Source organism: Acidithiobacillus sp. AC3 (assembly GCF_050261095.1).
Taxonomy (GTDB): domain Bacteria; phylum Pseudomonadota; class Gammaproteobacteria; order Acidithiobacillales; family Acidithiobacillaceae; genus Igneacidithiobacillus; species Igneacidithiobacillus copahuensis.
Genome location: NZ_CP189838.1, coordinates 841,836 through 896,053, shown reverse-complemented (window position 1 = coordinate 896,053; position 54,218 = coordinate 841,836). Strand labels below are relative to the sequence as shown.

At 58.9% G+C, this 54,218-nt stretch carries 62 protein-coding genes, 1 tRNA gene and 1 pseudogene (1 of these 64 only partly in view); 34 read left to right on the top strand and 30 right to left on the bottom strand.

The window, feature by feature from the left end; translation table 11 throughout:
• The 8 genes in view from ACQAYK_RS04650 to flgB are tightly spaced (at most 22 nt apart) and all read right to left on the bottom strand, a layout consistent with a single transcriptional unit that may run on beyond the window.
• A protein-coding gene (locus ACQAYK_RS04650; RefSeq protein WP_483167972.1) for a flagellar basal body P-ring protein FlgI crosses the window boundary here: on the bottom strand, positions 1-313 show its 5' portion. The gene continues 815 nt to the left of window position 1, outside the view; the window shows 313 of its 1,128 coding nt (coding positions 1-313); the start codon lies at positions 311-313; the stop codon falls past the left edge of the window.
• 17 nt (positions 314-330) lie between these two features.
• Positions 331-1,053, bottom strand: a complete 723-nt coding sequence (locus tag ACQAYK_RS04645) for a flagellar basal body L-ring protein FlgH (protein WP_483167971.1) — start codon at positions 1,051-1,053, stop codon at positions 331-333.
• A 13-nt stretch (positions 1,054-1,066) separates the two neighbouring features.
• The gene (flgG, locus tag ACQAYK_RS04640; protein ID WP_215871975.1) at positions 1,067-1,852 is read right to left on the bottom strand and encodes a flagellar basal-body rod protein FlgG; all 786 of its coding nucleotides are present in this window, start codon (positions 1,850-1,852) and stop codon (positions 1,067-1,069) included.
• An 18-nt stretch (positions 1,853-1,870) separates the two neighbouring features.
• Positions 1,871-2,617 carry a flagellar basal-body rod protein FlgF gene (gene flgF, locus ACQAYK_RS04635; RefSeq protein WP_483167970.1) on the bottom strand — a complete coding sequence of 249 codons (747 nt, stop codon included), beginning with the start codon at positions 2,615-2,617 and terminating at the stop codon, positions 1,871-1,873.
• Positions 2,618-2,632: 15 nt separating this feature from the next.
• A complete protein-coding gene (flgE, locus tag ACQAYK_RS04630; protein WP_483167969.1) occupies positions 2,633-3,871 on the bottom strand; it encodes a flagellar hook protein FlgE in 1,239 nt (412 codons plus the stop codon).
• A 10-nt stretch (positions 3,872-3,881) separates the two neighbouring features.
• A complete protein-coding gene (locus ACQAYK_RS04625; RefSeq protein ID WP_483167968.1) occupies positions 3,882-4,577 on the bottom strand; it encodes a flagellar hook assembly protein FlgD in 696 nt (231 codons plus the stop codon).
• Between the two features lie 2 nt (positions 4,578-4,579).
• Positions 4,580-4,990, bottom strand: a complete 411-nt coding sequence (flgC, locus tag ACQAYK_RS04620) for a flagellar basal body rod protein FlgC (protein ID WP_483166102.1) — start codon at positions 4,988-4,990, stop codon at positions 4,580-4,582.
• Between the two features lie 22 nt (positions 4,991-5,012).
• A complete protein-coding gene (gene flgB, locus ACQAYK_RS04615) occupies positions 5,013-5,426 on the bottom strand; it encodes a flagellar basal body rod protein FlgB (protein WP_483167967.1) in 414 nt (137 codons plus the stop codon).
• A gap of 132 nt (positions 5,427-5,558) precedes the next feature.
• Here flgB and flgA point away from each other — a divergent pair, with 132 nt between their 5' ends.
• From flgA to fliW, 5 genes are all read left to right on the top strand, one after another.
• Entirely contained in the window at positions 5,559-6,392 is an 834-nt protein-coding gene (gene flgA / locus ACQAYK_RS04610) for a flagellar basal body P-ring formation chaperone FlgA (RefSeq protein WP_483167966.1), read from the top strand.
• Positions 6,393-6,477: 85 nt separating this feature from the next.
• Positions 6,478-6,783, top strand: coding sequence for a flagellar biosynthesis anti-sigma factor FlgM (gene flgM / locus ACQAYK_RS04605; RefSeq protein WP_483167965.1), 306 nt, complete (start codon positions 6,478-6,480; stop codon positions 6,781-6,783).
• 3 nt (positions 6,784-6,786) lie between these two features.
• On the top strand, positions 6,787-7,176 hold the full coding sequence (locus tag ACQAYK_RS04600) for a hypothetical protein (RefSeq protein WP_483167964.1): 390 nt from the start codon (positions 6,787-6,789) through the stop codon (positions 7,174-7,176).
• Positions 7,176-7,424: a carbon storage regulator gene (locus ACQAYK_RS04595; RefSeq protein WP_483167963.1), complete on the top strand. Its 249-nt coding sequence runs from the start codon at positions 7,176-7,178 to the stop codon at positions 7,422-7,424. Before ACQAYK_RS04600 ends, ACQAYK_RS04595 begins: the two co-directional genes overlap by 1 nt.
• Positions 7,421-7,897, top strand: a complete 477-nt coding sequence (fliW, locus tag ACQAYK_RS04590; RefSeq protein WP_483167962.1) for a flagellar assembly protein FliW — start codon at positions 7,421-7,423, stop codon at positions 7,895-7,897. Before ACQAYK_RS04595 ends, fliW begins: the two co-directional genes overlap by 4 nt.
• Here fliW and ACQAYK_RS04585 read toward each other — a convergent pair.
• Positions 7,877-8,608: a PilZ domain-containing protein gene (locus ACQAYK_RS04585; protein ID WP_483167961.1), complete on the bottom strand. Its 732-nt coding sequence runs from the start codon at positions 8,606-8,608 to the stop codon at positions 7,877-7,879. The two genes, fliW and ACQAYK_RS04585, sit on opposite strands and share 21 nt — an antisense overlap.
• Before the next feature lie 103 nt (positions 8,609-8,711).
• Between ACQAYK_RS04585 and motD the strand changes: the two genes are divergently transcribed.
• From motD to ACQAYK_RS04525, 12 genes and pseudogenes are all read left to right on the top strand, one after another.
• Positions 8,712-9,560 (top strand): flagellar motor protein MotD, encoded by an 849-nt coding sequence (gene motD / locus ACQAYK_RS04580; protein ID WP_483167960.1) that lies wholly within the window; start codon positions 8,712-8,714, stop codon positions 9,558-9,560.
• A gap of 14 nt (positions 9,561-9,574) precedes the next feature.
• The gene (locus ACQAYK_RS04575) at positions 9,575-10,153 is read left to right on the top strand and encodes an SPOR domain-containing protein (RefSeq protein ID WP_483167959.1); all 579 of its coding nucleotides are present in this window, start codon (positions 9,575-9,577) and stop codon (positions 10,151-10,153) included.
• Between the two features lie 128 nt (positions 10,154-10,281).
• Positions 10,282-10,701, top strand: a complete 420-nt coding sequence (gene cheY / locus ACQAYK_RS04570) for a chemotaxis response regulator CheY (RefSeq protein ID WP_483167958.1) — start codon at positions 10,282-10,284, stop codon at positions 10,699-10,701.
• Positions 10,698-11,171 (top strand): protein phosphatase CheZ, encoded by a 474-nt coding sequence (locus ACQAYK_RS04565; RefSeq protein WP_483167957.1) that lies wholly within the window; start codon positions 10,698-10,700, stop codon positions 11,169-11,171. Before cheY ends, ACQAYK_RS04565 begins: the two co-directional genes overlap by 4 nt.
• Before the next feature lie 2 nt (positions 11,172-11,173).
• Complete coding sequence (locus tag ACQAYK_RS04560; protein ID WP_483167956.1) at positions 11,174-13,231, top strand: chemotaxis protein CheA; 2,058 nt, start codon at positions 11,174-11,176, stop codon at positions 13,229-13,231.
• Positions 13,228-13,863 carry a hypothetical protein gene (locus tag ACQAYK_RS04555; protein WP_483167955.1) on the top strand — a complete coding sequence of 212 codons (636 nt, stop codon included), beginning with the start codon at positions 13,228-13,230 and terminating at the stop codon, positions 13,861-13,863. The genes ACQAYK_RS04560 and ACQAYK_RS04555 overlap by 4 nt, the downstream gene beginning before the upstream one ends.
• The gene (locus ACQAYK_RS04550) at positions 13,850-14,605 is read left to right on the top strand and encodes an oxygen-binding di-iron domain-containing protein (protein ID WP_483167954.1); all 756 of its coding nucleotides are present in this window, start codon (positions 13,850-13,852) and stop codon (positions 14,603-14,605) included. The genes ACQAYK_RS04555 and ACQAYK_RS04550 overlap by 14 nt, the downstream gene beginning before the upstream one ends.
• Before the next feature lie 10 nt (positions 14,606-14,615).
• Positions 14,616-15,872 (top strand): methyl-accepting chemotaxis protein, encoded by a 1,257-nt coding sequence (locus ACQAYK_RS04545; protein WP_483167953.1) that lies wholly within the window; start codon positions 14,616-14,618, stop codon positions 15,870-15,872.
• A 3-nt stretch (positions 15,873-15,875) separates the two neighbouring features.
• Positions 15,876-16,832 (top strand): chemotaxis protein, encoded by a 957-nt coding sequence (locus tag ACQAYK_RS04540; RefSeq protein WP_483167952.1) that lies wholly within the window; start codon positions 15,876-15,878, stop codon positions 16,830-16,832.
• A gap of 15 nt (positions 16,833-16,847) precedes the next feature.
• Positions 16,848-17,633 (top strand): annotated as a pseudogene (locus tag ACQAYK_RS04535) (methyl-accepting chemotaxis protein); the annotation flags it as partial.
• On the top strand, positions 17,610-18,212 hold the full coding sequence (locus ACQAYK_RS04530; RefSeq protein WP_483168022.1) for a CZB domain-containing protein: 603 nt from the start codon (positions 17,610-17,612) through the stop codon (positions 18,210-18,212). The pseudogene ACQAYK_RS04535 and the gene ACQAYK_RS04530, both read left to right, overlap by 24 nt.
• 6 nt (positions 18,213-18,218) lie before the next feature.
• Positions 18,219-18,527, top strand: a complete 309-nt coding sequence (locus ACQAYK_RS04525; RefSeq protein ID WP_483167951.1) for a hypothetical protein — start codon at positions 18,219-18,221, stop codon at positions 18,525-18,527.
• Positions 18,528-18,545: 18 nt separating this feature from the next.
• Here ACQAYK_RS04525 and ACQAYK_RS04520 read toward each other — a convergent pair whose 3' ends face one another.
• Both ACQAYK_RS04520 and ACQAYK_RS04515 read right to left on the bottom strand, forming a co-directional pair.
• A complete protein-coding gene (locus ACQAYK_RS04520; RefSeq protein WP_483167950.1) occupies positions 18,546-18,824 on the bottom strand; it encodes a hypothetical protein in 279 nt (92 codons plus the stop codon).
• 3 nt (positions 18,825-18,827) lie between these two features.
• Positions 18,828-20,276: a phosphomannomutase gene (locus ACQAYK_RS04515; RefSeq protein WP_483167949.1), complete on the bottom strand. Its 1,449-nt coding sequence runs from the start codon at positions 20,274-20,276 to the stop codon at positions 18,828-18,830.
• A 133-nt stretch (positions 20,277-20,409) separates the two neighbouring features.
• Between ACQAYK_RS04515 and ACQAYK_RS04510 the strand changes: the two genes are divergently transcribed.
• The 10 genes from ACQAYK_RS04510 (at position 20,410) to ACQAYK_RS04465 (ending at position 31,433) form a co-directional block, all read left to right on the top strand.
• Positions 20,410-21,237 (top strand): metal ABC transporter ATP-binding protein, encoded by an 828-nt coding sequence (locus ACQAYK_RS04510; protein ID WP_215872000.1) that lies wholly within the window; start codon positions 20,410-20,412, stop codon positions 21,235-21,237.
• Positions 21,230-22,090: a metal ABC transporter permease gene (locus ACQAYK_RS04505; protein WP_255790167.1), complete on the top strand. Its 861-nt coding sequence runs from the start codon at positions 21,230-21,232 to the stop codon at positions 22,088-22,090. The genes ACQAYK_RS04510 and ACQAYK_RS04505 overlap by 8 nt, the downstream gene beginning before the upstream one ends.
• A complete protein-coding gene (locus tag ACQAYK_RS04500) occupies positions 22,090-22,869 on the top strand; it encodes a metal ABC transporter permease (RefSeq protein ID WP_215872002.1) in 780 nt (259 codons plus the stop codon). The genes ACQAYK_RS04505 and ACQAYK_RS04500 overlap by 1 nt, the downstream gene beginning before the upstream one ends.
• Before the next feature lie 81 nt (positions 22,870-22,950).
• Positions 22,951-23,319, top strand: coding sequence for a hypothetical protein (locus ACQAYK_RS04495; protein ID WP_215872003.1), 369 nt, complete (start codon positions 22,951-22,953; stop codon positions 23,317-23,319).
• 5 nt (positions 23,320-23,324) lie between these two features.
• A complete protein-coding gene (locus tag ACQAYK_RS04490) occupies positions 23,325-25,262 on the top strand; it encodes a lytic transglycosylase domain-containing protein (protein ID WP_215872004.1) in 1,938 nt (645 codons plus the stop codon).
• Positions 25,263-25,308: 46 nt separating this feature from the next.
• Complete coding sequence (gene murJ, locus ACQAYK_RS04485; protein WP_215872005.1) at positions 25,309-26,835, top strand: murein biosynthesis integral membrane protein MurJ; 1,527 nt, start codon at positions 25,309-25,311, stop codon at positions 26,833-26,835.
• Positions 26,836-26,890: 55 nt separating this feature from the next.
• Positions 26,891-27,847, top strand: a complete 957-nt coding sequence (locus ACQAYK_RS04480) for a bifunctional riboflavin kinase/FAD synthetase (protein WP_215872006.1) — start codon at positions 26,891-26,893, stop codon at positions 27,845-27,847.
• The gene (ileS, locus tag ACQAYK_RS04475; RefSeq protein WP_215872007.1) at positions 27,826-30,633 is read left to right on the top strand and encodes an isoleucine--tRNA ligase; all 2,808 of its coding nucleotides are present in this window, start codon (positions 27,826-27,828) and stop codon (positions 30,631-30,633) included. Before ACQAYK_RS04480 ends, ileS begins: the two co-directional genes overlap by 22 nt.
• Positions 30,633-31,091 (top strand): signal peptidase II, encoded by a 459-nt coding sequence (gene lspA / locus ACQAYK_RS04470; RefSeq protein WP_215872008.1) that lies wholly within the window; start codon positions 30,633-30,635, stop codon positions 31,089-31,091. The genes ileS and lspA overlap by 1 nt, the downstream gene beginning before the upstream one ends.
• Before the next feature lie 138 nt (positions 31,092-31,229).
• Positions 31,230-31,433 (top strand): hypothetical protein, encoded by a 204-nt coding sequence (locus ACQAYK_RS04465; RefSeq protein WP_215872009.1) that lies wholly within the window; start codon positions 31,230-31,232, stop codon positions 31,431-31,433.
• 3 nt (positions 31,434-31,436) lie between these two features.
• Here ACQAYK_RS04465 and ACQAYK_RS04460 read toward each other — a convergent pair whose 3' ends face one another.
• Complete coding sequence (locus ACQAYK_RS04460; protein WP_215872010.1) at positions 31,437-32,003, bottom strand: thioredoxin family protein; 567 nt, start codon at positions 32,001-32,003, stop codon at positions 31,437-31,439.
• Positions 32,004-32,031: 28 nt separating this feature from the next.
• Entirely contained in the window at positions 32,032-33,804 is a 1,773-nt protein-coding gene (locus tag ACQAYK_RS04455) for an ABC transporter ATP-binding protein/permease (RefSeq protein ID WP_215872011.1), read from the bottom strand.
• Positions 33,805-33,896: 92 nt separating this feature from the next.
• On the opposite strand from ACQAYK_RS04455, the gene ACQAYK_RS04450 reads away from it, so the two are divergent.
• Complete coding sequence (locus ACQAYK_RS04450; RefSeq protein ID WP_215872012.1) at positions 33,897-34,385, top strand: DsrE family protein; 489 nt, start codon at positions 33,897-33,899, stop codon at positions 34,383-34,385.
• 7 nt (positions 34,386-34,392) lie between these two features.
• Here ACQAYK_RS04450 and ACQAYK_RS04445 read toward each other — a convergent pair whose 3' ends face one another.
• From ACQAYK_RS04445 to ACQAYK_RS04405, 9 genes are all read right to left on the bottom strand, one after another.
• Positions 34,393-35,202, bottom strand: coding sequence for a carbon-nitrogen hydrolase family protein (locus ACQAYK_RS04445; protein ID WP_215872013.1), 810 nt, complete (start codon positions 35,200-35,202; stop codon positions 34,393-34,395).
• 21 nt (positions 35,203-35,223) lie between these two features.
• Positions 35,224-35,649: a thioredoxin TrxC gene (gene trxC, locus ACQAYK_RS04440; RefSeq protein WP_215872014.1), complete on the bottom strand. Its 426-nt coding sequence runs from the start codon at positions 35,647-35,649 to the stop codon at positions 35,224-35,226.
• A gap of 14 nt (positions 35,650-35,663) precedes the next feature.
• Positions 35,664-35,954 (bottom strand): glutaredoxin 3, encoded by a 291-nt coding sequence (grxC, locus tag ACQAYK_RS04435; protein ID WP_303652385.1) that lies wholly within the window; start codon positions 35,952-35,954, stop codon positions 35,664-35,666.
• Positions 35,921-36,340, bottom strand: coding sequence for a rhodanese-like domain-containing protein (locus ACQAYK_RS04430; protein ID WP_215872015.1), 420 nt, complete (start codon positions 36,338-36,340; stop codon positions 35,921-35,923). Before ACQAYK_RS04430 ends, grxC begins: the two co-directional genes overlap by 34 nt.
• A 3-nt stretch (positions 36,341-36,343) precedes the next feature.
• Positions 36,344-36,565: a YgaP family membrane protein gene (locus tag ACQAYK_RS04425; protein ID WP_215872016.1), complete on the bottom strand. Its 222-nt coding sequence runs from the start codon at positions 36,563-36,565 to the stop codon at positions 36,344-36,346.
• A 1-nt stretch (position 36,566) separates the two neighbouring features.
• Positions 36,567-39,851, bottom strand: a complete 3,285-nt coding sequence (locus tag ACQAYK_RS04420) for an efflux RND transporter permease subunit (RefSeq protein ID WP_215872017.1) — start codon at positions 39,849-39,851, stop codon at positions 36,567-36,569.
• Entirely contained in the window at positions 39,844-40,917 is a 1,074-nt protein-coding gene (locus tag ACQAYK_RS04415; protein WP_215872018.1) for an efflux RND transporter periplasmic adaptor subunit, read from the bottom strand. The genes ACQAYK_RS04420 and ACQAYK_RS04415 overlap by 8 nt, the downstream gene beginning before the upstream one ends.
• The gene (locus tag ACQAYK_RS04410) at positions 40,914-42,344 is read right to left on the bottom strand and encodes a TolC family protein (RefSeq protein WP_215872019.1); all 1,431 of its coding nucleotides are present in this window, start codon (positions 42,342-42,344) and stop codon (positions 40,914-40,916) included. The genes ACQAYK_RS04415 and ACQAYK_RS04410 overlap by 4 nt, the downstream gene beginning before the upstream one ends.
• Positions 42,345-42,424: 80 nt before the next feature.
• Positions 42,425-42,727, bottom strand: a complete 303-nt coding sequence (locus tag ACQAYK_RS04405) for an ArsR/SmtB family transcription factor (protein ID WP_215872020.1) — start codon at positions 42,725-42,727, stop codon at positions 42,425-42,427.
• Between the two features lie 107 nt (positions 42,728-42,834).
• Here ACQAYK_RS04405 and ACQAYK_RS04400 point away from each other — a divergent pair.
• Positions 42,835-42,908 (top strand) — tRNA-Gly (locus ACQAYK_RS04400).
• 16 nt (positions 42,909-42,924) lie between these two features.
• Here ACQAYK_RS04400 and ubiD read toward each other — a convergent pair.
• The 5 genes from ubiD to ACQAYK_RS04375 all read right to left on the bottom strand — a co-directional run bounded on the left by ubiD (position 42,925) and on the right by ACQAYK_RS04375 (position 47,229).
• Positions 42,925-44,397 (bottom strand): 4-hydroxy-3-polyprenylbenzoate decarboxylase, encoded by a 1,473-nt coding sequence (ubiD, locus tag ACQAYK_RS04395; RefSeq protein WP_215872460.1) that lies wholly within the window; start codon positions 44,395-44,397, stop codon positions 42,925-42,927.
• A 23-nt stretch (positions 44,398-44,420) separates the two neighbouring features.
• A complete protein-coding gene (locus ACQAYK_RS04390; protein WP_215872461.1) occupies positions 44,421-45,263 on the bottom strand; it encodes a phosphate/phosphite/phosphonate ABC transporter substrate-binding protein in 843 nt (280 codons plus the stop codon).
• A complete protein-coding gene (locus tag ACQAYK_RS04385; RefSeq protein WP_215872462.1) occupies positions 45,263-45,655 on the bottom strand; it encodes an SCP2 sterol-binding domain-containing protein in 393 nt (130 codons plus the stop codon). The genes ACQAYK_RS04390 and ACQAYK_RS04385 overlap by 1 nt, the downstream gene beginning before the upstream one ends.
• Before the next feature lie 61 nt (positions 45,656-45,716).
• Entirely contained in the window at positions 45,717-46,466 is a 750-nt protein-coding gene (locus ACQAYK_RS04380) for a tRNA threonylcarbamoyladenosine dehydratase (RefSeq protein WP_215872463.1), read from the bottom strand.
• Positions 46,456-47,229 (bottom strand): TatD family hydrolase, encoded by a 774-nt coding sequence (locus tag ACQAYK_RS04375; protein WP_215872464.1) that lies wholly within the window; start codon positions 47,227-47,229, stop codon positions 46,456-46,458. The genes ACQAYK_RS04380 and ACQAYK_RS04375 overlap by 11 nt, the downstream gene beginning before the upstream one ends.
• Before the next feature lie 53 nt (positions 47,230-47,282).
• Between ACQAYK_RS04375 and ACQAYK_RS04370 the strand changes: the two genes are divergently transcribed.
• From ACQAYK_RS04370 to ACQAYK_RS04355, 4 genes are all read left to right on the top strand, one after another.
• Positions 47,283-47,900, top strand: a complete 618-nt coding sequence (locus tag ACQAYK_RS04370) for a TetR/AcrR family transcriptional regulator (RefSeq protein ID WP_215872465.1) — start codon at positions 47,283-47,285, stop codon at positions 47,898-47,900.
• Between the two features lie 72 nt (positions 47,901-47,972).
• A complete protein-coding gene (locus ACQAYK_RS04365) occupies positions 47,973-48,701 on the top strand; it encodes a dienelactone hydrolase family protein (RefSeq protein ID WP_215872466.1) in 729 nt (242 codons plus the stop codon).
• Positions 48,698-49,774 (top strand): NADH:flavin oxidoreductase/NADH oxidase, encoded by a 1,077-nt coding sequence (locus tag ACQAYK_RS04360; RefSeq protein WP_215872467.1) that lies wholly within the window; start codon positions 48,698-48,700, stop codon positions 49,772-49,774. Before ACQAYK_RS04365 ends, ACQAYK_RS04360 begins: the two co-directional genes overlap by 4 nt.
• 68 nt (positions 49,775-49,842) lie before the next feature.
• On the top strand, positions 49,843-50,751 hold the full coding sequence (locus tag ACQAYK_RS04355) for a DMT family transporter (protein ID WP_215872468.1): 909 nt from the start codon (positions 49,843-49,845) through the stop codon (positions 50,749-50,751).
• A gap of 137 nt (positions 50,752-50,888) precedes the next feature.
• Here the strand turns inward: ACQAYK_RS04355 and ACQAYK_RS04350 are convergent, their stop codons facing one another.
• The 3 genes from ACQAYK_RS04350 to ACQAYK_RS04340 all read right to left on the bottom strand — a co-directional run bounded on the left by ACQAYK_RS04350 (position 50,889) and on the right by ACQAYK_RS04340 (position 53,691).
• Positions 50,889-51,413 (bottom strand): hypothetical protein, encoded by a 525-nt coding sequence (locus ACQAYK_RS04350; protein WP_215872469.1) that lies wholly within the window; start codon positions 51,411-51,413, stop codon positions 50,889-50,891.
• 110 nt (positions 51,414-51,523) lie between these two features.
• The gene (locus ACQAYK_RS04345; protein WP_215872470.1) at positions 51,524-52,378 is read right to left on the bottom strand and encodes a TIR domain-containing protein; all 855 of its coding nucleotides are present in this window, start codon (positions 52,376-52,378) and stop codon (positions 51,524-51,526) included.
• Positions 52,379-52,797: 419 nt separating this feature from the next.
• A complete protein-coding gene (locus ACQAYK_RS04340) occupies positions 52,798-53,691 on the bottom strand; it encodes a lysozyme inhibitor LprI family protein (protein ID WP_215872471.1) in 894 nt (297 codons plus the stop codon).
• A gap of 150 nt (positions 53,692-53,841) precedes the next feature.
• Between ACQAYK_RS04340 and ACQAYK_RS04335 the strand changes: the two genes are divergently transcribed.
• On the top strand, positions 53,842-54,072 hold the full coding sequence (locus tag ACQAYK_RS04335) for a hypothetical protein (protein WP_215872472.1): 231 nt from the start codon (positions 53,842-53,844) through the stop codon (positions 54,070-54,072).
• Positions 54,073-54,218 lie beyond the last annotated feature (146 nt).

Here is a 54,218-nt window from a genome sequence, read left to right as displayed (position 1 = left end):
GCAGATGTGCAGTCACCATCACTGCCGCCACATCCTTGGGCTGCAGATTGGTGGCCACCGAGGACGGCAAATTGATGCCGAGGCGCTGGAACATGTTCAGCAAAGACTGCGTGGTATAGGGTACCTGCGTCGCCTGATCGCCGGTCCCGTTCAATCCCACCACCAAGCCATAGCCCACCAGCTGGTTGCTGCGTACCCCTGACACCATAGCGAGGTTGCGGATGCTTTCTGCATTACTCGGCAGTGCTACAGCCAGCAGCAAAACCGTACTGAGAAGAGACAGCAAGCAGCGAATGACCAGACGCGATTTCATCGACAATCTCTCCATGCTCAGAATGGCCAGAGAGAAAGAAAGAATCGTGCCAGCCAGGGCATCCGCGCCGCCGCGTAGATGCTGCCGTCACCGCTGTATTCCACCCGTGCATCGGCAATCTGTGTAGAAAGCACGGTATTCTGCGGCGTTACATCGGCGGGACGCACCACTCCGGCAACCCGGATAAACTCGTGTCCTCCATTGAGCAGTACCTCCTTGGAGCCCTCGATCACCAGATTGCCATTACCCATCACCCGCACCACCGTGGTTTCCAGGGTGGCGGTAAAGGTATTGCTCTGGGTTGTGGCGCCGGTACCGCCAAATTTTTGGCTGCTGTTCGCACCCATGGATGGGCTGATCTGCGAGCCGCCGATATTGCCAAAGGCCGGCGTCAGACCAAAGAAGTTGGTCAGCGCCGCGCTCAGGGAGTCGGAGCGGTTGATGGCAGTATTGGTATTGTTCGAGGCACTGGCGTTCTCTTGGATCAGGACGGTGATCAAATCGCCCACGCGGTTGGCGCGATTATCGGCAAAGAGGGAGACGTTGGTTTCCGGTTGCCAGATGGCGCCGTTGGCGGGATGCGCGTTCAAAGAAGCGGGCTCGGCGGGGATGGGCAAGGGCTTGATCGGCTCCATACTCGGATGCTGCATTTCCGCACAGGCAGTCAAGCCCAGCACCAAGAAAAGCACTGAAAACAGACGCCAGAGTCTTTGCAAGCGAAACCCCATCACTCCCCGCATGGCCAAACTCCCGTCAGATATTCTGGATGGCGTAACCCAACATCGAATCCGAGGTCGAGACCGCCTTACTGTTGATTTCATAGGCGCGCTGGGTAGCGATCATATCCACCAGCTCCGAAACCACGTTGACGTTGGAAGATTCGAGGTAGCCCTGCTGCACCGTGCCCAAGCCATTCAGGCTGGGCTGGCCGGTCTGCGGCGCCCCCGAAGAACCCGTCTGCAGGTAGAGGTTGCCGCCGATGCTCTGCAGGCCGGTAGGATTGATGAAGTTGGCAAGCTGGATGGTACCCACCTGCTGTGGCGCCGCCTGCCCCGGCAGCACGACCGAGACCGTGCCATCCTCACCGATGGTGATGCTCTGCGCATTCGGCGGGATGGTGACGGGTGGCTGCAAGAGATATCCGTTGGAGGTGACCAGCTGCCCCTGATTGTTGAGCTGAAAGGTTCCGTCGCGGGTGTAGGCAATGGTGCCGTTCGGCTCCAGTATCTGAAAAAAGCCCTGGCCATTGATGCCGACATCCAGAGAATTACCCGTCTGCGTCAGGTTGCCTTGGGTCATCAGCCGCTCGGTAGCCACGACCCGCACCCCAGTGCCGAGTTGCAGTCCTGACGGATACTGGGTGGTCTGCGACGACTGCGCGCCGGGCTGGCGTAGGTTCTGGTAGAGCAAATCCTGAAACACCGCCCGCGATTGTTTGAAGCCGGTGGTATTCACATTCGCCAGATTATTGGCGATGACGTCCATCTTGGTCTGCTCCCCTTCCAGACCAGTGGCCGCCACATAGAGAGAGCGCATCATAAAATTTTCTCCTTATCGTCAGGAAAGCACGAGGATCTGATTGGCCGTATTGCGATCCTGATCAATGGTCTGGATCAACTTGGTCTGCATTTCGAACTGCCGACTGTCCTGCAGCATCTGGATCATGCTGTGGATGGGATTGACGTTGCTTCCTTCCAACGCGCCCCCTTCCAGATCGACGCTTGGATCCTCGGGCGCCGCTTTTCCGTCACTCGTGCGGAACAGTCCATCGGCGCCCTTGCGCAGATCCTTTTCCGGTGGATTCACCAGTTTGATCTGGTTGATGGCGAGCAGGCCATTCGGCTGATTGCCCTGGGGTACGCCAGAAATCGTGCCATTGCTGCCAATGGTCAGGCCCGTCATGGGCGGCAGGGAGATGGGGGTACCATTGACCCCAAGCACCGGATGACCGGTAGCGGTTTCCAGAATACCCTGCCCGTTCACCTGCAGATTTCCGTCGCGAGTATAGGCCTCTTTACCGTCCGCAGCCTGCACGGCAATCCAACCCTGCCCGTTGATCGCAACATCTAGCGGCCGCCCGGTATGCACGATCGGCCCACTCTGAAAGTCCCAGCTGTCGTCGGTGGTTGCGGTATAGACCCGAGTCGGCAGACCCGCCCCGGAACCGTACACGGGCAGGGCTCGAGACTGGGCGATTTCCGCGCGAAAACCACTGGTATTGGCATTGGCGAGATTGTTTGCCACCACGTCCTGCCGCTGCAGCAAGGTTTTGGCACCGGTCATGGCAATGTAGAGCGTATCCACGACGATCTACCCCCCTTACAGACTCAGCAAGGTCTGCACCACGGTATTCTGCGTCTTGATGGTCTGCGCATTGGCCTGATAGGCCTGCTGCGCGACAATCAAATTGACCAGATCCTTGGAGAGATCGACATTGGATTGCTCCACTGCACCGGACTGCAACGCCCCAAGGTTGGTACTACCCGGACTACCTTGTAACGGCTGACCCGAGGCGTAGGTCTCGGCCCAGTAGTTATTGCCCAGATTCTGCAATCCATTGTTGTTGGCAAAGCGGGTCAGACTGATCTGCCCCATGACCTGCGACTGGCCATTGCTGTAGCGCGCAAAGATATTTCCGCTTGGGTCAACGGAAAGACCCGAGAGCTGGCCTACACCGTAGCCATTGGTAGTGGCGGCGATGACCCCATTGGCAGAGTTGTAATTGGTACTACCACTGAAATTCACTGCCAGGGTGGAAGGATTGGCGCCATCGGCCCACTGCAGGTTTATAGTACCACTGCTGGGTGGCTGCACCTGCCCGGTCGAATTGAACTGCAAGGTACCGACCGAACCGCTGCTGGCCGTACCACTGGCGGTGCCCGTCGCCGAATAGTACACGTCCCAGCTTTGACCACTGGTTGGACTGCTGGATGTCAATTGGTAGTAGGTGGTCACCAATTGTGGCGTACCCAAGCTGTCGTACACCGTGCTGGTCGTGGAGTAGTTGTAACTGTTTGGATCGTTGATGCTGAAGGGAGTACCGCTGGAGATCGGGGTGTTGGTGGAATCCAGATTCAGGGAATAGCTCAAGCCTGAAGATGCCTGCGGTGGCAGCGCCGCCTGGCTGATGGTGAGCGGGCCACTGAGGCCGGTCAATTTGCCATTTTGCGCCTGCACACCGATCAGTTCGCCGCCATTGCCATCGACGATCACCCCGCCGGAATTCAGCTGCAATTGTCCATTACGGCTATACACCGTCGCACCATTGTAATTGAACTGGAAAAATCCATTGCCATTGATCGCTACATCCAGCGGATTGCTGGTAGTTTGAATATTTCCCTGGCTGAATTGCTGCGCCACCGTCATTACCTGCGTGCCGATACCCACTTGCCCGTAAGTAGGTGCGCTATTGGTCATGGCCGAGGCGTAGGCATCGGCAAATTCCGCGTTGGAGGACTTGAAACCCACGGTATTGGCATTGGAAATATTATTGCCCAGCACCTGCAAATCCGTGTTTGCTGCATTCAATCCGCTCAAAGCTGTTTGGAAAGCACCCATGACCATCTCCTCAAATGATGTTTTGTACGGAACTGAAAGGAACCGAACCTTGTTGCCCGCTTAATTGTAAAGTAGGACCAGCGCTCCCCAGGGTAACCCCATTCACCACCCCAAAACTGTAAGGGGTCGCGCTTACGCCCTGGGATCCATTGGCGGCCTGCACCAGGAACTGGTAACTCCCTGCCGGTAGCGCAGCGCCAGAGTTATCGGTGCCATTCCAGGTAAAACTCTGCATTCCGGCGCTTTGCGCGCCCTGTGGCAATACTGCCAGGGTCTGCCCCGCGGAGTTCTGCACCAGCACATCGACACTACTGGCATCCGCACTGAGATCATAGCCACCAGCTGCGCTACCGCCACTCAATTGCAGACTGTTGCCCGAGGTGCTGACAGTTTTTCCAATCAGCGAGGCCGCCTGCAATCCCTGATTTTGATTGATCTGCGCCATAAGACTGCTCAGGGAGCCTTGAATGGCATTGACACCATTGGCCACGCTGAACTGTGCCAACTCGGCGGAAAGATCCTGATTACTCAAAGGATTCAATGGATCCTGATTGGTCAGCTGGGTTACCAGCAGATTATAAAACGTGCTTTCACTGGCCAGACCGCTGGCACCGGAACTGGCCGAGCCGGAACTGCTGGCACTGTTGCTTTGCAGAGAAGCATAAAAAGGATTTACGGCAGAGGTAAGCGAATTGACACTACTCATTTTCAGGCTCCTAGGGTCAAGGTCTTTTGCAGGAGGGTCTTGGTGGTTTCCATCACGTTCACATTCGCTTGATAGGCGCGGGACGCAGAAATCATGTTCACCAATTCATCCACTGGGTTGACATTGGGCATTTTTACGTAGCCCTGGGCATCGGCCAGAGGATTTCCCGGCTGGTACACCAGCTTGAAGGGACCGGGTTTTTCGATGACTCCGGCAACCGCTACCCCATCGACTCCAGCCGGATTACTGCTCTGCGGTTGCGCGGCAAAGACCACTTCCCGCGCCCGATAGGGCTGACCGTTGGAACTGGTGGCCGAATTGGCGTTGGCGAGATTACTCGCCACCACATTCAGCCGATAACTTTGCGCCGTAAGTCCAGAACTCGCGACATTGAAAACCGAAAACAAGGACATGGCTTTTCCCTCTACGCCAGAATCACTGCGTGGTGCCGGTGATTGCAGACAACAAATTTTTGATCTTTCCTGTCAAGAAAGTGACATCGGCCTGATACCGCACGCCGTTTTGCGCAAACTCGGACTGCTCCCGATTCATGTCCACCGAGTTGCCATCCAGCCCCACGGCACTCCCTCGCTGATACTGCACATAGCTCGCCAAGGCGAGAGAACCTGGCGCCTCGCCAAATTGCCGCGCCTGATCGGTTTTCATTGGGAATCCCATGCCCTGCCCTGCCTGCACCGCCTGCAGGGTCTTGGCAAAAGGAATGTCCACCGCCTTGTAATTTGGCGTGTTGGCATTGGCGATGTTGGCGGCGAGCAATTGTTGCCTGTACCCGGACACGCGCAGGGCGTCTGCCAAAGGATTCAGGGTTTGGTCCAAGAGACTGGGCATGGCATCAGGCCTCTACCGAAGATGACGCCACACTCAAGCAAACCCCGTGCCTACCCAAGGGACTTGCCCAGGTCAAGGGTTTCTCCCCAATTTTATGGAAATCATCGGCGACAATGTTCCGCCGGGCAGGAAATGCGGCAAGGTTTTGCCGCCGACCAGGGCTGCTTCTATACAGAGTTCTGGGTCCAGTCCGACAAAGTTTCTGGCCTGGCTTTTGCTAGAGATCCGCATCGCATCTGCAGCGACGAATGGGGGATTCTGGTGTTCCGATCTTTGCGCAACTGGGCCATTGTTGCTGCCCTGGGCTCTTGCCTGGCACCCATCAGCCAAGCCGATGCAGGTGAGGGCATGGCAGCCATTAACAGCGCCGTCACCCAGTTTGTGCGACAACACCTGCCAGCCAGCACGCGCAACAGCGAGATCGCGGTGGATGTACCCGCAGCAAGCGTCAACTTTCCGACCTGTACGCGGCTGCAGCTCGGGTACTTCGGCTACGCCAACCCCTTTGGCAATCAAACCGTAGCGGTGCATTGTCAAAATCCGCAAGTCTGGACCTTGTATGTGCCCGTACAGATCCGCCAAGGCAGCAAGATCCTGATTGCGGCGCACAGTCTGAGTGCCGACAGTGTCCTGCGCGCCAGCGATCTCGATGAGGGTGTTGCCAATTCTGAAGAACTCTCCGGCGAACCGCTACATGATCCGGCTCAGGCCATCGGCCAGCGTCTGCGCTACGGGGTCATGGCTGGCCAACCCATCCTGCGCTCGATGCTGCAGCAGCCGGATCTGGTACATGCAGGGCAATTGGTAACTCTGGTTGCCCAAGGGGACGGGGTACGCATAGCGACCACCGCAGAAGCCATCGAGAATGGCAAAGAGGGACAGAGCATTCTGGTACGCAATGTGCAATCTGGGCGGGTACTACATGCCATCGTGACTAGTAACGGGAGTGTACGAGTATCCTTTTGAAGGCGCGAGAAAAGCTTCCTTGCAGGATTCAAGAGATTCTGCAATTGTGCCGTTATCCGTGAGATGAGCCGAGAGGAAAGCAGCCATGGAACCAATTCAGCCGAAAAGTGCAATTACACCGGTAACGGCCGACGCGCCGCGCGGCAAAACGTCTGCAAAGACCGGCGGCAGTACGGCAAGCAACGTACCGCAAGAGCAAGTGACGCTCTCGGCGACCGCGCAGGCCCTGCTACAGGCCAGTAGTGACCCGAGCGAATCGAGTCGCGTCGAGACCCTGCGCGCTGCGGTAAAAAATGGCAGCTATGTCGTCTCGCCGGCCAAGATCGGGCAGGGTCTGCTGCAGGATCAGCAGCAACTGCTGGCGCGACCGACACCCAGCACGCGGGCCTAATTCGTGACATCCACCGCCGAGCTCATTGCTCTTCAGCTTGCCCATCTTGAGGCATTGCGGCAGGTGCTGGAGAGCGAATCCGCGGCCTTGCTCCAGGGAGACTGGGCACGGGTGCAGGCGGTTGCCACGCAAAAATTGCAGTTATTCCGGGAAATCAGCGCCCTGGAAAGCCAGCGCCGGGGGCAGAGTGGCAGCCCCGAAGAGATGCGCCGGCGCCAACGGCTACTCCAGGAAATTGCCCAGATCAATCGCCGCAATGGCGCCAGCATTCAGGCCCTCGGCCGCTTCCAACAGGAGGCCTGGCAGCTACTCTTCGGCACGGAAAACAAGCTCTACGACGACGCCGGCCAGATCGGCAAGGGCAAGAACAGACACCGTTTGGGGAGTGCCTGATGCTAGTCCTGACGCGCAGAAAAGGCCAGGCCATCCGCATTGGTGAGGATATTCGCATCGTCGTCACGCGCATCGATGATGGTCAGGTTCGCCTGGGCCTGGAAACTCCGGCGGGGATCTCGATCCTGCGCGAGGAGTTGTTTGAAGCGGTACGCAGTGATAACCAGGATGCCGCACAGAGTCAGCCTGGACAGCTGGAAGTCTGGCTCGCGGAACACGGCTCGGGTCAGACACAGGAGAATTCATGAGCGAGTCCCTCTATCCCACGCGCTTCGGTCAATTGCCGATCCGGGATGAACAGATCTGGCAATGCTCTCTGCCACTCTCCGGATTTGCCGACCTGCAGCGCTTTGCGCTGCTACACGTCGACAAACAGGGACCCTTTTTATGGCTACAATCCCTCGACGACCCGCTAATCGCCTTTCTTCTCTGTGCACCCGAGCATTTTGGCTTGCACTATGATCCACCGGAGCCCTCCTGTGCCGATGGCGTGAACATGCTGCTGGTGATCCTCCCGCAAAAGGCTGAGGATCAGTTGCGGGTGCATCAGCTCGCTCCTCTTTATTTTTGTCCTGAACAACGATCACTGCGGCAGTGGATTGTTGAACAGGCACGGCCAGCCAGCGGCGGGGGCTCCGATTTGCCCCCGGATTGCCTGCTGGCGCATGCTGTCCGTCTTGGTGCCCCTAGCGACGCAGCGTCACAGACGGGCTCGGTGTAGGGCCTCACGATCATAGCGTAGGGCATATTGCAGGAGTTGTTCCTGTAATGCCTGCGGTGCTGAGTCAAACTCCAGGCCCAGTTCCTGCACCACTGCACCCGCCACTCGCCGAGGACCGCCGAGATGTCGCAAGGTCGCCGCAAGCGCATAGCGCTCTCCAGCAAAAGAGAAGCTGACCGCTGAAAAGCGCTCTGCAACGCTTAGCGCATAATCTCTTGGTGGAGCTACGCGCACACGCAGGCCGCCTGCACCGACGTCCAAAACCTCCATCGTCAACGCGCGTGCCCCTAAACGCTGAATCTGACCGCGACAGTCGGCAGGCGCCGGGGCGCGTAAAAAGCCACGTCGTTGCCACTGATAGACCTGTTCCGGCATGGTCAAATGCACAGCGGGGTAGCGCCGCCACTGACTCATCCCCAGGAAACGCACCACGAAACCGGTGGGAATGCCGGCCAGGGCGCCAACCAGCAACAGCAGTTCCCCCACTCCCTCCAGCCGATCGGGAAGACCAGGCCAGGGATCAAACAGCAATCCGCGCCCCTCGGGCAGGATGTCGAGAATCTCACTTTCTGCCACTCGTCCTGACGTTCCTGCGAGAATGGACCAGCTTGGCTGTTGCAGGAGCGCAGCACTCAGTCGCCTGGCGGCGGTTTCCCCTTGCCGATATTTTTCCTGAAACAGGGTCTCGATGAGATGATGCTCTGGTGGCATGGCCGACCTCCGAAGAAAACTTGCATTTGCCAAGCAGCATCCATGCCGGCATGATCTTTGCCGTTAAGCGAATGGGATCAAGCATTGGAAAACGGAGGTCGAAATGGCGCGGCGTTCTCGCAAAGAAGAGGAATGGGAAAATCACGAGCGCTGGTTGGTCTCTTATGCCGACTTCATCACGCTGCTTTTTGCCTTCTTTGTGGTCATGTACGCGATTTCCTCGGTCAACGAGGGCAAGTACAAAGTCTTGTCGGAAACCTTGGTTTCCGCCTTTTCCGGACATCCCACGTCTCCGATTCCTATCCAGCAGGAGCAGGCAAATCAGGCTATGGCAGCAACTGCTCCGGTACGGTTACCGCCACTCCCTGCAATTGCCAAACCCACTCCACTGCCCGCGCACGCCCGGAATAAAACGCCGCCCCCCACGGCAGCCCCCAGCGAGGCCGTTCGCCTGGATGATCTGCAAAAGGAGATGGAGGCCTTGCTTCAGCCCCTCATCAAGAGCGGCACGGTGATGATTCACCGCAGCGAGTTGGGCGTGGTCATCGATTTGAACGCTAAGATCCTCTTTCCTTCGGCGCAGGCCCATCTGACCCCAGCGGCAGAGCAGACCCTGACGCAAATCGCCCAGGTTCTGAAATCCGTTCCCTATCAAATTCAGGTCAACGGCTTCACCAACGACTTGCCCATCAATACCCAGCTCTATCCCAACAACTGGGCCCTCTCTGCGGCGCGTGCCGTGGCCGTGGTGGAAATCTTCAGCGCCCATGGCGTCGACCCGCGGCATCTGGTTGCCGCTGGCTATGGCAAGTATCATCCGGTAGCGCCAAACGACAGCGTCAAAGGATTGGCCATGAACCGTCGCGTGAGTATCGTTGTCGTAGCGCCACAGCATCCAGCCAAGGCTGGCATGGACCCCATCATGGCGGGTGCCATCGATCAGCGCGGCTAATAGAGGAGAGGGATATGACGCAGCAATCGTCAAAAAACCAGCAGGCAGTCGCCAAGACGCTGCGGTGGCTTTTCATTTTACTTTTGACTGTCGTCATTATTTTGGCGCTCTTTCTCTACCTGGGTACGACGCGGCATCCACGGGCCGTGGGCACCCATTCGGTATATCTGCAGCTGCCGACTACAGTGACCCCCACTAGCAGTAGTGCACCAGCTAGTCCTACCAGTGCGACCGCGAGCCCCACCTCTGCCGCACCGACCGCCACAGTGAGCGCCAAGAAAAAAAGCGCTGCTCCCGCCAAGCAGGCCTCTCTGGTGCTACCGGGAACCAACTGCGAGGTGGCCGGATGGTATGTGCAGCTGGGCGCCTTCGGCAAACTCTCGCAGGCGAGCAGCCTCGCGCAGGAGGTGCACAAGGCTGGTTTTCCGGTCTGTATTGGCAACCTTGCCAACAACAAACTGTATCGCGTTCTGGCCGGACAGCCTCAAAAGAGCCGCTTGGACGCCAGCCTGCAGGCGCAAAAACTGAAGTCCGCCAAGGTCGCGCCAGCCGACGGCTATCCGCAGTATTGGAGCACCCCCTCCCCATCCTGAGTCCCTCAAGTTTTCCCGCCGCCGTGCCGTAATTGTAGCTAGAGAGGGTATGGCGCAGGGCGGGAATGTCTTTTGCTTGCGCCTACTGAAATGCTTGAGTGATTCATTTCCGGAGGCGGAGCCAGCCCATGGGCATAGACGCAGTAGACAAAAACATCAGCATTCTCATTGTCGACGATTTTTCGACCATGCGGCGGATCGTTCGCAATCTCCTGCGCGAAATCGGTTTTAGCAACTTTGACGAGGCAGAGGACGGCGTGCAGGCGTTACAGAAGCTGCATAGTCGTCCCTTCGACTTCGTCGTTTCGGACTGGAACATGCCCAACATGCAAGGCATCGACCTACTCCGTGCCATCCGCGCAGATAACCAGTTGCGCCACCTCCCCGTCCTCATGGTCACCGCCGAGGCCAAACGCGAGAACATTCTTGAGGCCGCCCAGGCCGGGGTAAACGGCTACATCGTCAAGCCCTTCACCGCCGAAACCCTGCGCGAAAAACTCGATGCCATCTTCAAGCGGCTGCAGGCAGCCCAGGGAGCGAGCCAATGACGGGTCAGCCGGCAGAGCGTTCCCTGAATGAAATCGAGCTGCTGCTGCGCGAGGGGCTGCGGCGCATTGCCAACACCGCCGGAGAGGATCTCGCTGGTGCCAAGGATCCTCTGGAAGAGGCCCTGCGCCTGACGGAAGAGCAGACCATGGCCACCCTTGCTGCGGTGGAATTGGCGCAAGGCGCCCTCCAGCGCATTCGCAGTGCCCACCATACCTTCATCGACCCCGAACTGGGACAGATCGACCAGGCATTGCAGCGCATCGTCGCCAGCCAGCAGGGGCAGGACCTTGCCGGACAGCGGCTAAAAAAGGCCATCAACCTGCTGCGCGCAGTCGAAAATCGCATTGGCCAGACCCTAAGCGAGATGGGCATGGAAGAACAGTCCTCCGCTGCCAACGGGCCGGGCGTAAACAATCCGGACATCGATCAGGATGGCGTCGATGCCCTCCTCGCCGAACTGGGGATTTGATCATGGACATGGATATTCTCCAGGACTACCTCGCCGAGGCCCGCGAGCTTCTGGAAAAGGCCCAGGAAGAAATCCTCTGCCTGGAAGACCGACCGGAAGATGACGAGCTACTCGCCAGTCTTTTCCGTGCCTTTCATACCCTGAAAGGTGGCGCCGGTTTTCTGGAGGCACAGAATCTGGTCGACTGGACGCACCACCTGGAAGACCTGCTCGACAAACTGCGCAGCCACCAGCTTTGCGTCAGCAGTGACATGATCGATGCCATCCTGCGTGGATTGGACGTGATCGACGGCATGCTGCAAGAGCTCGCCCAAGGAGAAGAACCTGCTGCCGGCCCCGAGGATCTCGGGACCCGGATTCGCGACCTGGCCGCTGGGCTTGCCACGCCGCAAAGCAGCCCTCCTCCGGAATCGTCTCAGCAAAATCTGGCATCCGCCTCCGCGGAACCAGCCCCTTCCGGAACCCTCTATGTCGAGCAGCGCGTGGACGAGCAGGGAAAATCTGGCGTGTATGTTGCGCAACACGGTGAACATTGCGACACGCCGGAAGCCACTTCCGGGGATGAAATTTCAGAAGACGAATTCGAGGCCGTGCTGGATCAGCTCTACGGCACGCAGGCACCAGGGATGGACGCGCCCAAGTCCGCTGCAGACGAGATCTCCGAGAGCGAGTTTGAAGCCGCGCTCAACCAACTGTATGGACCCGGAGGAGCACCCGGCCTGCCTGCAGCAGAAACCCAGCAAAACAGTCCGGCAAGGCCAGCGGCCGGGATGCACGATCTGCCGACTCCAGAAGCGGGGTCGCCTAATCCATCTGCCGCTCCAGCCGCCGGCGATCCGCCCAAACCCAAGGCGGAGCCGCGCGCCGTGGCCAGTACCAGCAGTGAGATGGAGAATACCCTGCGCGTCGATGCCGCGCGCCTTGATGCGGTCATGAATCAGGTGGGCGAGCTCGTATTACTGCGCAACCGCCTCAGCTCCGCCATCAGCAGCCTGCTCGACGAAAATGAAGATCTCGGGCGCATCGCCCGGGAAATGGACCTCAGTGTAAATGATCTGCAGGCCAATGCCATGCGCCTACGCATGCAACCCTGTAAGCGCATCTTTCAACAATTGCCGCGGGTGGTGCGGGATGCATCTCGGCAACTCGGCAAGAACGTGCAGCTCGAAATCATCGGGGAAGAGGTCGAGATCGACAAGGCAGTGGTGGATGCCCTCTCCGGCCCCATGACCCACCTCATTCGCAACAGTCTCGATCATGGTATCGAAACACCGGAACAACGCCGCGCATCGCAGAAGCCGGAAGCTGCTACCATTCGCGTCGCCGCCATTCATCTGGGTGACCGGGTGCGCATCGAGGTGGCCGACGATGGCCGGGGAATCGACCGGCAGATGGTCGTACAGAAGGCTATCGAGAAGGGTGTAGTGAGCTCTCAACAAGCAGCGCGCCTATCCGAACAGGAAGCCCTGGAGCTGATCTTCCGTCCGGGCTTCTCCACCAAAGAGCAGGCCACCGAACTCTCGGGGCGCGGGGTGGGCATGGATGTCGTGAAAGAGACCGTGCACAAGCTGCGCGGCCAGCTCGATATCCGCACTAACCTGGGGGCAGGTACCACGATTTCCATGGAATTCCCGCTCACGCTGGCCATTCTGCCGGTTCTGTACCTACGGCTGCGACGGGAGATCTATGCGCTCCCGGTAAGCGCTATCGAAGGCCTGGTCGAGATCCAGGAAACCCGCATTCACCGCATGCAAGGTAGCAGCGTATATCGCGTCGACGACGGCGAAGTCACCCCGATGATCGATTTGGGCGAACTTTTGCACGCCCGCAAATTACGTCTGGGCCGCGAGCCGGTCGAAGGCATCCAGACCGAGCGCGGCCTGCTTCTCGTTTCCGAGGTCCTTGGCAACGAAGATTCCGTCGTCAAGCCCCTTGATTTTCTGGACAAAGAGAACTGGTATCAGGGAGCGACCATTTCCGGACGCGGGAACGTTGTCTTGATTCTGGAAGCCCAGACTTTGAGTCGTCATGGGATCGAACGGATGGGAGCAGCAAGATGACTCCAGAACAGCTCACACGCCAACAACAACGGGTCATGGAGGTCGTCAACGCCTCGTTTCGGGCACGGCAGGACATTGATCGCGCGTTACGCGAAATCGATCGCCGCGCCCTCAACGCCATGGTTCTCGTCAAAAAACATGGTAACGCCCTGGCAGGTTACGGAGTTGTAGCGCAGGCTTTCCGCGAACGCGCCGCACTGCTGCGCGAGTCGGCCTCCCATCTGCAGGAAAACATCGCTCCGCTGATCGAAGCGCAGATGCGCATCCTGCAGCAACAGCGCCTGCTCCAGAACTTCGCGCAAGTGGAGAATACTCATGGTACAAATCTGCGAGCCCAGTGTGCGGGGCTCCTGACTACCCGGAGGGCCTGGGACAAGTCCGTTGCTGCAGAGCAGGAAAATGCTCGCAGAATTCTTCGCCAACTGCTGGAGGAGGTTCGCATCCTGCAAGAGGGGGTGGAAGAACAGGAATATGTGGTGACGAGTGGCCGCATCGAGGCGGCCCTGGTCGAGGCGAGTGGCGTGCCGTTGATGCGGGTATCGCGCGACATGGGAGAAGCCGTACGGATCGTTGCGCGCGCCGTGCGCGATTATCGTCAGCAACTGGAGCGGTTACAAGATGAAAGCGACTAAAATCTTCGAGGCTAAGGATCATCGCTGGTGGATTCTGTACGACCAGCAGGAAAGTCGAGTCATTGATTCCAATGTCTACGTCATGGAATCCCAGGGCCAGTCCTTTGTTCTAGACCCTGGTGGTTTTGAGATTTTTCCTCAGGTTTTCGCTGCACTGGTGGAAGCCGTCCCTCCCGCCAGTATCCAGGGGGCCTTTGTTTCGCATCAGGACCCGGACATTGCCTCCAGCCTACCGCTGTGGCACGCCTGTAACCCCAAAATCCAATGGCACGTTCCGGCCCTATGGGAGGGTTTCATCCGCCACTACGGTGCCCTGGAGGCTCCGCTGCAGGACATTCCCGATGCCGGAGGTAACATCCTGGTTGGCGGACGACGGCTGGAGTTCATCCCCGCGCATTATCTGCACGCGTCTGCCAACTTTCACGTCTACGATCCGGAGGCCAAAGTGCTCTTTACCGGCGACGTCGGAGCGGCCCTGCTACCCCCGGGCCACAGTGCCTGGGTGGATCGCCGCGATGTTGACAGTAAATCTTTTGCTGCCCACATCGAGAAGGCGCGCTATTTTCACCAGCGCTGGATGCCCTCCAACCGTGCCAAGGACGACTGGATTGAGCGGGTGAGCAAACTGGAAATCGACTACCTCTGCCCGCAACACGGCGCCATCTATAGTGGTCCTCAAGTACAACGGTTTCTGGACTGGTTTGCCGCTCTCCCCGTGGGCAGCGGCGTAATGACGAGCTGAGGGGGCGGATATGCAATTGTCAGAGTTAAAGCAGGTTGCACACGCCTTGCTCGCCCCCTTGGCGAGTCTGGAGATGCTCTGTGAAGCCGACGAGGCCATGGAAAACCGGATCTTCTACATGAATGAAACCGCCCGGCAGGTCATGGATCGGTACGCCAGCAAACTGCAAGGAGAGCTGCGGGGCGCGGATGTCAGGAAGGCACAGGATCACTCCATCCACCAGTTTCATCACGATCCAGAACGGGTGCGGGCGATCTTTCGACGACTTGCCGACGGCGGTCTTCAGGAGCACCACACGGTACTCGACCTGGGTGAAATCAGTTTCATTCTACGGTTTAGTGCCGTACGCGACGAAACTGGTCGCACCTTGGCCTTCCATGCCTCGTGGATGGATAACAGTTCTGTGCGCAGGGAACAAATCGAGCGTAGTGGCATCGTCAGCAATGCCATCACCAGCGCCATCAAGCTCAACGAACTCACGCAAAGCGCAAGGGAGGCAATGGGCAGTACCAGCCAAAATCTGAATCTGCTGCGCGCCAGCATTCACAACAATCAAGAAGGTGTGACTGCGCTCGCACAACAAATCAATGGGATTGGCCGGATTGCCCAGACCATTCGCGAAATTGCCTACCAGACCAATCTGCTGGCCCTCAACGCCGCCATTGAAGCAGCACGCGCCGGCGAACACGGACGCGGCTTCGCCGTGGTCGCCGACGAAGTCCGCAACCTCTCCCGGCGAGTGCAGGAAGCCACCGAAGAGGTCCAGACTAACGTCACCACTATCTCCCAATCGGCACAGTCCCTGAGCAAGGTAGCGGAGCAGAATCAGGCGCAGGTCGGTGACGCGGCGGCGGTGACCGCACATCTGCAGGAACAGGTTGGCAACCTCAGTTGGTTGGCCGCTGCTGCCAGCATTGATACCGCCCGACAAAGCCATCAGGATCGCTTCCGGGAAGTTGCAGACGAAATTTCCCTGGGTTCCAACCGCCTGACGCTTGCCGATCTCAAGGATGAACACAGCTGTTCCCTGGGGAATTGGATGGCGATGTTGGGCGACAAGCTTCTGAAGAATCACCCTGAATATACGGCATTGAAGGCACCGCATCAGAGATTTCACCAGAGTCTGCGTGCAGCATTGGAAGCCAGAGACCGGCAGCAGAAGGATGAGGCAGAGAAACAGGTGGAACAGGCCCGACAGGCAAAGGATGAAGTGCTGCAACATCTCGAGCGGCTGAGCCGTGAACTACATCATCGGATCAAGGAGTAAGAAATGGCAAGCGTCTTGCGGGAAGTCGAGGAACGCGCCCAACTCGCGGGTACCAACAAATTCGAACTGCTCGTTTTTCGCCTCGGAGCCGACGCTACTCTAGGCAGTCAGGAGCTCTTCGGCATCAATGTTTTCAAGGTACGTGAGGCCTTGGTCATGCCGAAGATCACCCCCATGCCGGGGGCGCCAGAACATGTCCTGGGAGTCGCGAATATCCGCGGGCAGATTCTCCCCGTCATTGATCTGCCCAGTGTGGTAGGTTGCCAGGCGAGCGGACTGAACATCCTGTTGGTCACTGAATATGAACGCTCCGTGCAAGGGTTCGCCGTGGAGGACGTCGAGGAAATCGTACGCCTCGACTGGAGCCGAGTACTTTCCGCCGAAGGCGCAGCCGTAGGCGGGCTGGTCACCAGTCTCGCCCGACTCGACGAAGATGAGGAAAAGGCCCGGCTGGCATTAGTGCTCGACGTCGAACATATCCTGCGTCAGGTATTGCCCTCCCGCTTCAAGAGCGGCGATGAGCTCGGCCAACAGCACCACGTGGAAATCCCCCCCGGCTCGGTCATTCTATATGCAGATGATTCCGCAGTGGCCCGCAATCAAATCGAAAAGACCCTGCACAGCCTGGGGCTCCCCTTTATCAGCACCAAAACGGGTAAGGAGGCATGGGAGCGTCTGCAACAGCTGGCCAAGGACGCGCGCGCCGAGGGCCGCAACATCACCGACAGGGTCGCGATGGTCCTCACTGACCTGGAAATGCCAGAGATGGATGGCTTCACCCTGACGCGCCGCATCAAAGAGAACGAAAACCTGCGCGCGCTACCAGTGATCATTCACTCATCGCTCTCGGGCAGTGCCAACGAGGCCCATGCAAGGAGCGTTGATGCCGACGGCTATGTCGCCAAATTTCTGCCCGACGATCTGGCGCGCTCCATCGCTAATGTCATCCATCGCCGGTAACACGAGGCCAGAACCATGATAAACAAGCCAGACTCTCTCGCTTCCCTGCTTGATGCCTGCCTCGATGGTGATCCCGAAACCATCCGCTTATTGCGCGAGGATGAGGAATTCCAGAGTTCGATAACGCCGATCTGCGAGCAACAGCGGCAACGACTGCAACAATATTGCCAGGTGCTCGATCAGCAGACGCTGGCTTATCAGGGAACAAACAACATCCACCTTCTCGGGCTCGGGTTTCACGACAGCCTGCAACGCGCCGAGCTCGACAGCCAGTCTCTGCTCGATCAGGCAGAGGCGGTCATTCGCGCGGTCAAGGATTCTGCGGCTGCGGTAGCGGCCAACCAAGACCTCGCCGAACACACCCTGCGCGATGTGCAGTTGGGGAATCAGCGTCTCTCCGAGCTCATCGGTGAAATGGATCTCGTCGAGCAGGCGGTGAATGGCATGGGCAAAACGGTCCAGGCCTTTCTAGAGCAGACCCGGACTATTACTACCCTGGCGGTGAAGGTACAGGAGATTGCCAAACAAACCAACCTGCTGGCGCTTAACGCAGCGATCGAGGCCGCACGCGCTGGCGAACATGGGCGGGGCTTCGCCGTCGTGGCAGACGAAGTCAAAAAGCTGGCACAGAGCTCCTCCCGGGCCGCGAGCGACATCCGTAATGCCGCCACCAGCATCAATGAGGGCGCTGCCGAAGTCGAGAATCGAGTGTCCGCAAGCATCCAGCACCTGCGTCGTGGCGGCGATTCTCTCGAGACGGTTGCCGAGGTGTTGGGTATGGCCAATCATTCCGCCCAGAAGACCCAGGACAATATACAGAACATCATTGCCGGCAGCGCCCAGGAAATCGCCGCCGCCGAGGCTATGGGTGTGCACATGCAAACACTGGGTGGATCGATGCAAGAATTTGATGGCAGTTTCCGGGAAATTCGCGATTGCCTCGGAAAGGTACAAAATGACCTCGAGCAGGCCGCCGAAAAGGCCATGCTGGGCACTATACCTGTTGCTGTGCGCCTCAGCATTGCCAAGAGTGACCATGTACGCTGGGTGGGAAAGGTCCTCGAAGCCATCAGCACCGGTGATACCCGCCTCGGGGCAGACGAGCTCAAGGACGAGCACGCCTGTCGGCTAGGGAGGTGGATGGACGGCCTGAACGATGTCACCGTGACCCAGAGCACCGAATTCGCCGCCCTGCAGCAGGTGCACCCGCAGGTACACAAGCTGGGATTACGCCTGGTCCAATCCGTACGGGACAACGACACTGCCGCAATTGGCAAGGGCGCAGAACAACTCAAAAGCCTGAGTCAAATGGTACAGGCGCAGCTCGATAAGTTGCGCGACAAGGTTCTGGCCGCGAGTGCGGGGGTCTCTGGGGAGTAAGTTCGGGTGGCAAAACAGGAGCCGGTGGCAAACGAAGAGGCAGAAGTCGCCGCTGCCCCAGTACCGCTTTGGCCAAAATTCCGCCTTTGGGCTATTGCCCTCGCTGCCGCCATTGCCGCCGCCAGTGGTACCTTGCTGCTTCCCCCGGCAATTTCTTCCGCAGCACCATTTTGGGCTCCCTACCTCCTCGACGTCCTGCGCTTTCTGGTCCTTTGGTATATCGCTCGTGTAGTCGTTCGCAGCCTGTTTTTCCTGGCGGAATGGCTGCTCGAGGCGCTGCTGCCCACCCGTCCATTCCGCTCGTCCAGCGACTGACGCGCAGCAAGTGGTCGGTCAATGTCGCGCCGTCCACCAATCGCGCCCCAGACCAAAAATCGTGACTGCCGCGGCCAGCAGCAGCAAGTCGGCAATCCAGCGCCAGCGCACCCAGTTACAAATGGCGGCCAAATGGAGCAGGGTATCCACGCCGACAGTCGATCCATGCAAGGCTAGCTGCGCCTTGGCGTTGGTCTCGAATACCACCCCCAGATAGCGCATCACCATTAAAAACAACGCGATGGCAAAGAGGCCTAGGCCGGTATAGATCCAGGAAGAGCGACGGCGCCAACGCATCGACTAGACAGATTTCCAGGAATGGAGCCGCTGCATCGCCGCCGCCAGCAGCGCATCCGCACGCTCGGCCGTCGCCGCCTCCACATAGCAGCGCAACTCGGGGGCATTACCCGAAGGGCGCAAATGGAGAATTTCATCGGCTTCACTCTGTGCCCGAATCCCGTCCGTCAGATCCATTGCCGTGCCAACAAAACCCAAGCCCGAGAAATCTTCATTGAAGGCCGCCAGATTGCCGCTCCCCTCCTGATAGTGGGCCAATAGCTCGCGGCTACGCTCCGTGGGGAAATTCTGCACCCGATCACTGCTGGTATAGCGCTGTGGCAGTTCCTGCAGAAGGCTGGAGAGCGGCGCACCCGCTTGCGCTGCAGCGATCAGGGCGGCGAGCATGGGCAAGATGGCATCCCGGGTGGGCAGGGGTTCAAGCCTGCGGCCCTCTGCGTCCAGGGTCGAAGCAAGCAGAAACCCACCATTCGCCTCATAGCCAACTACTCGTGCACAGCCCTCGGCCAACAACTGCTCCATACCCGAGATTACGTAAGGGGAACCGATGCGGGTGCGTAAAGTCCGCCGGAATTTTCCACTGCGCTCGAGTCCGGTATTGCTCGAAATGGGTGTCACCACCCCGTCGGCCCCCAACAACGCCGCACAAATTTGCCCCAGTTGATCGCCGCGCCACCAGGTCCCAGTCTCGTCCGCCAGCATCGGCCGATCGGCATCGCCATCGGTGCTGAGTAACGCCTGCAGGCCATGCTCCGCCACCCAGCGCTCGGCCAGAACACGATCTTCCGGGCGCAGTGCCTCGGTATCCATCGGCACAAATTCTTCGGAGCGCGCCAACAGCACCATATCTGCACCCAGGGCCTGTAAAAGTTCCGGCAACAGATCCCGCGCCACCCCCGAGTGTTGATAGACACCAACACGCCAGCCTAGAAGCGGCTGGCCCACAAAAAAATCGAGGTAGCGACGGCGATATTGTGTCAACCCAAACTCTTCGACACCGGGCAACTGCGGCCGTTGGCGCAGCGCCCCCGTAGGCGTGAATTTCTCCGGGTCGGGAGAAGGTAAAGCCTGCAGGATCCCGGCCTCATCGCTTTTGCTGAGCTCGGCTTTTGGCCGATTGAACTTGATACCGTTACGGTCGAAGGGGATATGGCTGCCAGTCACCATGAGCGACGGCACCCCCGCCTGAAAACCAGCAAAGGCCAGGGCTGGGGAAGGGATACGCCCGAGATAGCGCGGCGTTCCGCCAGCCACCAATACACCCTGCCAGGCCGCTTCCAGGATGGCGCTGGTACTGGGGCGCAAATCTCCAGCCAAATACACCTCTCCACCCGGCGCGAACTCTCCCAGCGTCTGCAGATAGCGCAAGAATGCCGACACATGCCCGACCACCACTGCGTCGGTCAGCTCCGTTACCAATCCCCGCAAACCACTCGTACCAAATGCTGCCATCGTTCTCTCCCTCGCTTCTCTGCCAAGCATATCATGCCGGGCCGATCCCGCACTCCGCCAAGCGGGTACAAGCGCTTGACAGCAAAGCATACCCATCCTACATTTCGCAACTCTGTTGCGCTGGTACGCATGCATGCCTGCCTTTTCTGTCTCGACTGATCCCGTTCTGGAAGTCTCCAACCTGTGCGTACGCCTCGGCGGCAGACAGGTGTTGCAGGACATCTCTTTTACCCTGAACAAGGGGAGCGTCTCCGCCCTGATTGGTGAGAATGGGGCGGGCAAAACCACCCTCTTGCGCAGCATCCTGGGCATTCAGCCCTGGCAGAAAGGAAGCATCCGGGTGCTGGGCAAGACCGTACGCGGACAACTTTCGCAGATTGGCTATGTTCCGCAAAAAATCGCTTTCGATCCGTACCTACCCCTGCGCACCCGAGATCTGGTGGCTCTGGGGCAAACCGGCCGTCACTGGTGGCAAGGGTCGGATACCGCGGCGGTGGCTGACGCGCTTGCCGCGGTACAAGCCGAGAGCTTTGCCGAACAACGGGTAGGGATGCTTTCCGGCGGGCAACAGCAGCGCGCCGTCATTGCCCATGCCCTCGCCCGTCGACCGCGCCTGCTGCTCCTCGATGAGCCTCTTGCCAACCTCGATTTCGCCAGTGCCAGCCGCCTGGTGGAGCTACTGGGTGTACTGGCCCGTAAACAGGGGATCAGCGTTCTAGTTACGGCGCACGATATGAACCCATTGCTGCCCATACTCGATCATCTCGTGTATCTGGTCGGCGGCCGGGCTGCGGCGGGCAACGTGGCCGAGGTCGTGCGCAGCGATGTATTGAACCGGCTCTATGGTTACCCAGTAGAAGTATTGCAGCATCGCGGACGCCTGCTGATCCTGCCCAAAAACCCGCAGCAGGGCCTGGAAATCCCCTGCCACGTCCACGAAGATCTGGATGAACATGACTGACCCCCTGCATCTGGCGAGCTTTCTGCACAATTCTGCGGTGCAGACTGCCCTTTGGATCGGTGCATTGGCGGCAATCCTGAACGGCAGCATGGGGATCTTTACCGTGCTGCGGCAGCATAGCTTTGCCGGTCACGCCCTGGGGGACGGTAGTAGTGCTGGCGGAGCGGTGGCAATCTTTCTTGGGAGTGCCGCCCTGTGGGGATTCCTCGGGATGGCCTGGTTGGCGGCTCTGGCCATGGGGGCATTAGGCCTGCGACGCGCCCGCGAACGCGATCTGGCTACCGGTGTGGTGCTCGGGGCGACGCTGGGAATTTCCGCACTCTTCCTCTACTTGGACGTGAGCAGCACGCAAGCCAGCGGCGCCACAGTGGAGGTCATGTTTGGGTCGATCTTTGCGTTGGATCCGCAACTGCTCTGGCCAACGATTATTCTGGTGGGAGTCGCCATTGCTTTGATCGTCCTGCTCTACCGCCCACTCTTGCTGATTGCTGCCAACCCCGATCTCGGACGTGCCGCAGGATTGCCCGTACGCCGCCTGGAACTGCTCTACCTGCTACTGCTCGGTACCGCGGCGGCCCTGTCGGCCCTCTCCATTGGCGTCATCCTCGCCACCGCGCTGCTGCTCGGCCCTGCGGCAAGTGCGTTGCGTCTGACCCGTAGGCCCTGGCAGAGCTTTCTCTACGCCCAGGGAATCGCCCTCACCGCCGTGCTGGGGGGCATCTACCTCGCGTTCATGAGCTATTATTGGTCGGGTGGTGCCAGCTGGCCGGTGAGCTTTTTCGTCGTACTCCTGATTCTCCTGCTGTACCTGGCCAGCGCAGCTCTGGCCTCCCGGCGACGGGCCAAACACTGATGTTTTCCAGTTTTCTCCTGCACACCTGGATTGCCGCCACCCTGCTGGCCATTGCCGCCGGCAGCCTCGGCTATTTCGTCGTTCTCCGGCGCAGCGCCTTTGCCGCCCATGCCCTGCCCCTGGCCGCCTTTCCCGGTGGTGCCTTGGCCAGCCTGCTGGGTTTTGCCCCCCTCTGGGGCCTGGGCGGTTTTGCTATTATCGGCGTCCTCTTTCTGCGCATTTTTTCTCGTTTGGGACGTCGCGACGTGGCGATGGGTCTGCTGCTGAGCAGCTTTCTGGCCCTGGGGGGACTGTTTTTGAGCCTGGGCCGGGAATATGCTGCGCGGGTCTACGGCCTGCTATTTGGCGAAGTGCTGGGCATCTCCTCTGCCAGTCTCCTGCCTCTGGCCCTGCTCGTCAGCGTCGTATTGCTGCTCCTCCTCTGGCAGTTTCCCATTTTGCTTCTGGAATCCACCCAACCTGAGCTCGCGAACGCGCACGCCATCTCCAGTGCACGTATAGAGTGGTTTTTTCTCCTTCTCCTGGCCCTGGTCAGCGCCGCCGCCGTGCCGGTGGTCGGCACCCTGCTGGTGTTTACCCTGTTGGTGAGTCCCGCCGCTGCCGCCCAACGGCTGTCTCGCCGTCCGTATCACGCCTGGGCGCTCGCCATCCTCTTTGCCGAGCTGCTGAGTTGGTCATCCATTGCCCTGTCCTACTGGTCCAACTGGCCATTGAGTTTTTTTGTTGGTATTCAGGGGGCGGCACTTTTCCTGTTCAGTCGCATCTTTGCCAGGAACTGAGCGGCTTCCCTCCTCGCTCGCGAGGTGGCATCATCTATGCCCATCGAGAGAAAGATCACGAACGCGCTATCGAGGGAAGTCATGAGCACAAGCGGCAGTAAACGACCCGATCGCTTCATCATCAGCGGTGCCCTGCATGGCGTCACTCCGGAAGCACGTAAGAAACTGGAAGAATTTGAAAAACTCGGGGGGCATATCGACTACCTGCCGGAAAAGGCCCTTGCCCTGATCCAGTATGATGGCCGTTGCGGTGCGGAACTGGAAGAACACATGGTGGCAGTATTGCAACAAGCCGGCGCGTCCTGTGAATCACATGGCGTCATCTGCCACGGGAAGGACCATTGCGAACCCCTCAACCTGCATGTCGGGCCGCTGGCGCAGGATCATCCCCGCCGCGGTGAGTCACTGAGCAAACACCTCGGACGCTGGCTGCACCTCAAACAAAAGTAAGCCCGATGCACCTGCGTCACTGGCTCGGGGCTGGACTGCTATTCATCTCCGGTCTCGCTCATGCTGCCCTCACCCCGCAGCAAGAGCAGTTGCTGCAAAATGCCGCCGATGCCTTCGCCCAGGGCAACTATCGTCCCGCGGCGGCCGCGCTTCCCCAGCTTGCCAATACCTACATGGGCCCCTGGGTAGCCTACTGGTCCCTGCAGCCACGACTGAGCACGCTGCAAGCAACACAATTTCAGTCCTTCGCCAATGAGTTCCCGCATGGGTCCGCTTATCTGCTGCTACGCCGACAATGGCTACTGGAGTTGGGACAGCGCCACGACTGGCAGAACTTTGCCGAGGTCTATCGGGCCGGCCCCGCGCCGAAAAACCTCAGCGTCCGTTGTTATGCGGCGCACAACCCACTGCTACAGATTGGCAATCCAGCCACGCTATGGGATGCGGCAACAGCGAGCAATGGCGCCTGCAACCGAATGGCACGGACGGCCCTTGCCCAGGGACAAATTTCACAAACGCTGCTCTGGCATAAACTGGCGGAGATGATTCGTGGCGGGCATCTCCACAGTGCCGGGACTTTTGCCAGTTTTCTTCCTGGTACTGCGGCGTCGGCCTTGAACAAACTCCTGCAAAGCCCCAATACCTGGCTAGCAAGCCAGGGCAGCACTGCGTTAGAGAGCTACGGCGCGCACGACGGCGCCGAACTGCTGCATCTCGCTCTGCTCGCGATGCTACCAAACGATCCCGCGCTCGCGGTGGCCCAGAGTCAGACCCTGCCCGGTCTTTCCCCTGCGCAGCGTGCATCGGTGTGCTACAGCGCGGCGCTACAGGCTGCGGGTAAGTTCCAGACGAGCACTGCCAATGCCTGGTATCAGGCCGCACTAAGCGTCGACCCCAGCTTCCGGCCCAATGCGGAAACTCTCCATTGGATGGTGCGGTCAGCCCTGTTGCAGCAAAATTGGCCCTTGGTGCTTGCCGCCGTAGGGCGCTTGCCGGCAGATCAAGCACAACAAAGCCAATGGCAATTCTGGAAGGCGCTGGCATTACAAAAAACGGGAAAGAGCGCCTTGGCGCGACAGCTCTGGCAACAGATCGCTTCCCCCTTCGATGCCTATGGACAGCTGGCCAGTGCAGCCCTTGGCCAAAGTCTACGTCTCCCCGCGCGCAGCCAGAGCCCTGCGGAGCTGGTCGCTGACGCATTCTCCCAGCCAGCTGCTGCAGGTACGACAAACAACAGTCTGCGGCGCGCCCTGAAACTCTATCAGCTGGGGCTGTATTTCGATGCCCTGTGGGAATGGGGGCAGTACCTCGATACCCTCCCGGATGCCACTGCCATCAAAGCGGCAGACCGCCAGGCTGCACAAAATCAGGCCTGGCTGCTGGTCATCAATGCCAGCACGCGCATCGGCAACGATGCCGACTGGCAGCAAGGTTACGTGCTCCCCTATCGCCAGGACATCATCGCCAGCGCCAACCGTAATGGTCTTTCCCCCTCCTTCGTCGCCGGTGTGATCCGCCAGGAATCCGGATTTGCACCCGGTATCCGCTCTTCTGTGGGCGCCCAGGGGATCATGCAGGTCATGCCGGCCACCGCGGCCTGGGTGCAAAGCCGCTATCCGCAAAGCGCTGCCGCTGATCTGCAAACGGCGGCCGGCAACATCCAGATTGGCACCACCTACCTGGCCTACCTGCGTTCGCAGTTTGGCGATTCCCCCGTACTTCTCGCCGCTGCCTACAACGCCGGACCGGGCGCCGTGAATCGCTGGCTGCAAAAGATTACCCTCGGCGAGAGTCCTTGGGCAGGATTGATCTTTGCCGCCAATATTCCCTATCAACAGACCCGCGACTATGTCACGACCGTTTTGAGCAATGCCATCGTCTATCGCATGCTTCTTTCCGAAGCAGCGGCGTCCCCCCTGTCCTACTGGCAGCTGGCCAGATAGTGGTGCGAACTACCGACGTGGACACCCTGGCGGCAATTTCCCAAAGATGAGCGTATCCCTGCGCAATGTCGCCAAGGTAGCCAGCAATACCTTTTTATCGCGACTGCTCGGTTTTGCTCGGGACGTGATCCTTGCCCATTTGTTTGGCGCGGGGATGGCTGCCGATGCCTTCTTTGTCGCCCAGCGCCTGCCCAACCTCTTTCGCAGGCTCTTTGGTGAAGGGGCATTCTCCCAGGCCTTCGTGCCGGTGCTGGGCGAGTATGTGCAGGAGCGCAGCGTACAAGAGACCAGGGATTTCGTCGCTGACATCAGCGGCTGGCTGCTACTGACCCTGGTGATCGTTACCGTAGCAGGGGTCCTGGGTGCTGGTCTTCTCGTCTACCTTCTTGCCCCCGGCTTTGCCGCTGATCCGGCCAAATTCGAGCTCACCGTCCTCCTCACCCGCATCACCTTCCCGTACTTGTTATTGGTGTCTCTGGTCGCGCTTTCCGGCGGCATCCTCAACACCTATGGACACTTTCAGGTGCCCGCTTTCACCCCGGTATTTCTCAATCTGGGGATCATCGCGGCGGCCCTTTTCTGGGCCCCCCACCTTGCTCAACCAGTGATTGCCGTCGCCTGGGGCATGATCTTCGGTGGGATTGCGCAACTGCTGTTTCAGATTCCCGCGCTCTACCGGGTCGGCCACCTGCACTGGCCCCGTCTGCGCCGCAACGATCCCGGCGTAGGCCGCACCCTGCGCCTGCTCGGACCCGCGGCCCTGGGTGCTTCCGCAGCGCAGATCAATCTCTTCATCAATACGGTACTGGCGTCTCTGGTTGGCGCCAACGTTGTGTCCTATCTGTACTATTCCGATCGCCTGGTGGAATTTCCCCTGGGCGTCTTCGGGGTAGCTCTGGGCACCGTGGTGCTGCCCACCCTCAGCCGCCAGAGCAAAACGGCGGAGTTTCCCCGCACCCTGGACTGGGCCTTGCGCTGGACCTGGCTCATCGCCCTGCCCGCCACCATTGGCCTGCTGGTGCTCGGCCAACCCCTGCTGATCACCCTCTTTCGTTATGGCGCTTACAGTGCCCAGGATATGGAACAAAGCTATCTGAGCCTGTTTGGCTATGGCCTCGGCATTCTGCCGATCATTGCCGCGCGCGTCCTCGCCCCGGCCTTCTATGCCCGCCAGAATACCAGGACCCCCATGCGCTTTGGCATCATCAGTGTCGGCGTCAATATTTTCATCAGCCTCCTCCTGGCCTGGCCCCTGCACCAGCTCGGCCTGTCGCTGGCGACCAGCATCGCTGCCCTAGTCAATGCCCTATTGTTGGCACGCCGCCTGTGGCGCGACGAGATCTATCGCCCTGCCCCCGGTTGGCGCATCTTTCTGGTAAAAACCAGTGGCAGCGCGATGGCTCTCGCCGTCGGCCTTTTCCTGCTGCGCGGTGCCACGAGCGATTGGCTACAGTGGTCCGCCGCGGCGCGGGTTGGCCACTTGGTGCTGCTCATTGCCGGGGGGGCTCTGCTCTACCTGTTTCTCCTCTGGACCCTGCGCCTGCCGGAACTGCGCCAGTTACGTCGACGCTGAACGGGGTATTCGGGTACACTACAGCGGTTTTTTGCCCGGATGCCTCTTTGCCACCATGATCCAGCCCTTTCGTCTCCATTCGTTGCCCCGGCAGGCAATGGCAACGGCACAGGCGCTGACCATTGGCAACTTTGATGGTGTTCACCTCGGGCACCAACGGCTCCTTGCCGGTATGGCGAGGTGCGGGTTGCCGCGCAGCGTACTCACCTTTGAACCCCTCCCCCGGGAGCTGTTTCTCGGCAACAGGGCACCCATCCGCCTGAGCAGCCTGCGCGAAAAGACCGCAACACTCCGGCACTACGGGGCAGACCAGGTCGTTTGCGCGCGCTTCGATACTGCCCTGGCAGCCTTATCGGCAGAGGACTTCGTCGAGCAAATCGTGGTTCGGCGTCTGCGGGTGCGGGAGCTCTTCGTTGGCCATGATTTCCGCTTCGGCGCCCAGCGCCGTGGCGATTTTGCGCTGCTGCAGCAAATGGGCAGGCGACACGGTTTTGGGGTGCACGAGCAGCCCCCCTATCTGCTGGACGGGCAGCGCGTCAGCAGTACTGGCATCCGCCAGTTTCTCGAACAGGGAGACCTGGCGCAGGCGGCACGCTGGCTTGGCCGCCCCTATACCGTCTGTGGTCGGGTACGGCGGGGCGATCAACTGGGACGCGAACTGGGCTTCCCCACGGCCAATTTACCCCTAGCGCATCGCCCCCTTCCCTTGCGCGGCATTTTTGCCGGCCGGCTCTACAGCCCCATTGGCCACTGGAATGCTGCCATCAGCATTGGCCTGCGCCCCACCGTGAATGGAAAAAGTCTCGTATTAGAGGCCCATTGCCTCGACGCCGAGAGCCCGAACCTCTACGGCAAAATGGTTGGCGTCGAACTGCTGCACAAGTTGCGGGATGAAGAAAAATACCCCAATCTCGATACGTTGATCGCCGCCATACAGCAAGACGTACAAAATGTACGGCAATTTTTTTCTACCCATGACATCGAAAGCCCATGGATTATAAAAGCACGCTAAATCTTCCCAAAACCGATTTTCCCATGCAGGGCAAACTGCCCCAGCGGGAACCAGAGCTGCTGGCCCGCTGGCAGGAGCTGGACCTGTATCAGCGTCTGCTGCAGGCTCGCGCCGACGCGCCGAGCTTTGTCCTGCATGATGGCCCTCCCTATGCCAACGGCAAGATCCATATTGGGCATGCCGTCAACAAGGTACTCAAGGACATCATCAACAAGTCGCGGCTGGTCGAAGGCATGCGGGTTCCCTACGTACCCGGCTGGGATTGCCACGGCCTGCCCATCGAGATCCAGGTGGAAAAGACCCACGGGCGTCCCGGTGAGAAGCTGAGCGCCGCGGCCTTCCGTGACGCCTGTCGTGCCTATGCGGCGGAGCAGATCGAAGGACAGAAGGCCGACTTCATCCGCTTGGGTATCCTCGGGGACTGGGAACATCCCTATCGCACCATGGATTATGCCGCCGAGGCCGACATCCTGCGCGAACTGGGCAAGCTTACCCTCAAGGGGCAGGTCTATCGCGGCGCCAAGCCCGTGCACTGGTGCGTCGATTGCGGCAGCGCCCTGGCAGAGGCCGAGGTCGAATATCGCGATCGCAGCGATCCCTCCATCGACGTTGGCTTCCTCGTGGAGGACCGTGCGGATCTCTGTCAGCGTTTGGGCATTTCACTGTTCGACAGCGAAGCAGAAGTCGTCATCTGGACCACCACCCCCTGGACCTTGCCGGCAAATCAGGCGGTCGCTGTGCATCCCGAGTACGACTACGTTCTCCTGCAGGCTGGCGCGCGCGTCTTGCTGCTGGCCGCCGAGCTGGCGGAAGCTGCTCTGGCCCGCTATGGACACCCAGATGCCCGGCGCATCGCCACAACCCGTGGCCAAGCCTTGGAGGGACTGCGTCTGCAGCATCCCTTCGAGCCCAGAACCGTGCCGGTCATCCTCGGCAAGCACGTCACCCTCGATGCCGGCACTGGCTGTGTCCACACCGCCCCCGCCCATGGCGTGGACGATTATCTGGCCGCCGAGGACTATCACCTACCCATCGATAGCCCGCTGCAGGGCAACGGTCGCTATCGTGACGATCTCGGCGACGGCCTCGCCGGACTCTCCACGGCCGAGGCCAATCGCGCTGTGCCGGCCCTTCTGCACGAACGTGGACGTCTGCTACACCAGGAAAAGATCGAACACAGCTATCCGCATTGCTGGCGCCACAAAACGCCCCTGCTTTTTCGCGCCACGCCGCAATGGTTCATCGGCATGGAGCGCAACGGCCTACGCGAGCAGGCCCTGCAAGCGATCGCCGAGACCCGCTGGATTCCCGCCTGGGGAGAAGAGCGCATTGCTGACATGGTACGTAAGCGGCCAGACTGGTGTATCTCGCGCCAACGCGCCTGGGGGGTACCGGTGGCCCTCTACGCCTGCGCCCAGTGTGGCGAGCCCCTGCGCGACGCCGAGGTCTTCCAGCGCATTGGCGCGGCCGTGGAGGCCGGTGGCGTCGATGCCTGGTTCAACGGTACAGACCAGGATTTTCTCGGCGATACCCCGCATCATTGTGCCTCCTGCGGCCACGAACAGTTTCACAAGGTCAGCGACATCCTCGACGTCTGGTTCGACTCCGGCTCCACCCACGCCTTTGTCCTCGAACGACGCCCGGAACTACACAGCCCCGCAGATCTCTATCTGGAAGGTGCGGATCAGCACCGCGGCTGGTTCCAGTCGTCCTTGCTCGAATCCGTCGCCAGCCGCGGGCGGGCACCTTACCTAGCGGTGCTCACCCATGGCTTCACCGTCGATGGTGAAGGACGCAAGATGAGCAAGTCCGTGGGCAATGTCATCGCCCCGCAGGAAATCATCGACCGCTATGGTGCCGACATCCTGCGCCTGTGGGTAGCATCCGAGGATTATCGGGGGGAAATTCCGATTTCCGACAATATCCTGCAGCGCTTGGGCGAGAGCTACCGGCGCATTCGCAATACCGCCCGCTACATCCTCGGCAATACCCACGATTTCGATCCGCGTACAGATGCCTTGCCGGCATCCGAACTTCTGGAGATGGATCGCTGGATGCTGGGACGCTGCGCTCAGGTACAGCAGGAAATCCGGAGCGCCTACGAGCAGTTCCAGTTCCACCGCGTGGTGCAGGCCATGCACAACTTTTGCTCCATCGATCTCGGCGGTCTCTATCTGGATGTGCTCAAGGATCGTCTATATACCACCCAGACCCAGTCGCGGGCACGGCGCTCGGCACAGACCGTGCTGGCGCAGATGCTGAATGCCTTGTTGGTCTGGATGGCTCCCATTCTCAGCTTCACCGCCGAGGAAATTTGGCGACATCTGCCCTGGAAGAATGCCGAGAGTGTGTTTTTTGCCTGCTATCCCGATTTTGGCGCAGGGCAGGACGCGGATCTGGATGCCCGCTGGCAGCGCCTGCTCACTCTGCGCGAGGCCGTGAATGCCGCCCTCGAACCGTTGCGGCAGGAGAAAAAAATCGGCTCTGCCCTGGATGCGCAGGTTGCCCTCTCCGCCAACGCCGACTGGCTGGCATTGCTACGGCCGATGGCGAAAGAGCTGCGCTTCCTGCTGCTGTGCTCCGATCTCCAACTGCGCGATCTCGCCGCCGACGCGGAAGAGACCCTACCGGGCCTGCAGATCACGGTAGCCGCTTACGATGCCACGAAATGCCCGCGCTGCTGGCACCGCCGCAGCGACATCGGCGAGCATCCCGAGCATCCGGAACTCTGTAGTCGCTGCGTGGAGAATGTCGCGGGTAGTGGCGAAACACGGGAGTACTGCTGATGCTGCGCTATCTCTGGTTGAGCGTCTTCGTCATTCTCCTCGATCAGGGGGTGAAACTCTGGCTCAGTCACATCTGGCGGATTGGGCAAGGCATCGTCGTCATTCCCGGCATCCTGAACTTTCGCCTGGTGCACAATACCGGTGCCGCTTTCAGCTTCCTCGCTGGCGCCGGCGGCTGGCAACGTTGGCTGCTGATCGTCATTGCCGTGATCGTTGTCGTGGTGCTCGTCGCCATATTGCGACGCCTGAAACCGGGCGCGCATTGGACCGCCATCGCCCTTGCCCTGATCCTGGGCGGCGCCCTGGGCAATCTCATCGATCGCATCCGACTGGGCTATGTGGTGGACTTCATTGGTGTGCACTGGGGAAACCTGTATTGGCCCTATTTCAACATTGCCGATAGTGCCATCACCATTGGCGCGCTGATGCTCATTGTGGATGCATTCCGGCGCCACTGATGCCTTTTTGTCGTGCAAATACGACAAAATGACCAACGGGCTAACCCGGAAACGCAGGCGACCTATTGATTAATAATAGAATATAAATTTGGCCTGATACTTGCTTTACCCTCTGCATACTGCAAGAGGGACACAGCAATGGACAATCGGGCGAATTTACTGGCAGCACTTCGGCGGGTACGACACTACCCAAACTACCATTCCTTCATGGCCACCCAGGAACGCGAACGCATCAAACGTGATCTACAGAAGCGTTTGCTGCGTCTGCGTCGCGGACATCGGTCGCAGGGCGGCGGTTTCGCCTTCTTACGCAGGGCCGTCCTGGCGCAAATCCTCTACTGAACTCTACTGCGGCTCATTACCTGGCCGCCACTTAATGCTGCAGCCCATGCAGGGCTGCACCTTGCTTGGGGCATCCTCCCCGGCAAGAACGGCGCGCACTGCCGCGTCGAGATCCTTACCCGTAACGGGCTCGTCGTTCTTGGGCCGTGCGGCATCGAATTGGCCGTGATAAAAGAGTTTTCCCACCCCATCAAACAAAAAGATATCCGGGGTGCAGGCGGCATGAAATGCCTTGGCTACCGACTGATCGGCGTCAAAGAGATAAGGAAAATCATAACCTGCCCGGGCCGCCTCGGCGGGCATCTTTTCCGGCGCATCGTCGGGATAGGTCTCCGGATCATTGCTGTTGATCGCCACCACTGCCAAGCCAGCGCGCTGCCATCCCTTCGCCAGTTCCGCCAGCTTCTGGGCGATATGGATGACATAGGGGCAGTGATTGCAGATGAACAATACGAGCAGAGGCTTGCCCGCGGCTTGCGCCGTTGACCAGCCGCCCTCCTTACCGCCAAAAGGCAAGGTAAAATCCGGCAATGGAGTCCCCAGGGGTAAATCGAATCCCGTCATAGCCATCGTGTGTATCTCCTTGTTACTGAGCAAATCATGCGGGCGAAAGGTGGCCGAAGGCCAGCTGCGCCTCGTCCCCACTAGCCCCGTCCTCCAGGCGCCACGCTCCACCACCCAACAGGCGCAGGCAACGCGAATGATAGCGCCAGAGGCTCGAGCGATGGCCGACACTGATGATAGCAGAGGCGGGAAGCACATCAGCGAGCAAACGATACAGCTCCCCCTCGGCACGTTCGTCGAGGGCGGAGCTTGCTTCGTCGAGAAAAATCCAGCGCGGCCTTTGCAGCAGGATACGGGCAAAGGCCAAGCGTTGCTGTTCGCCCAATGAGAGGGTGTGGGACCAAAGCCGGGTCTCCTCCAGTTGACCGATCAGGCTACCCATACCCACCCGTTGCAATGCCTCCGTCAGCACCCGGTCACTACTGTCCTCCAGTCCATAAGGGTAGACCAGGACATCGCGCAGCGTGCCCATGGGCAGGTAGGGACGCTGCGGCAAAAAGAGAGGCCGCTCGCCAGCCGGTAGCCCCACCGCGCCATCCCCATAGGGCCAGATTCCGGCCAGGGCGCGAATCAGGGTGCTTTTGCCGCTACCGGAGGCCCCCATGATCAGCAGATGTTCGCTAGGTGCCACCTGCAATTGGAGTCCATTCACCAGATTTCGCCCATCCGGCAGCCGCACGTTGAGATCGGTAACCTCCAGCCGCGGGGTATCCCGTCGCTCGATGTGATAATGCTTGTCCTGGATCTCATGTACCTCGCCCATGGACTGCCGGAAAAAGCGCAAACGATCGACCACCGCGTGCCAATTGGCCAGTGTCGTATAACTGCTGACGATAAAGGACAGCGCCCCCTGTACCTGGGCGAAGGCGGCCATGATCTGTTGCAGACCGCCGACGCCAATTTCCTTGTTGACGAAATACGCAGGCAGGCAAACGACCAGCGGGAAAATGATGGCAATCTGGCCGTAGGCCGAGGTCCACCAGTTCAGGCGCATACTCCGCCAGATGATCCGCCAGAAATTGGCGTAGACCTCAGCAAAGCGCTGGCGGAAGTGTTTTCCCTCCCGCTCCTCGCCGCCATACAGGGCGACGCTTTCACTGTTTTCCCGCAGGCGCATCATGCTGAAACGGAAGTCGGCTTGATAGCGCTCCTGCATGAAGTTCAGGCGAATCAGAGGCCTACCAATTAGGGCGGTGATGATGGTACCGAAAACCGAATAGATCAGCGCCGCCCAGACCAGATAACCAGGAATGGAAAAGGTCTGCCCATGGAAGGGGATCCAGATCATTGCCGACAGCTCCCAGAGCATGAAGATGAAGGTCCCCAGGGTCACCACCGAACTGAACAAACCAATGACGATGTTGAGGGTCTGGCTAGTAAATGATGCCAGATCCTCACTGATACGTTGGTCCGGGTTGTCAGTACCATCGCCCAACACCTGCATATGGTAGTAGGTACGTCGCGCCAGCCAGGCATCCAAATAGGAGTGGGTGAGCCAGCGCCGCCAGCGGATGACGATCATCTCGGTGAAGAAACTCTGGGAAACCGCGGCAATGATGTAGGCCGTGGCCAGGCCAAAAAACACGAAAATCTGCTGCCAGGCCGCGCTCGCCTGATAATGCTGTACCGCATTCCAGAACACCGCATACCACTGGGTGATCCGATACGAGATGAACACCATGAAAAGATTGAGGCCGATGATCAGGGCAAAGACGCCGCGTGCCAGCCAACGATCCTCCGAACTCGTCCAATAGGGCTTGCTGATTTGCCATAGATCGCGAAAAAACTCGCGATTGAACTGCCGCATACTCGCTCTCCGCCAGGTTACCCAAAAAACCGGCCCCGGGCGCAGATTTTGCTAATCTGAGGGGGCCAATCCATAGTGACGAGGAGCATAGCATGGCCGAGGACAAAAACCATTCACGTCGCCGCTTTCTCGGCGGCCTGGTCGCCGCAGGCGCGGCATCGGCAGTGGCCGTAGCGGCACAGGGCCAGGGCATGGGAATGGGCATGATGGGACCATCGAAAAACAAGGTGGTCTATCAGCTCAATCAGTCTGATCCCGCCTATATCCTGGATATCTTACATAGCGCGGCGGTGGTGCTAGGGCATTTCAACAATGACGTCGATATCGTCATCGACTGTTTCGGTCCCGGCATCTGGCTCCTGGTCAAGGCCGAGAAGAACCATCAGCACTACAGTAAATTCATTCAGGAGCAGGTTTCCAGTCTGCACATGTACGGTGTGGTATTTGATGCCTGTGAACAAACCATGAAAACCATCAAGATCGGCAACGAAGATCTGATTTCCGAAGCCACTCCGGTATTCAGCGGTGCTGTCGAGCTGATCACGCTACAGCAGAAGGGATACGCCTATATCGCTTGGTAATGGACAACTAGAGCCGCCGGTGCTGCAACACCGGCAGGCGCGCTCGGATCTGCGCCAGTTGGCCAAGCTCCAGTTCCGCCAGAACGACCCCTGCGCCCCCTTCCTGAACCGCCAGTACCTGGCCCCAGGGATCGATGATCATGCTGTGGCCCCAGGTTTCCCGGCCATTGGCATGCTTGCCGCCCTGATCGGCGGCCAGGACGAAGGCCTGATTTTCGATGGCGCGGGCGCGCAAGAGGGTCTCCCAGTGGGCGCGTCCGGTCTGCACGGTGAAGGCGCTCGGCACAACCAGGAGGGATGCGCCAGCATAGTGGCGATAGAGCTCGGGAAAACGCAGGTCATAACAGATCGACAAACCGATTCCACCCCAAGGACTCTCGACCAGCACCGGCTTGGCGCCCGGCGCAATGGTCGCAGATTCTCGATAACTTTCGCCGCCCGCAAGATCCACATCAAAGAGATGGATCTTGTCGTAGCGCGCCCGTAGCGTGCCTTGCTCGTCGTACGCCAACAGACTGGCGAAGCAGCGACCATCCGGGGCACGCAGAGGGATACTTCCGCCCAGCAGCCAGATCCCATGGCGCCTTGCCTGCTCTGCTAAAAAATCCTGGATGGGACCGCTGCCGGGCTCCTCCATGAGGGCCAATTTATCGGTATCGCGCAGACCCATAAAGGCAAAATTTTCCGGCAGCAGAACCAGCTTGGCACCGGCGACGCTGGCATCGTTGACCGATTCAGCTGCCGATGCGAGATTTTGCTCGAGATCAGCACCGGATACCGTCTGGATGACCGCACATAAAAGTTGGTTATCTGTCATCCCGTCCCTCAAAAAAGCCGTTCAGAGGCCCTGTCCGGCGAGCCAGCGCTGAATGTCGGCAGCGCCCATGGCGCCGCTTTGTCGTGCTACCTCACGCCCGCCGCGAAACAGTACCATGGTCGGGATGGAGCGAATCTGATAACGCGCCCCGGTCTGTCCATCCGCTTCGGTATTGAGCTTGGCAAAGAGGCAGCGTCCCTGCATCTGCTGCGCAGCCTGGGCGAAGGCCGGCGCCATCATGCGACACGGCCCACACCAGGGCGCCCAAAAATCTACCAGTACGGGCAGGTCGTTGCGCTCGATATAGCGTTGAAAGGCAGCGCCCTGCAACTCCACCGGATGGTCGGCAAAGAGTGGCTGGTGGCACTTGCCGCATTTGGGATGCTGCCCCAAACGCTCCTGAAGGACTGCATTGACGGCGCCACAGTGAGGACAAACGATGTGCATCGGAAACCTCCCTTTCAGTTTCGCAGCAGGGGATCCAGTTCTCCGCGCCGATCGAGGGCCAGCAGGTCGTCGCAGCCACCGATGTGGCGCTGGGCGATGAAGATTTGTGGCACGGTACGCCGACCGGCGGCACGTTGGATCATTTCTGCACGACGATGCGGCTCTTGGTCCACCCAGATGATCTGCGCCGCGACCTGTTTCTGTTGCAGCAAGGCCAGAGCGCGCCGACAGTACCCGCAGGCATGGGTCGCATAGACAATGACTTCCGCCATTACTTGTCCACCGGCAGGCCGGCGCTCCGCCATGCCTGAATCCCACCCTTGAGACTATACACCTTCTGAAAACCCGCCTTGTGCAAAATCGACGCCGCCCGTGCCGAGCGCATGCCGCTGGCGCATTGGCAAATCACGTGGTGCTCCTGATGCTTTTCCAGATCTTTGAGATACTTGTTCAATTCTCCGACCGGGATGTGCTTGGCCGCAGGGAGATGGCCACGCGACCATTCATTCTGCTCACGCACATCGATCACCAGGGCATCATGCTGATTGATGAGCTGCACGGCACGCTCCGGGGTGATCTCTTCGACACCCGCCAGTTTGCGGCTGAGTGGCCCCTTGAAAATCAGTACGAGAAAACCAAGGGCCAGCAAGAGCAGGGGCCAATGGGTAGACAGCTCGGCGCCGATGTTCACTGCTTATCTCCCACAGCTAGGGGCATCGCTGACTCCCATTTTATGCAGGATATTCACCAGCGGACAGAAGCCCGAGATGCCACTCTGGAAAAGGTTGAACCCAACAAAAAGGGTGAATACCAAAAACCACTCACTCACAAAGATCGGACTGCTCGGTGCGCCCAGGGCAACACTCACGAATACAAAGGTACCCGCTACCACCCGAACCCAATTTTCTGTCGTCATTTCAGGAAACCTCCGGCGTTTTGCGCTCCAAATGTCGTTCCCACAGGAAGTAAAGCAGCGGGATCACGATCAGTGTCAACATGGTGGAGGCGAATGTACCAAAAATCAAGGACACTGCCAGACCGCCAAATACCGGATCGCTGACCATGATCGCCGAGCCGAACATGATGGCCAGCGCCGTCAGCAGAATCGGGCGAAACCGCACGGCACCTGCCTCGATCACCGCTTCGTCCAAGGGGTATCCCTCGCGCCGATACTCGATGATGAAATCGATCAGCAACAGAGAGTTACGCACCACCACCCCCGCCAGGGCAATGACGCCAATCATCGAGGTGGCGTTGAACGGCGTATTCAGCAGCCAATGACCGGGGAAGACACCGATCAGGGTTAGGGGAATCGCGCCCATAACAATGATCGGCATGATGAAGGACTGGTAGTACGCCACCAACATCAGGTAAATGAACACCAGGGCAATGATGAATGCCGCCCCCAGATCGCGAAAGACGTCCAGAGTGAGCCGCATATCACCGCCCCAAAGGATCTGGTAGTGAGTGATATCATTCGGCTGCGCCGGCATGAAACCCAAGTTACCCGTATGCAGGTGCACGCCGTCCAAAGTTTTGCCATCGAGCATGTTGTTGAGCGTGTAGGTAGCATAGACCGGACTGGAACCCAGCAAATCTCCGGTCACGTAGACCACCTCGTGCTGATCACGATCGACAATCGGCTTGGCTTGGGTAGTTTTCTCGATGGTAACGATGCTCGCCAGCGGCACCTGTTTTCCTGCCTCATTGCGGATGCGCAGGCTCAATATCTGCGACTCCCAGGCACGATCAGCGGGGGGTACTCGGAGAATGATATCCACAGGTTCGCGCGCGCTGGGGACAGCGATGGTGCCGATCTTGGTCCCGGCGATGTAATCGTGTACCAATTCCGCCACCTGCGCCGGCGCGACCCCGGCCAGCATCGCCTTTTCCGTCAGGACATGGATGCGATATTCGGGAACTGTACCGGTGACTGAGTCGTCGACATTGATCATGTCGTAGACCTTGCGGAAACGCTCTTCGACCTGCCCCGCCAGCTGCCGCAGCTTGTCATAGTCGGGACCATAAAGCTCCGCCACCACCTGGGCACGTACGGGAGGCCCTGGCGGCACCTCGAAGAGCTTGATCACCGTACCCGGAAAGCGCTGCTCCAGCGGCGCAATCTTTTTGTAGATATCCACACTGACCGCATGCGACATCGGGCGTTCGCTGCGCGGCACCAAATTGACCTGGATCTGCGCATAGTTACTGCCTTTGCGCATCATGTCGCCACGCACCAGCCCGGCAAAGTCCACCGGCGCGGAGCGCCCGACATAATTCTGGAAATTTTCGACGTACGGATTCTGCGCCAGTACCTGCCCCACCGCCTGCACCACCCGCCCGGTTTGGGCGAGCGCCGTCCCCGCCGGGGTATCGACCTGGATCATGAAGTCACTGACATTGCCCGCCGGTAACATCTTGACGTTGACCCCCAGGGCACTCAGCGGACCATTCATGCCCGAGGGCCGGACAAACTGCCACGCCGGCATCAACATCACCAGGAGCAGCAGTACGATGACTACTAAAAAAAAGAGATTGCGCCGCCCAGCAGAACGCAACAAGGGCGTGAAGACCCGCAGATACGCGCGCTGCAGGGCATCGCGCTGGGCGTGCCCATCGTCATGCTGCTGCGCCGCAGCATGACGCTCGGCCTTGCCGCGCAGGAAGCGGTAGGCACCCCAGGGAACCACGGTGTAGGCGAGCAACACCGACGCGATCATGGCAATGGGAACAAAGATCGGGATGGGCAGCATGAACGGTCCCATCATGCCGGTAACGAAGGCCATCGGCACGAAGGCGAGGATCACCGCCAGGGTAGCAATATTGGTGGGATTGCCGATCTCGTTGGTGGCCATCACCACCTTATCGGCAAAGCTGCGCCTTTCCCCGCCATGACTGAGGTGGCGATGGATATTTTCGATGACGACGATGCCACCATCGACCAAGAGACCCAGGGACAGAATCAGAGCGAACAAGGTAATACGGTTGATGGTCTGCCCAAGGATCCAGCCAATCCCGAGAACCACTCCCAGGGTAAGGGGCACGGTAAGGATGACGATAGCGGCCTCGCGCCAACCCAAAAAGATCAGCAGAATGACGGCGACCACGCCCACTGCGATACTCAGATGTTCAAAGAGCGTGCTCACCGCATCGTCGGCGCGCGCGCCGTAATCGCGAGTGACGGATACATGCACGCCCTGGGGAATGGCTTCTGTCTCCAGGCGTTGTAATTTAGCCTTGAGGGCATCGGCAACGACCACGGCATTGGTTCCCGGTCGTTTGGCCAGAGTAATGGTGACTGCAGGCATGCTGGTACCGGCGGGCAGTCCGAGACCGTTGGCCGGACCAGTGTTGTCGGTCACCAAGGTATTCGTTTCCGCCGCCCCTTCTTCCACCCGCGCCACGTCATGCAGATAGATCGGCCGGTTGTCATGGGAGCCGATGATCACATCACCCACCGCCGAGCCCGAACCAAGCGCCGCATTGACGCGCAGGGGAATGCGCTGATTATCGGCAACCAGATGCCCTGCAGGCATCACCAAGTTACTGCCCTGCAACGCCTGCTTCAGTTGCGCCAGGCTTACCCCGCTGCTGGCCAGCTTTTGCGGATCGATCCAGATATTCACCGCCTCTTGGGCACCACCAATCAGCTCGGCGTTGGCTACGTCAGGCACATTCTGCAACTGATTCATGACGCGCATGGCCACCGCACGCAGTTGTACCTGATTCAAATGGGAGGAACTCAAGGTGACATCGAGGATGGGGACATCGTTGATGCCGATGGACTTGACCAGCGGCTGCATGGTCCCCGGCGGCATGCGGTCGATGTTGCGGCTGAGCTGGTTATAAACCTCAAGGAGACTCTTTTCCTCATTGGCACCCACCTGAAACTGCACGGTGACGATGCCCATATCATTCACTGCATAGCCGTACGTGTGATGCACGCCGGGCAGAGAGGCCATCAGCGCCTCCAGCGGGCGCACCACGAGATTATGCACTTCCTCACTGTTGGAGCCCGGGCGCATGACGAAGATCTCCGCTGCCGGCACCACGATTTCCGGGTTGTACAGGCGCGGAGTCACGAGCACCGCCATCGCTCCAAAGAGGGCAATGGCGAGCATGATCAATACCGTGATCTTGGAGCGATAAAAGCCGCTGGCCAGACGACCGGCCAGATTCATCTTTGCTACATTCTCAGCCATGCGCAGCCCCGGTACTCTCGATCCGGTCGCCGTTGTCGACGGCTTCGATGTTGCTGACGACGATTCGCTCGCCAGCGCTCAAGCCCGCCAGGATTTGCACCTGATCACCAATCTTTTGCCCCGGACGCACCATGCGATACTCTGCCACGCCCTGGGAATTGACGACGAAGACGCCGGGGATACCCGCCCGGTTGAGCAACGCACCCTGCGGAATACGCAGTGTCGTTGTCTCACCGACCTGGGGAATCTGTACCTGCACAAAAGCCCCGGCCTGGATGTCGCTGCCCGCAGGCAGGCTCAGTTTTACCAGATGGCTGTGGGTCACCGGATCGGCCACGGGTACCAGGTCGCGCACCGTCGCCGTGAGCGCCTTGCCGTCATTGTCGACGACAAGTGCTTGTCCAACGTGGAGAGTGGCGAAGGCGGCAGTGCCGACACTGCAATCGACTTCGAGCTGCTGCGGATTGGCCAGGGCCAGAACCGGATGACCGGGGGCAACCAGATCACCATTTTGCAGATACTTCTGCGTGATCACCCCGGCAAAGGGCGCCGTCACCCGAGCGTAGCGCAACTGGGCAGCAGCACTGCCAGTGCCGGCGCGCGCCGCAGCAACCTGCGCTTTGGCCATCTGATACTGGCTCTGTACCTGATCCCACTGCTTTTGCGGGATGGCCTGAGCCTCGTAGAGCTTCTTGAAGCGATCATAGTTCGACTGCGCATCCGCAAAATTGGCCTCGGCCTGGGCGAGGCTTGCCTGCGCCTGCGCCACTTGACTATCGACATCTGCTGGATCCACCTGAAAGAGCAACTGGCCCGCACGTACGGATTCACCCACATGTACCTGCAGACCACGTAGATAGCCGCTCAAACGGGAACCCAACTGTATCTGCTGACTGGCCATGACCGTGCCCGGCACGGTCTCATAACCAAGCCCCTTGCCGGCGGCAAGGGTCAGGGTCTGCGCCTGCACCGATTCGCCAACAGCACCGACATGGGGCGGCTTCTGTCCACAACCGGCCAAGCCCAAACTCAAGATGATTGCGACCGTCAAAAACTGTTTCTTCACTTGCTTTCTCCCGTCATTGCGGCACCGGTCATCGTCTGTATGTCCATTTTGCCCAAGGCGAGCAGGAGTGCACCGCGTTCCACGGCCTCTGCATAGCGCGCCTGGACCAGCTCCGCGCGCGACTGATCGAGGGAAGCCTGTCCACGCAACAGGCCGGTCAAGGTTTCAACGCCGTTTTGGTAGCGCAAGCGCACCAGACGTTGCGCCTCCTCACTCTGGCGCACCGCCAACTCCCGAGCCTTGACGCGCTGCGACGCGAGCTTTGTAGCCAGGAGGGACTTCTGTAACTGCAGCCGGGTATCGTCCTGGGCCTTTTGCAGATTGGCCAGTGCCACTTGCACCTTGGCCTGGGCGGAGTCCATCTGCCCGGAGCGCGAAAAATCCAGCAGATTCCAAGAAACCTGTCCACCTACGGTATAGGAGGGCACAGCATTGCCCAGGGTCGTACCGTTCCACTCCTGCTTGGCCATAGCATTGACATGGGGGAGATAGGCGGCGCGGGCAACACCGATACCTGCTTGCGCGGCCCGGACTTTTTCCTGCAGGGCACGAATACCGGGATTGTTGGCAATAGCCTCTTGCTCCAGGGCGAAGGTGTCACCGGCGGGCTGTGGTGGCAACACCGGGGCATCCACCTGGATCGGAGTCGAGATCGGCTGACCGATCAGCAACGCCAAATTGGCACGTGCATTGGCGACCTGGTCCTTGGCCTGCTGCACTGCCAACACCGCCTCTTCCTGGTGCACTTGCGCCGACAATAGATCACTTTTCACTACGACACCCTGGTCCAGCAACTGCTGTGTGGTCTTGACATAGTTGTCGGCAGCACGCAGTGCCTTTTCTGCGACTTCCTGACCTGCCTTGGCAGCAATCAGTCCATCATAGGCCTGCAGCACGGTGAAGGTGAGCTTCTGCTGGGCAAATTGGTCTCCCGCCTGCGCCGCATGCAACATCGCCTCCGCTTCGCTGATACCACTGCGCACCGCGCCACCATTCCAGATCGGGATGGCGAGGGAGAGCTCGGTGCCGAGATTGTGATAGCCACCCGGGTGATCGAGATTGTTGGGCGCAGTATAGAGAGACTGCGGGTCGGAAGGATTGAACTGGCTGGCGCCAAAGTCGTTGAAGGTAGCGACGCGCTGCGAGAGCTTCATGCCAAAAACGGTCAGGGCGTTGTTCGACTGCGCCCCGGAAAAACTCGCTGTGAGTTTCGGCAGCAGGTTACCATTGGCGGAGCTCAGCGCTCCCTTGGCCTCGGCCGCCTGGGCTTCGGCCAGAAGAGCGTCGGGGTTACGCTTCTGTGCGTCTTGCACGCACTGCGTAAAATCAAGGGCATAGACTGCCGGAGCAGCGACAGACGCCAGCAAGGCGGCGATGATGGCAGCCCAGGAACGTCGGCGATTCCTGCAGCAATAATCTTTCTTCATCTGTTGACCTCTGCCAAAAGAGGCACAAGCGCTAAAAAGATTAGTATATTATGATATTCTTCGAATGAAAAGCGTCGGCACTAGTGGATGCTACAGAACACCTCACTCATCATCGAGATCAGGCGCAGGGTGCGCGGATCGCCAACCCGGTAATACACCTTATTGGCATCCTTGCGCGCCTTGAGGATGTCCTTTTCACGCAGGATCGCCAGGTGCTGAGAGATATTGCTTTGCGTAGTGCCCACGGCAGCCACGATATCCTGCACACTCATCTCCTCCGAGCCCAGAACGCAAAGCACCTTGAGGCGCAAGGGATGGGCCATAGCCTTGAGCGAACGTGATGCCTGCTCGATATCTTCTTCGCGGGTGGGTAGTTCTTCCATTCTTGATCCTCTAATCGTCAGCGTTTACCAGGCCTCGGTCGTTACATTCTGAACCACAACCGATCACCTTGCCTTTTCTCGGTTATCTTCTATAGAATGGAGCATTCGCGGGTGTAGTTCAATGGTAGAACCTGAGCTTCCCAAGCTCATGACGTGGGTTCGATTCCCATCACCCGCTCCATCTCTTGCTCCCCTCATCAATACAGGGGCTTATCCAGGCGTCCCAGAATCTCATCGACCCGTTGCTTGACGGTATCCGTCATCCGGATCGGCGCGCCCCATTCCCGCGTCGTTTCGCCGGGAAGCTTGTTGGTGGCATCAAAGCCGACCTTTCCCCCTAGACCCGCCACCGGCGAGGCAAAATCAAGATAATCGATTGGAGTATTTTCCACCAGCAGGGTGTCACGCACCGGGTCCATGCGCGTGGTCATGGCCCAGATCACATCGGGCCAGCTGCGGGCATCCACATCCTCGTCCACCACAATGATGAACTTGGTGTACATGAACTGCCGCAGAAACCCCCATACCCCGAACATCACTCGCTTGGCATGACCGGGGTAGCCTTTGCGAATCCGCACCACTGCCATCCGGTACGAACAACCTTCTGGCGGCAGATAAAAATCGAGAATCTCCGGATACTGCTTTTGCAGGAGCGGGACAAAGACTTCGTTGAGGGCAACTCCCAGAATTGCCGGTTCGTCCGGGGGCCGTCCGGTGTAGGTGCTGTGGTAGATGGGATTTTCCCGATGCGTCAGACGCTCCACGGTCAGCACCGGGAATTTCTCGGTCTCGTTGTAATAGCCCGTGTGGTCCCCAAACGGACCCTCCACAGCGAAATCCTCCGGGTAGATGTGTCCCTCCAGAATCAATTCCGCGCGCGCCGGGACCTGCAGGGGTACGCTTAGAGCGTTGGCCAGCTCAGTACGACCGCCGCGCAATAGTCCGGCAAACTGGTGCTCGGATATCGTATCGGGGATGGGGATGACCGCCGCAAGGATGGTCGCGGGATCGGCGCCGAAGGCGACGGCTACCGGAAAAGGCCGACCTGGATTCTGCCGCTGAAATTCGCGCAGATCCTGCGCTCCGCCGCGATGCGCCAGCCAGCGCATGATGACGCGGTTGCGGCCGATCCGCTGCTGGCGGTAGATGCCCATGTTGGCCCGCTTTTTGAGCGGTCCTTTGGTAATCGTCAGGCCCCAGGTGAGAAGTGGCCCGACATCGCCCGGCCAGCAGGTCTGCACCGGCCATTTTTCCAGATCGATCTCGTCTCCCTGCAGGACTACCTCTTGGCACGGCGGGCGCGACAGGGTCGTCGGCGCCATGTGCAGGACTTTCCGCAAGGTGGGGAGCTTGTTCCACAGGTCGCGGATCCCCTTGGGCGGATCGGGCTCTTTCAAGTAGGCGAGCAGGCGGCCGATCTCCCGCAAATCCTCAAGAGACTCTCCGCCCATTCCCAGAGCCACGCGCCGAGTGGTGCCAAAGAGATTGCCGAGCACCGGAATCTCATACCCAGCAGGGCTCTCAAAGAGAACGGCCGGACCACCAGCACGCAGGCTGCGATCGCAGATTTCTGTCATTTCCAGCCGGGGGGAGACCGGCTCGCGGATGCGGCGTAATTCCCCGCGAGATTCCAGGTCGTTTATGAAGGCACGCAGGTCAATATAGCTCATTGGCCAATGCTAGCCCATGAGCTTTATTTTGTCTCCTCTCCGGGCTCCTCCCGAGCCACCAGGAAGGCACTGTCGTCGATCGCCAGCGTGCTGGTGGCCCGCAGATCAATAGCCTCGTGACCACTGATGTATTCTTCTGCAAGAGCGGTCAGGCATGCCACTTCATCCGCATTAACCGGCGCAAAGCCGGAGAAGCCAATGTCCTGCAACAAGCGCTGCCCGGCTTCGCTTTGCTCCATGCTACACAAGGTCGTACACAATGCGTCTTGCAAATGGGCCAGACGTGGCGAAATACAAAAAGCATGAAAGGCAAAGGCATCATCGGACTGCGCGATGACCTGCAAACTCTCCTGGGTGATGCGACTGGCACTGGAGTAGACTTCATCAAACACGAAGGCCAGATCGACCCGCCCCTGCAAGAGACTCTTCAGCGCCGATTGATAGCTGCCGGTAAAGGTGAAATCGAGGCGGGCGCGATCGATTTCTGCCTTATCCAGAAGAAACAGGCCAACCATGTGTACCAGAGTGGCATCAGTCGCGGAGGCGATATGGATCCGTTCCGGCAGGGAGGCGAAATCTATCCACGGGGAGCCTTTGCGGGAACACAACAGCACTTCGTCGAAGTGTTCTTTGGGCTTTGCCACAGGGATAAATCCTTTCTTTTCGACATACTGCACCCAGTCGAAAGGGTTGGCATACACGAGATCGATCCCCCCCTGCAGAACGGCGTTTCTCCCCTGCGCAAAATCGTCCTGAGGCGAAAAGTGCAGACTGCAATGCAACTGTCGCTGCAGATAGGTGCTCATCAGGAACCAGCCCGGAAGATTCTTTCCGGAGTAATTCGGGTCTACGGTAAAGCCGTACATCAGATATCAAAATCCACAGGAATTTCTCCCAGTATATTCAAATGAATATTAAATGGCGTCATATATTTCATCGCCGTCATCATCGATCCCTTGAACTTCAACTTACGGCTCATCAGTGCCGACTTTCCGGCAATTTCACCGGCAAGAATCTTCTTCCAGTTTTCCATGCTGGCCCACATGATGAAATCTCTGCGCCGTCCATCGGAGGGACCAGCATAGATCACTTTGCCGGCCTTGCAGAAGAGCATCACATGCGGAATATCAGGACGATCCTCAATATAATACTCCCAAGTGGCGTTGAAATTCTTCAAGTCCTTTTGAATTTCCGGATGGGTATCCCATTGCTTGCCCACCAGACGAATCCACTCTGTACTCATGAATTTCACGGCCATCGGCCCCTCCAAATATAAGCATATAATAATTGTCTTAAAACACCCTGACTAACTACCAGGACTATTTAGCCGACATTTCCATTCCTGCCAAGAGCTGCTGCAGAATGGCGCCCGCCAGATGTACGCCAAATAAGGCTGGCATGTAAGAGATCGTGCCATTCACCGTCTTTGGCCTGCCGCCGGGACCGTGATTCGGCGCCTCGCGCGGGGCAGCGGGACGGGGACGTTCGCGCGAGTATACCGCCCACAGGTCGAGAGACGCGCCGGCATGACGCAACAGGCCACGCAACTCCCGCGCCAGAGGACAACCCTCGGTCTGGTTCAGCCGCGCCATACGTACCTGGCCCGGATCGAGCCGATTTCCTGCCCCCATGCTCGCGTAGATCTGCATGCTCAGCCCTTGCGCTGCCTGAATCAGTGCCGCCTTGCTGGCAATGGCGTCGATGCAGTCAGCGAGCACCGTGGCACCACTTTGGGCAAGAAGACCCCCTACATTGTCGGCCTGGAGAAAGATCTGCCATGCATCGACCTGACAATCGGGGGCGATATCGGCAATTCGCTCCGCCATGACTTCGACCTTTGGCTGCCCCAGCGTGCTATGCAACGCCACGAGTTGACGATTGAGATTACTCAGACCAACGCAGTCATGGTCTACCAGGGTCAGGCGCCCCACCCCGGCACGCGCCAGATTCTCGGCAACGTAGGCGCCAACCCCGCCCAAACCGGCAATAAAGACATGACTGGCGGCCAATCGCGCGACGCCTTCCTCACCAATCAGGATACGAGTCCGTACCGAGGCATCATCTGACATGCTGTTTCTCCAATCGGGGAAAAACTCGCAGAGTATTCGCTGTGCAGATTTCTGCAAGTTGTTCCGATGCTTCCTGCCGCAGCTCTGCAGCAATAGTGAGGATTTCTGTCAGGTGGGCCGGCTCATTGCGCTCTCCAAGCTGCGCTTGCGGTGTCTGAAAGGGAGCGTCGGTTTCGAGGAGGATGGCATCCGCTGGCAAGGCAGTGAGCACGCGCCGCAAGCGTTGCGCTCGAGGATGGGTCATGGCTCCCCCGAAACCCAGATGCAAGCCCAGGTCGATGGCCTTGCGAGCCTGTTCGTAGCTTCCGGAAAAACTGTGCAGCACGCCAGCGATCGGTCGATACCCGCGCAGCAACTGCAACAACTCCTCCGTGATTTTTCGCGCATGAAGGATCACTGGCAGACCATAGGCACGGGCAATGGTCAGCTGTCGCTCCAGGATGGGGATTTGCTGCGCGAGGTGCGGCGAGCCCGCGCCGCGATCCAAGCCCACTTCTCCCAAAGCCACCGCATTTTCGAGCAGTACTTCCAGACGTTCCCAGTCCCCCGCGCGCAGATCGACGAGAAAGCACGGATGCACCCCAAAGGCTGCAGCTACTCCCGGCTCTGCTACGCGCAGGGAGTCCAGGCGCGACCAATAGTGCGGGCTGTAGGCGGGTACGACCCAAGCTTGCACTCCGGCCGCACGGGAGCGCGCCAGAACCGCATCGCGATCCGGCGCAAAATCCTTGTGGTCGAGATGACAGTGACTGTCGATAAGCAAAAGCCGGACCTCAGTATTTGACAAGATACCGATTAGTAGGTATTTAATACCCTATGAGTACAGTAATCGCCAAAAAAATCCGTAACCCCGAGCAGACGCGCACCGACCTGCTCGCGGCAGCGTACACAGAAATCCTGGAAAGCGGCTTTCAGGCGGCCAGCCTGGACCGCATCCTGGCCAAGACCTCGGTGAGCAAAGGGGCACTTTACCATCATTTTGGTACCAAGCAGGAGCTAGGCCTCGCGGTGGTTGAAGACGTAATAGCGCCGCAATTGGCCCAGCGCTGGTTCGTTCCCCTGCAGCAGACCACAGAGCCCGTCCCCTGTCTGCAACAGCTGCTGGCGGAAAAGATCGACGCTGCCGACGAGCAGTTACTGCGCTATGGCTGTCCGCTGAACAATCTCATGCAGGAAATGAGTCCGCTGGATGAGAATTTCCGCCAGGGCCTGCAGCGTATCCTTGATGAGTGGACCCGCGTAATCAGCCATGCCCTGACGCGCGGCCAGCAACAAGGCAATGTTCGCCAGGAGGTGAATCCGATGGAGGCAGCGCTGTTTATTGTTGCAGCCATCGAGGGTTGCGTCGGTCTGGGGAAAAACGCGCAATCGCTGCAGAGCTACCGGACCTGTCTCGGACAACTGCGGCAGTATATCGGCACCCTCGCGGCCTGATCGGGATTTGCGTAGATACCGATTGGTCGGTATCCTTCTTCCGTCTTTTCCCACGCAGAGGAGTGAATGCCAATGTCGCAGGTCAAATCCGAGTGGTTGCAAATTTCTCCCGAACTTCGCGCCTACTATTCCCGCCCCGACGGCTCTGGACCGTTCCCGCTGATCCTGGTTTTTATTGAGGCCTTTGGCGTCAATGAGCATTTTGAGGATGTCGCACAGCGCCTGGCGAAGGAAGGCTTTGCTGCCATCGTCCCAGATATCTACCACGGCAAGGTCTATGATTACCAAGACTTTCAGAATGCCATCGGGCACCTGCGCACTCTGCAAGACGATGTCGTCATGAAAGAGGCGCGGGCTAGCATTGCGGCCGCGCAGGAGCGTCCGGAGGTGGCCGCAGGCAAGATCGGCATCGTCGGCTTTTGCATGGGAGGGCGCTACACCTTCCTCGCCAACGCGGCCCTAGCCGAGCACGCAGCCGTGGCGGTCGCCTTTTACGGTGGCGGCATTGCCCCGGAATCCGACCCCGCCGGACGTCCGCCCTTGCTGGACCATGTGCCGGCCATGCGCGCCCCAATTACTTTGCTCTATGGTGCCGAAGATCAGTCGATCCTGCCCGACGAACATGCCCGCATCGTCGCAGCTCTCAGCCGTGCGAAAAAGCGCTATACCCTCAGCGTTTTCCCCGGCGCACCGCACGGCTTTTTCAGCGATCGCCGCGACAGCTATCGGCGGGAAGTGGCGGCCGAGGCTTGGCAGATTACCCTCAATGAATTCTCCAAGCACTTGGGGGCGAAGCAGTGAGTAAGTTGTTATTTACGCCTTGGCAGTTGCGCAGCGTCACCCTGCGCAATCGCATCATCGTGGCGCCCATGTGTCAGTATTCCACTCCAGATGGTGTGGCGCGGGACTGGCACATGGTACACCTGGGCAGCCGGGCGGTCGGCGGTGCCGGTATGGTGATGGTCGAGGCCTCGGCGGTCAGTCCCGAAGGGCGTATCTCGCCGGACGACCTGGGTATCTGGAATGATGCCCAGAGCGCAGCGCTGCGCCCCACCGTCAGCTTTATCCAGGCCCAGGGCGCCGTGGCCGCCATCCAGATTGCCCATGCCGGACGCAAGGCTTCTACGGCAGCTCCTTTCCACGGCGGCACCCCAATCCCACCAGGCAGCGAACGAGGCTGGCAGCCCATTGGGGCAAGCCCTCTGCCCTTCAGCCCGCAGCACACAGTTCCTGCGGAGATGTCGGTAAAAGACCTGGAGCGCGTGCGTGATGACTTCGTTGCTGCCGCCGAGCGCGCCCATGCCGCGGACTTTTCGGTGCTCGAACTGCACATGGCGCACGGCTATCTGCTGCACAGTTTTCTTTCGCCTATCAGTAATCAGCGGCAGGATCGTTATGGTGGCAGCCTGGAAAACCGCCTGCGCTTTCCTCTCGAAGTGGCACGGGCCGTGCGCGCCGTCTGGCCCGAGGAACTGCCGCTCTGGACCCGCATATCGGCGACGGACTGGGTGCCGGGCGGCTGGGACATCGAGCAGTCTGTCGCTCTGGCTGGTGAACTGAAAAAAATAGGCGTGGACGTCATCGACTGCAGCAGTGGCGGCATGACCCCAGATGCCCAGATCCCCGCGGGCCCGGGATTTCAAGTACCTTTTGCCGAACGCATTCGGCACGAGCTGCAGATGCCAACGGTAGCGGTTGGCCTGATCACCGAAGCGATGCAGGCCGAGCAGATACTGGTCACCGGCCAGGCAGATGCCGTCGCCCTGGCGCGGGAGCTCCTGCGCAACCCCTACTGGCCGCTACAGGCTGCCCACGCCTTGGGCGTAGACTGGAGCTGGCCGCCGCAGTACGATCGCGCCAAACCCAGCCGCTAGGCTACGGGTATTCTGACCGGGGAGGATCCCTTCCCCGGTTTTGTTTTGCAGCATAGGGCTTCTTACCGATGCGTTCCCGTGAGACTTATCTGGCTTTCACAGCAATTTTCCTGATTGCTTTGATTTGGGGCTACAACTGGGTGGTGATGAAAGTCGCGTTGCAAGACAGCGCGCCACTGCTCTTCGCCGCTCTGCGAGTGGTGCTCAGCGCGCCGGTTTTGCTGCTGTTCCTGATTTTGCAGAAGCGCTCCCTGGCGCTGCCGCCGCTGATCTATGTCGTACCCTACGGACTGTTGCAGAGCACCGGCTTTGTCGGCGCCACCCTGCTGGCCCTGGAATACGCCGGGGCGGGCAAAACCGCAATTCTGGTCTACATGATGCCGATCTGGCTGATGCTGCTCGCCTGGCCGGTTCTGGGAGAACGACTGCAAGGACTGCAGATCCCCGCGCTGGTGTTGGCGCTACTTGGTCTGGTGGTCATTCTGGAGCCTTGGCAGATAGGTCATTCTCCTTGGCAGGGTCCGTTCTTTGCGATCTTGTCAGGGATTTCCTGGGCGGCCTCGGCGATCTGGCACAAACGCTTCATGCCCAGGGGTCAGGACCTGATCACTGCAACCTTCTGGCAGGCCTCCATCGGCGGACTCGTACTCCTCATCGCGGCGCTGCTGCTGGAGGGGTGGCAGGTGCAATGGACGGGCTCCTTTATCGCTGCTCTGGCGTACAACGCCGTTCCCGGGACCGCTCTTGCCTATGTGCTCTGGCTCTTTGCCTTGCGCCACCTTCCTTCGGGAGTAGCGGGAATCGCTACCCTCCTTGCCCCCCTCATCGGTGTTCTGGCGGCCTGGCTGCAATTGGGTGAACGGCCCAGCCTTTGGGAGGCCATGGGTATGGCAGCCATTTTCTCTGCGCTCCTCCTCGTCAGCTGGCAACATCTGCGACCCAAGGACAACAGCATTGCCGTGACGGCGCAGGAGTAAGACAGACAATCAACTTTCTTCGATCACGGCTGCAAGACCTCCTCTTGAAATGCCCAACGCTCACGCTGACGGCCGCGGCGAGCGAATGCGAGCCAGCGGTCCGGTCGAACGTGATGTTGGACGGCACGCTCGCCCGCCTATTGGCCGGAACGTGACTCGCGCCTCTTAATGATGAGCATCCACGCGATCTGGACGGCGGCAAGCCCGAAGAAGGCAATCGATGCGGTGAACATGAGCCAGTTGCTCGGGTTGAGAAAAAGGCCAAACAGGCCACCTCCAATCAAAATGAGAACGCCAATCTCCAGTAGCCACATGCCGACTGTGCTGTGGGCGCGCGCCTGACCAGCTACGCTCTCGCTCAACGTTAGCTTCTCGTCCGTCTGCTGCAGGCGGCGACACTGGTACCGCGCCCACACCGCGTACAGAACGATGAGGGGCAGCGAAATCAACGCTCCGCCGAGGAAACCCTGCAACCTGACCGCCAGAATAACCAATGGCAGGGAGATGACGTAGTAGGCATTGATGTGGCGTTGAAGCCGTTCGAAGTCCTTCTCGGAGGGAATAGCGTAGCCACGGCCGAGCGTTCCCCAAGGGAAGAAGAGCCTCCGCCCATCTGGCGTGGTCTTGAACGAGCCGCTCGTTAAAGCATCATAATAGCCCATACCCCTCCTCGCGAGGCCGCTTCGCACGCCGTCCAACGTGTAGCTAACCGGAGCCCGAAATGCCGCAAAGCGGCATGTAGGGCGTCCGTGTTGGGCGCAGGGTTGGGCATCTAGAACGGTATTTCATCAAGCGCCACATCGAGCGGAAATTCATAGTCGAAGTTTCCTTCGACAGTCACCAAACGAATGATGGATCTTCCAGAGACTCGATACGAGTCCTTTAGCTCTTCGCCCTTGAGCACGGTCGCAAGAACTCGCCTCGCCGAGAACTTCAACTGAGCCCAGGAGTTCTTGTTCAGGCGACGAACAGGTGGTGTAAGAAAGTGACGGGCAGGGAAATCTGGAAGGTCTGAGTCTGTGGAGGGACATTCCTTTCCATCTTGCTTGAGCGTCCAACCCTTGTTCGAGTAGAAGTAGATCGCGTCAATTTCTGCAGAAGTGTTTGATGTTTCGTTATGAAGATCGATCTTGAAATCGACAGTACCCCACGCGATAAATTTCGTCTTTTCGAGCAAACCACTTGCGTCTTTTAGGGTGGCCTTTATCCTGCTCGAGCGGATTGTCTCTACTTGGTCCTTGGCCCAGGCCATTTCTTCGGCGAGCAGGCTTCTAAGTCGGCCAATTGAGCTTCCATAAACGATGTGCCGATGATGCTTGAGGTCAAATGGAATATCATCAGCTCGTTGCGTGAGGAGAATGCAGAGTTTTCCCTTCGCGTGAGCAAATCCAACTTCATAGAAGACGTTTGGGTTCTGCCCCGTCATGTCGGCGACTATCAGATCGGCGAATTCAATTTGGCGATATATTCGCTCGAGAATTCCTTCCGAAAAATTTTGCTCGTCGACCCGCTCAGCAAGGATTCCAAGAGCTATGGCTGTTTCCTTTATCCCGAGCTTATAGATGTCGTCGAATGACTTGTCGAACGGCATTAGAACGAAGGCAAAGAACTCAATATCCGCACTCATTGAGACGCCCAACGTCACTTAGACTATAAAACCCTACCATAGCATGATTTACCAACGCAATAGGAGAGGACTCCATCATCCTGTTCTAACTGCCTTTGTAGTCCTTGCCAATACATTTAGGGCAGCCTAAAACTCCACGGATGGAATCCAGCCACGTCACCCCCAACGTCCCGCCCAAACTCCTGGACCAGATGCATGCTCGGATCAGGGCATTGCACCACAGCATTCGCGCGGAAGAAGCGTATACAGACTGGGTGTGCCGGTTCATTTTGTGGGCGCTGCAGACGCTCCACCATTCTCAAATATTGCAAATAATCATCAGAACACCTTGTTTCCACGAGCTATCTCCGAAGACCACAAGAAATTTTTTGATGCTTTTCTGGAAAAATAAAGACAGCAGGTTACGCGATTCGATCATTTTACCACCCGTTTAATCCTGAAGAGAGAATCATCAGCCGACTACGAGTTTGAGAGATCAAGCACTGCAAGGAAAGTCCTTGCCCAGGCTGGAGTGCCTCTCGACTCTCACCGCAGTGCTTCCGCTTCTCAATAATCCACTGGATTTCTGATGATCTGATTTTTTGTTTCTGCGCAAGATTTGCCTGATGCATCAGGACATCGTAGCGCTCAGTCAATTGCCGGGTAACTTCGTTATATTCCTGCAGCGCCTGACCGTGCAAGTTTCCTTTCCCATTGTTCTCCACGAGATCTGGAGCATTTAGATATCTGGCAAAGTCTTCGGCCTTGGGCCCAGGTAACAATTCCCATCCGCCGAACTCTTGGTTCCACCGCCAGCTCGCACTCGCACTATATCCGCAGGCCATACACTTCGTGCTGCGAAAACCAGCAAGCGTCAGTATCCCGTCCCGAATCTGAACGGAAATTGTTCCATCCATCTCGCTGGCAGAAAATGCTCGCCGCATAGCGCCATCACGATAACTATAGATAGCATAACTGCTACCGCCTGCATCCCCTCCTGTGGACCAACCGTAGGTAGCCAATTGTTCATAAGAACCAGGGATCAGATGCAGTATTTTAAAATCGTAGGCGGCTGTACCGGTAATGCTATTCTGCGCCGTCTCCATGTAGGAGGCCTTCAGCTCGCCTCCTGCGATAATCTCGGCAACCGCATCACAGGTACCATAGCTACCGGGCTTCTGAACAATACGCAAGAACTGCGGACCCGGCCAGGGTCCGAAATGGGCGGGAGTCTGGGAGAGAGTCCGCTGTGGGCAATCGATTGCCAACGAAGGAAGAGGGGTACAGAGTCCAAAGAGCAATAACCCGGCGAAATGTAGCGATTTGCGGCGCATGAAAACCTCGTTTTTTCATCCCTGGGGGAGAGTCTACGACCAGCTTGATCTACCAGCAATATCGACAGGTGGACGGCCAGGCAGTTGCCGGTTCCTTTCCGCACGCGCAGTGATCCAGTACGATACCCTTAACAAAGAGAGGTGCAGGAAATGAAGAAGTGGGTGTATCTCGCCATCATTCTGGTAGTATTGGTCCTGGCTGTCCTACCCATGTTTTTTCGTGAGGGTCCCTATGGCGGAAAAGATCAGGCCTGGTATGAACAGCATCCCAAGGAAACGGCCAAGGAACTGGCCTGGTGCCAAGAAAAACCGGAGCGAAACACAACCATGTCCTGTCAATACGCACAAAATGGCGCCGTTGCCGGTATGACCGGCGACTGAGGGACGATCCCAGGACATCGCTGACGCCAAATCAGCGCAAGGCCTCCTCATGGCGATTTCCCAAACCGTCGCGGCGCTGATCCAGACCGACGACCTTGGCGACTCGATCAGTTCGCGTGCCCTTTTCTGCAGCTTAGGGCTGTCGG

Bases quoted from the DNA above. Each gene is read 5' to 3' on its own strand.
- ACQAYK_RS04645 (WP_483167971.1), bottom strand. From the start codon at position 1,053: ATGCGGGGAGTGATGGGGTTTCGCTTGCAAAGACTCTGGCGTCTGTTT.
- flgG (WP_215871975.1), bottom strand. From the start codon at position 1,852: ATGATGCGCTCTCTCTATGTGGCGGCCACTGGTCTGGAAGGGGAGCAG.
- flgE (WP_483167969.1), bottom strand. From the start codon at position 3,871: ATGGGTGCTTTCCAAACAGCTTTGAGCGGATTGAATGCAGCAAACACG.
- ACQAYK_RS04625 (WP_483167968.1), bottom strand. From the start codon at position 4,577: ATGAGTAGTGTCAATTCGCTTACCTCTGCCGTAAATCCTTTTTATGCT.
- flgC (WP_483166102.1), bottom strand. From the start codon at position 4,990: ATGTCCTTGTTTTCGGTTTTCAATGTCGCGAGTTCTGGACTTACGGCG.
- flgB (WP_483167967.1), bottom strand. From the start codon at position 5,426: ATGCCCAGTCTCTTGGACCAAACCCTGAATCCTTTGGCAGACGCCCTG.
- flgA (WP_483167966.1), top strand. From the start codon at position 5,559: ATGCGGCAAGGTTTTGCCGCCGACCAGGGCTGCTTCTATACAGAGTTC.
- flgM (WP_483167965.1), top strand. From the start codon at position 6,478: ATGGAACCAATTCAGCCGAAAAGTGCAATTACACCGGTAACGGCCGAC.
- ACQAYK_RS04595 (WP_483167963.1), top strand. From the start codon at position 7,176: ATGCTAGTCCTGACGCGCAGAAAAGGCCAGGCCATCCGCATTGGTGAG.
- fliW (WP_483167962.1), top strand. From the start codon at position 7,421: ATGAGCGAGTCCCTCTATCCCACGCGCTTCGGTCAATTGCCGATCCGG.
- ACQAYK_RS04585 (WP_483167961.1), bottom strand. From the start codon at position 8,608: ATGCCACCAGAGCATCATCTCATCGAGACCCTGTTTCAGGAAAAATAT.
- motD (WP_483167960.1), top strand. From the start codon at position 8,712: ATGGCGCGGCGTTCTCGCAAAGAAGAGGAATGGGAAAATCACGAGCGC.
- ACQAYK_RS04575 (WP_483167959.1), top strand. From the start codon at position 9,575: ATGACGCAGCAATCGTCAAAAAACCAGCAGGCAGTCGCCAAGACGCTG.
- cheY (WP_483167958.1), top strand. From the start codon at position 10,282: ATGGGCATAGACGCAGTAGACAAAAACATCAGCATTCTCATTGTCGAC.
- ACQAYK_RS04565 (WP_483167957.1), top strand. From the start codon at position 10,698: ATGACGGGTCAGCCGGCAGAGCGTTCCCTGAATGAAATCGAGCTGCTG.
- ACQAYK_RS04560 (WP_483167956.1), top strand. From the start codon at position 11,174: ATGGACATGGATATTCTCCAGGACTACCTCGCCGAGGCCCGCGAGCTT.
- ACQAYK_RS04555 (WP_483167955.1), top strand. From the start codon at position 13,228: ATGACTCCAGAACAGCTCACACGCCAACAACAACGGGTCATGGAGGTC.
- ACQAYK_RS04550 (WP_483167954.1), top strand. From the start codon at position 13,850: ATGAAAGCGACTAAAATCTTCGAGGCTAAGGATCATCGCTGGTGGATT.
- ACQAYK_RS04545 (WP_483167953.1), top strand. From the start codon at position 14,616: ATGCAATTGTCAGAGTTAAAGCAGGTTGCACACGCCTTGCTCGCCCCC.
- ACQAYK_RS04540 (WP_483167952.1), top strand. From the start codon at position 15,876: ATGGCAAGCGTCTTGCGGGAAGTCGAGGAACGCGCCCAACTCGCGGGT.
- ACQAYK_RS04530 (WP_483168022.1), top strand. From the start codon at position 17,610: ATGGCCAATCATTCCGCCCAGAAGACCCAGGACAATATACAGAACATC.
- ACQAYK_RS04520 (WP_483167950.1), bottom strand. From the start codon at position 18,824: ATGCGTTGGCGCCGTCGCTCTTCCTGGATCTATACCGGCCTAGGCCTC.
- ACQAYK_RS04515 (WP_483167949.1), bottom strand. From the start codon at position 20,276: ATGGCAGCATTTGGTACGAGTGGTTTGCGGGGATTGGTAACGGAGCTG.
- ACQAYK_RS04510 (WP_215872000.1), top strand. From the start codon at position 20,410: ATGCCTGCCTTTTCTGTCTCGACTGATCCCGTTCTGGAAGTCTCCAAC.
- ACQAYK_RS04505 (WP_255790167.1), top strand. From the start codon at position 21,230: ATGACTGACCCCCTGCATCTGGCGAGCTTTCTGCACAATTCTGCGGTG.
- ACQAYK_RS04500 (WP_215872002.1), top strand. From the start codon at position 22,090: ATGTTTTCCAGTTTTCTCCTGCACACCTGGATTGCCGCCACCCTGCTG.
- ACQAYK_RS04495 (WP_215872003.1), top strand. From the start codon at position 22,951: ATGAGCACAAGCGGCAGTAAACGACCCGATCGCTTCATCATCAGCGGT.
- ACQAYK_RS04490 (WP_215872004.1), top strand. From the start codon at position 23,325: ATGCACCTGCGTCACTGGCTCGGGGCTGGACTGCTATTCATCTCCGGT.
- murJ (WP_215872005.1), top strand. From the start codon at position 25,309: ATGAGCGTATCCCTGCGCAATGTCGCCAAGGTAGCCAGCAATACCTTT.
- ACQAYK_RS04480 (WP_215872006.1), top strand. From the start codon at position 26,891: ATGATCCAGCCCTTTCGTCTCCATTCGTTGCCCCGGCAGGCAATGGCA.
- ileS (WP_215872007.1), top strand. From the start codon at position 27,826: ATGGATTATAAAAGCACGCTAAATCTTCCCAAAACCGATTTTCCCATG.
- lspA (WP_215872008.1), top strand. From the start codon at position 30,633: ATGCTGCGCTATCTCTGGTTGAGCGTCTTCGTCATTCTCCTCGATCAG.
- ACQAYK_RS04465 (WP_215872009.1), top strand. From the start codon at position 31,230: ATGGACAATCGGGCGAATTTACTGGCAGCACTTCGGCGGGTACGACAC.
- ACQAYK_RS04460 (WP_215872010.1), bottom strand. From the start codon at position 32,003: ATGGCTATGACGGGATTCGATTTACCCCTGGGGACTCCATTGCCGGAT.
- ACQAYK_RS04455 (WP_215872011.1), bottom strand. From the start codon at position 33,804: ATGCGGCAGTTCAATCGCGAGTTTTTTCGCGATCTATGGCAAATCAGC.
- ACQAYK_RS04450 (WP_215872012.1), top strand. From the start codon at position 33,897: ATGGCCGAGGACAAAAACCATTCACGTCGCCGCTTTCTCGGCGGCCTG.
- ACQAYK_RS04445 (WP_215872013.1), bottom strand. From the start codon at position 35,202: ATGACAGATAACCAACTTTTATGTGCGGTCATCCAGACGGTATCCGGT.
- trxC (WP_215872014.1), bottom strand. From the start codon at position 35,649: ATGCACATCGTTTGTCCTCACTGTGGCGCCGTCAATGCAGTCCTTCAG.
- grxC (WP_303652385.1), bottom strand. From the start codon at position 35,954: ATGGCGGAGCGCCGGCCTGCCGGTGGACAAGTAATGGCGGAAGTCATT.
- ACQAYK_RS04425 (WP_215872016.1), bottom strand. From the start codon at position 36,565: ATGACGACAGAAAATTGGGTTCGGGTGGTAGCGGGTACCTTTGTATTC.
- ACQAYK_RS04420 (WP_215872017.1), bottom strand. From the start codon at position 39,851: ATGGCTGAGAATGTAGCAAAGATGAATCTGGCCGGTCGTCTGGCCAGC.
- ACQAYK_RS04410 (WP_215872019.1), bottom strand. From the start codon at position 42,344: ATGAAGAAAGATTATTGCTGCAGGAATCGCCGACGTTCCTGGGCTGCC.
- ACQAYK_RS04405 (WP_215872020.1), bottom strand. From the start codon at position 42,727: ATGGAAGAACTACCCACCCGCGAAGAAGATATCGAGCAGGCATCACGT.
- ubiD (WP_215872460.1), bottom strand. From the start codon at position 44,397: ATGAGCTATATTGACCTGCGTGCCTTCATAAACGACCTGGAATCTCGC.
- ACQAYK_RS04390 (WP_215872461.1), bottom strand. From the start codon at position 45,263: ATGTACGGCTTTACCGTAGACCCGAATTACTCCGGAAAGAATCTTCCG.
- ACQAYK_RS04385 (WP_215872462.1), bottom strand. From the start codon at position 45,655: ATGGCCGTGAAATTCATGAGTACAGAGTGGATTCGTCTGGTGGGCAAG.
- ACQAYK_RS04380 (WP_215872463.1), bottom strand. From the start codon at position 46,466: ATGTCAGATGATGCCTCGGTACGGACTCGTATCCTGATTGGTGAGGAA.
- ACQAYK_RS04370 (WP_215872465.1), top strand. From the start codon at position 47,283: ATGAGTACAGTAATCGCCAAAAAAATCCGTAACCCCGAGCAGACGCGC.
- ACQAYK_RS04365 (WP_215872466.1), top strand. From the start codon at position 47,973: ATGTCGCAGGTCAAATCCGAGTGGTTGCAAATTTCTCCCGAACTTCGC.
- ACQAYK_RS04355 (WP_215872468.1), top strand. From the start codon at position 49,843: ATGCGTTCCCGTGAGACTTATCTGGCTTTCACAGCAATTTTCCTGATT.
- ACQAYK_RS04350 (WP_215872469.1), bottom strand. From the start codon at position 51,413: ATGGGCTATTATGATGCTTTAACGAGCGGCTCGTTCAAGACCACGCCA.
- ACQAYK_RS04345 (WP_215872470.1), bottom strand. From the start codon at position 52,378: ATGAGTGCGGATATTGAGTTCTTTGCCTTCGTTCTAATGCCGTTCGAC.
- ACQAYK_RS04340 (WP_215872471.1), bottom strand. From the start codon at position 53,691: ATGCGCCGCAAATCGCTACATTTCGCCGGGTTATTGCTCTTTGGACTC.
- ACQAYK_RS04335 (WP_215872472.1), top strand. From the start codon at position 53,842: ATGAAGAAGTGGGTGTATCTCGCCATCATTCTGGTAGTATTGGTCCTG.